Origin of the sequence: Ensifer adhaerens (genome assembly GCF_002940685.1) — a bacterium.
In the GTDB taxonomy this organism is placed as follows: Bacteria; Pseudomonadota; Alphaproteobacteria; order Rhizobiales; family Rhizobiaceae; genus Ensifer; species Ensifer adhaerens_E.
This window is the reverse complement of sequence record NZ_PNFP01000014.1, coordinates 170,112-225,241: the sequence shown is the minus strand read 5'-3', so window position 1 is coordinate 225,241 and position 55,130 is coordinate 170,112. Positions and strand designations below refer to the sequence as shown.

The window sequence follows — 55,130 nt, the reverse complement described above, 5'->3', positions numbered from 1 at the left end:
CTAACGACGTCGAAGAGTTACCGGCCGAGACTGGACGCGTGCCGCCAGTTCCGAGCCGCGATGAGGCCAACATCAATCCAGACGACGCATTGCCGGAAGACAGCGAGGAAGAGATCCTCGAAGACGACCCAGCGCGCGAAAAGACCCGCTTTGATGAACAGCTTCCGAAAGGCAGCCGCTAAGGCTTAGTCACAACAGACGGCAGATCGTGACAACGCTCTTCGGTGACGTTTGCCTCACACCCCGTTGGGGACGGATCGGAGCCCGCGGACAATCGATGGAGCATCACTTCGGAGTTGAGAAGCTCAAGCGTGGCTGGAGAAAGCGTCGCGTGGTCGCGGCCAAGCAAATGAGTAGCGAGGTGACAGCATGGCCTTGATGCATCTCGGGCGCGCGCGCTTGGCAATGGCATTGCCCCGCCACCGTGAACAGCTGCGCTCCGCGAAAGATAATCAACTCAACGACCTTTTCGAAGACTATGCGTTGGCGGCCAGAACCCTCGACATTCTCCATCGAGAAATCCCACGCCAGGAGGAACGGATACAAGATTTCCAGCAGCTTTGCCTGGACTTACAAGCAGAGGTCGTCGATCTGCTCGCCCGGCTTCAGTTGCAGAATCGGCGGACAGAAAAGTAGCAGAAACCCTCCGCCACACGCAGGCGTTCCGGTATCGCCAACGACACTCCGCTTCGCAATGACCCGGGCTCCAGTGTCTTTGAGTGCCAAACCCTGGTGCCCTGACACGCGCGCTCGAACCCCCTTGGAGCCTATTTCTATCCCTTCGCGATGCCCGCAAGACGACCCACCCCGCTCAGCGATCCTCTTTGAACGTTGTTTTGCTGTGGGATCGGCGCATACTGTCGCCATCGCCGGGCAGTTACAAGGGCCCCGACGGCTGGAAGATCATCGCGCTTTCGCCCCAGTTTAGGAGGTCGCGTGATGTTTACCATGACCGGGTCAACGACCCTTCTCCCTCACGAAATAGATGAGATCGACCACATCTTCCAAGATATCTTGCGCGAGCGCGGGCTATCGCAAGATTGCGAGGCTGCAGAAGCAATCGCGAGACGCATTCTCAGTTACTACCAGAGAGGAGTCCGCGACAGCGGCGCTCTGAAGCGCGCGTTCGGGTTTGACAAAAGATCGGTGACGCAAGGGAACCTTGATGCACTCGTCCATGTCAACCCGGTGGCAACAATGCAGGAGGTTGCAGGGGGGTCTGGCAACCAGATCAGCCCGGACGATCTCGAAATGCTCCAACGGACGTTCGACCGAGTGTGCATTTGGTGCGGCGTCCCGCGCTATGGAAAACGCGCCGATCGGTTGGCCGGCATATCACCAATCAATTTCGCAGGGGATTGAGCGACGAGGCCGCGCTTTTCGACAACGCCATGTGGCTTGAGCAGAATTCTGATACCGGCCGATATCGGCCGGACGCATAGGGAACTTTGCGCATCGATGACAGTTGTTCGTAGTGCCGACGATCCACACCCCTGCGGATCAAGGCCGGGCTTCATTGTTCTGTCCCCACGGAAATGGAGCCCGTTGCAACACAGCCCTTGGCCCCGTTCGACAGGCGGGGCCTTTTTGGGTTACCGGGCCACCCCTTTCCTAAAATTACAAACGCGATGCGTCGGATCGCCTCGGCGACGCCAACACCGCGCGCCATTGCAGCGATGCCGGTCACGCCCAGTGCGCCAATCCCCATCAGCTTCCGCCGCTTCACGTCGTCGGTGACAGGCTTCATTTCCGCAACGTCGGCAGCAAGGGTGGCCGTGGAGGCTTCTAGGTGCCCACTCAACCGACCAAATCATCCTGCGGCGATGCACGGTCGCGCCCTCCGGCGATGATTTTCGGCGTATTGATCGTGCCGGCGCATCCTGGATTGCGCTCTTGATGTCGCGAACGGCAGCGATGATCTGATGGCGCAACACCAGGCCGGGGGACGACCGTTTCAGCATTAACCCAAAAGGCCCGCCAGCTGGGCATCATCCCGCCTTGCGTAATTCGGATTGATTAGTCAGGAACCTCAAGAATCCGTTGCTTTGGATCCCAGGAATTGCGACAATACACTTGTAATTGCGCACCCACAAAGCACACGTTAGAGATGAGCCTGTGCCGGTTTGTATTGCCGCGCAATTTCGCTATTTCAAAACGCGCGCATGCCTTGGGCCTCCGCTCCCCTGTGGAGGCTCAAGCATTTGTAGGAGGCAATGAGGCTATTGCCGGCGTCGCCTTCGACCCCTCGTGTCGTGCGGATACTTCCGACAACGAAGCAGATCCAAACCCAGCTTCGTCAAAAATAGCGAGAAGCGACAATTAGGACTGGACCGCCTGCTCGAGAGCTCTGAACAGATCACGCTCATCCGTCGGCTTACCGACATTGGGTGCCCCCGACAGCGCCTCTCCGCCGACATGCTCTGGCAACTCATAAGCGCTGGCAATCACGAAGGGTATATTGCGCGCGCGAAGCACCTCTGCCACCCGCGTTACCGGCCCATCTTTTAGTGTCACATCGAGAACGGCTACGGAGGGCCGAGCATTTTGCAACAATCCGAGTGCTTCAACCACCGTCGCAGCGGGCCCGATCACAATCCAGCCCCGCTGTTCCAAAAGCAGCTTGAGGTCCATGGCGATCAGGAACTCGTCCTCGACGAGAAGCACGGTCTTGGACATGAAACCAGCCTCGAGATCACGAGACCGGTCAAAGTGGAGATACGATCTCCACCACCAAACCCTCGGGTTGGTAATTCAGTTCCACCTGGCCGCCAAGTTCCTGGCTCACAGAAAATTGGACGAGCCGCGTGCCGAATCCCGCGGTCGTCGGCGGGGTGACCGGAGGGCCGCCACTCTCCCGCCACGACAAACGAAGGCGCGGTGGGCTTGCGGTCTCTGTCTCCCATTCTATCTGGATTTTTCCCGTTGAGGTCGACAGGGCACCATATTTGATGGCATTGGTCGCCAGTTCGTGCAGAACCATGCTTAACGACACGACCTGACCCGGCTCCAGGACAACCGACGGGCCCGGTTCGATCACAATAGCTCCCGTACCTTCCGAGTAGGGGTTGAGCGTTCGCTCGACCACCTCCTTCAAATCAGCCTGGTCTTCTTGTGTGTAAGCCGCATCATGAGCTCGCACCAGCGTATTGAAGCGGCCGAGAAAGGCATCTTTGTATTCCTCGCCAGATCGGCCGTCGGCCGTGGTCTGCCGGGCAAGTGCCTGGACCAAGGCGAGCAGGTTTTTCATCCGATGCCGGATCTCGCCAAGAAGAACGGCCTGTTCGTCCTCGCGTTTGCGTCGCTGCGTGGCGTCAACGATCGAAAGCAGCAGAAATCGGCTGTTGTTTTCGGGTCGAAACAACCGGTGCGCACTCACCAACATCGTCCTGCGGCCGATGCTCGGAAAGTCGTGTTCGACCTCATAATCCACGACCGCGGCGCTTTTCGGGATAACTTCTTCGAGGAGGCGACGCAACTCAGGAATGTCCCACTGGCCGTTTCCCAGGTCGTAGACGTATTGATCGATTGTATCGTCGGAATTGACCTTGAAAGTCGAAAAAAAGGCCCGGCTGGCGGAACGAATTCGCAGGTTTTGATCCAGCAGGAGCAAGGGATCGGGGACAGTGTCGATGATCCCCTGGGCTTCAAGATGGCCGTTGCGCAACAAACGGTAAAGATCTTCGAGATTCATGGCTAATCTCGCTTGTCCAACTGGCGGAACATGAATCTACCACCAACAACGTACATGCAAAGCACGTTGTTCCCGCTGAGGAGACGGCCAATGACGCGCCTCAGGCTGTTCGGCGGGACCTCCTGCCGTCACCGCGTCTGTGAGCGATCGGATGGCGGCCTGAAACCCTTCGCTTACGGCCCCATCCACCCGCGAGAGTCTTGGGAATTGCCGTTTCGTCTCGCGCTGATTAAACACTGTCGGATGTTAGCTGATCTCAATCTCAATCTACTGCGCTCCTTCTTCCTGATCGCCGAAGAGCGCAGCCTTACACGGGCCGCGGCTCGGCTTAACATGAGCCAACCGTCGGTGAGCCAGGCCCTCCAGCGTTTGGAAGAGCAGTTGGGATGCCAGTTGGTGCTTCGCGGCAGCCGCAAATTCGAACTGACGGCGCCTGGGCAGAAGGTCTACGAAGAGTGCAGCGAGATCTTCCAAGCCGTCGAGCGTATCGCTCAGCGGACGCAGGAACGGGCGATCGAGGAGTTCGGCGAAGTCCGGATCCAGATCATCTCAAATCTTGAATCTCCCCTCATTAACGAGGCACTCAGGCTCTATCACCAGCGCTACCCTTCGGTCACCTGGACAATCGAGGTCCAAAACAGCCAGGACACGATCAAACGCATCCAGACGGAGAAGTGTGGCATCGGGTTCTGTCTGCTATCCCGCCCGGTCTTCAGCCTCGCTTGTGAGCTCCTCTTCCGCGAGGAGTTCAGCGTCTATTGCGGTGCAGAACACCCCTTCTTCGGACGCAAGGAGGTCGAAAAGCGGGAACTGCGGCAGGAGTCCTTCGTGTCGTTTACCTGCGCGACCGAAGGCATGGGGCTCGAGCCGATGGCAGTGCTGAGCCAAAGCCTCGGCCTTGGCGAGCGCGTCAGCGGACAGAGCCCGAACCTCGAGGAGGTCCGGCGCATGATCGTGGCCGGTCTCGGGATCGGAATCCTGCCCCTGACTGCAGTTCATGACGAAGTTTCCAACGGCCTGCTGTGGCCGCTGGAGATAAAGGGCTTTCCGCTCGGCGCCGATGTCTTCATCGTGACCCATCCCGAGTGCGACTATTCCCGGGCGGAGCGACATTTTCTCGATCTCATCAAGGAACTGCGCACTCTCTACCCGGACATGCACTAGGGGCGACAGGGTCCCCCCGAGGCGTGAGATCACCGGTCGGCGCGCGCAACGACCGAATGCAGCAGGACATTGAGGCCCGGCGCCAGGTCGTGCCGATCGCAATCCTCCTCGTTGTTGTGGGTGATGCCGCCCTTGCACGGCGTGAAGATCATCGCCGTCGGGCAGTGGCGGGCAAGGAAATAGGCATCGTGCCCGGCCTGAGACTGGATATCGCGCCAGTCATAGCCCATGCGTCCCGCCTCGGACCGGATTCCGTCAACCATCGACCGGTCGAAGATGTCGCCGCCCCAGAACCACTCATCCTCGATCACAGCCTCGCAACCGGCGCGGGCAGCGCTTTCAAAGACCGCACGGCGCATCTTTTCGCCCATCACGCGCGCCGTCGCAGGATCGGGATGGCGTACGTCGCAGATGGCCTGCGCGGTATCAGACAGGATGCCCGGCTTGTTCGGCCAGGCGGCAAGCCTTGCGCCCGTCGCCTTGCCGTCGCCGACGGCAAAGTCCCAACCGATGTCGTCTACCGCCGTCAGCCAACGGGCCCCTGCGATTAGCGCGTTGCGGCGCAAGTCCATCGGTGTCGGCCCCGTATGGGCGGTTTTGCCGTCGAAGCGCACCCGCATGCCATAGCTCGGGTAGCCGCCGGTCACCACGCCGACGTCGCGCCCCTCAAGGTCGAGGATGGGCCCCTGTTCGATGTGAAGCTCGTAATAGGCGTCAACCTCGCCGCCACGGCACGGCCTGTTGCCGTTGTAGCCGATGCGCTCCAGTTCATCACCGAAGCGCGCGCCGTCGTCGGCAATCAGATTACGCACCCAGTCAGCCTCATAGGCACCGACGAAACAGCCGGACGCCACCATGGGCGGAGAGAACCGAGCCCCCTCCTCGTTCGTCCAGTCGACGACAACGATCGGACGGCGCGTGACATGGCCGGCGTCGTTCAACGTGCGCACGACTTCGAGCCCTGCCAGCACACCGGCAATGCCATCGAAGCGGCCCCCGTTGATCTGGGTGTCGAGGTGGCTGCCGACCAGTACGGGCGGCAAGGAAGGATCAAGCCCCTCCCGCCGGCCGAAGATGTTGCCGAGTTCGTCGATCTCAACCCTCAACCCTGCGTCTCGGCACCAGGTAACGAAGAGATCGCGCATCTGGCGGTCAGCATCCGTCAACGTCAGACGAGCAAGGCCGCCCGGCCTGCCCTGGCCAATGTCGGCGGAGCCTTCGATGGTCGACCAGAAGCGATCGATATCGACACGGGTATTGGGTGCGAACGACATGGTTCACCTTTCAGATGCGATTGTGGTGGGTCTCATCACATGCCGAACGACATCAGCGTCATAAGGCCCGGAAACAGGACAAGCAGGAACATGATGAGCGTCATGACGCCGATGAACGGCAAGAGGTAGCGGAAGGAAGCGGACATCGGTATGCCCCCGGTGCGGCAGGCTGCCATCAGGTCGATACCGAGCGGTGGCGTGTTCGCGCCGATCGCCAGGTTGATGGTGAGCAGCACGCCGAAATAGACCGGATCGATCTCGAAGGCCCTGAGCACCGGCAAGAAGACCGGCGCGAGGATGAGAATGATCGCGATCGATTCCATGAACGTGCCGAGCACCAGGACCGCGAGCATCATCAGCATCAGGGCAACCGTGGCACTCTCGGTTGCGCCGGTGATGGCGTTGACGACAAGCTGCGGCACCTGCTCAACCGTCAGGATCCAGCCGAAAACCGAAGCGGCGGCGATGACGATGAGGATCGAACCGGTCATCTCCGTGGTGTCGCGTAGAAGCGTGAACACCTTTTCGAGCGAAAGGCGGCGATAGACGAATGTCCCGACAAGAAGGGCATAGGCGACGCCGATCCCGGCAGCTTCCGTCGGCGTGAAGATACCGAAGCGAATGCCGCCGACGATGATGACAGGTGCAAGCAGCGCCAGAACGGATTCTCGCAGCGCCTCCCCCAGCCGCCCCCAGCTAAAGGGCTCGCCGCCCTTCCAGCCGTTCTTGCGCGAGATCCACCAGGCGACAAGCATCAGCCCCAACCCGAGCAAGATGCCGGGGCCGATGGAATGGATGAACAACTGGCCAATGGATGTACCGGTCGCCGTGCCGTAGACGATCAGCACGATCGATGGCGGAATGACCGTGCCGAGCGAGCCAGCGCAGCCAAGACCCGCGGCAGAAAAACCCGGATCGTATCCGCGTTCCTTCATGGCCGGAAGAAGCATCGAACCGATCGCCACCACGTCGGCAACGCCCGAACCCGACAGAGATCCGAACATCATGCAGGCGGCGATCATTACGATTGCAAGGCCGCCGGTGCGCTGGCCGACGACGGCAGCGCAGAGATTGACGATGCGCGGCGCAAGCCCCCCGTGCACCATCAGCAGGCCGGCGAGCAGGAACAAGGGAATGGCGAGCAGCGTAAAGCTGTCGATGCCGGCAACCATGCGCTGTGCGACAACCATCACCGGAAGGGCGTCACCGACCAGGAGATAGGCGACCGAAGATAGCGCGAGCGCGATGACGATTGGTGCATCGATGAGCAGAAGCAGGACGAAGACAAGAAAGAGAACGACAAGCGCCAGGCTCATTTGCGCAGCTCCATGGCGAAAAGGGCGACGAAGGCGAAGGCAGCGGTGACCGGGAGGGAGAGATAGACGAGGCCGGCGGGCCAGCTCAGCACCGTCGTTTCGTGCGACCAGGTGAGTGCTGTGATCTTCCATCCGGACCAGAAGACGACCGCCAGGAAGAGAAAGGCGGCGATGCGCGCAAGCACCGCAAGAAAGCTACGCAGCCGGCCTGGCGCGACGATGAGATCCGTGAGACCCGCACACAGGTGCGTTTTGCGCACGAACGCCGAGATCGCGCCGATGAAGGTCACCCAGACGAGGAGCAGGCGTGGAATTTCCTCCGACCAGCGCGGGGTGAACGAAAAGGCATATCGGCAGATGACGACGTAGACGATGATTGCGGTGAAGGTGGCAATTGCCAGGCCACCAATGGTGCCTGCTGCGCGGTCGATGGCAGCGGCGATCCGCGATTGCGGCATCGGTTCACTTTGCATGGGAAATCTCGCTGGTGTCAGAAGGACGGACCCGGTCAAACAGATCGTCCTGCCCGCTTGCGGCGGACAGGACGGAATGCGTCACTTGCGGTAGCTGTCCATGATCGCGAGCAATTCAGGACCGAAGACGTCCTTTTCATTCTCCCAGATCGGCTTCAGCGCCTCGACGAAGGCCGCCTTGTCGACCTCGTTGAATTCCATGCCCTTCGACTTGAGCTTCTCGATGAGCGCGACTTCGTTGTCGGCGACCATCTGCCGCTGGGCGTTGCCCCATTTGACGGCAGCTTGTTTGACGATCGCCTGATCCTCGGGAGAAATCTGGGCCCAGGTCATGCTCGATACGGTGAGGCAAGCCGCGCCCCAGATATGACCGGTCATCGAAACGTACTTCTGCACTTCGAAGAACGAGGAAGCATCGATGATCGACATCGGGTTTTCCTGGGCATCGAACACGCCCTGCTGCAGGGCCGAATAGAGTTCGCCGAAGGCAAGCGGCGCCGGCTGCGCGCCGAGCAGTTCGAATGTGGCAAGTCGCACCTTATCCGGCGTCACGCGGATCTTGATGCCCGCAAGGTCAGAGGGCTTGGAAATCGGATGCTTGCTGTTGGTGATGTTGCGGTAACCGTTTTCCCACCATGCAAGCACCTCGATGCCCTTCGGGCGGAGAAGATCGGCAAGCGTCGTACCAAGCTGGCCGTCGAGCGCCGCGAAAGCCTGCTCGCGACTGGTCCAGGCGTAGGGCATTTCGATGACGCCGAACTTCGGTTCGACAAACTGGAAGGAACCGCTACCGATGAGACCGGCCTGGATCGTGCCAATCTGCATGCCCTCGATGACTTCCTTTTCCGTGCCGATCTGGCCCGACGGAAAGATTTCGATCTTCACCCGGCCCTCGGTCTTTTCGCCCACTTCCGTGGCGAAGTCGGTGGAGGCCTTGTGCCAGCTGTGCGTATCGGCAAGCACGTGGCCAAGACGGATCGTCGTTTCGGCCATCGCGGCGGAGTGAGTGGAAAGACCGATGATGCCTGCCATCACCGTCGCGGCCAGGCCGCGAGAAATTTTCGAAATGCCCAGTTTCATAGCACCCTCTTTTATTGCATTTGTTCTGGGCACATTAGGCAGACAGGATCGACCATAGACAAATAGCCGGTCCCAATGGCAAGCATTGCGTCCGCCTATGGGACGCAATGCGATTTCCTGTGGCAATTGCTCGTCTCACCCGACCGTTGCGATGCACTCGATCTCGATATCGAACAGCGCCCAGGGCTTGATTGCAACGCAGCTTCGAGCCGGAAAGCGATGTGGGAAGTACTCCCGGTAGACCGCGTTCATCTCGCCGGCTAAGGCATTGTCCGTGATAAAGACGAGTGATTTGAAGACGTTATCCAGCGACGAGCCGGCATGCTGCAGTGTAAAGGAAAGTGCCTCCAGACAGGCACGTGTCTGGACCGCAATATCGCCCCTGACGATTTCCCCCGTCTTGAGGTCGATCGGGGGCATGCCGCAGGTGTAGAGAAGCCCATCGATCCGCGAAAGCGCCGACGTGGGCGCGCCGAGCTTCCGGATCGCCTCAGAAATCACAGGGATTTCAATAATTTCATGCTTCATGCTCGCCGTTCTCCTTGCCTGGCTGCAGATATCGTTGCAGCGTTATTGCATAGCCGCAAGGCGGGGGACCAGTTCGGACCGATCAGCCGAACGCCACCTGTGGCTCCGTCCGGCATCAAAAAGCCATGTGGCGGTTTGGTCCTCCTACCAGCCGTGCCGGGCGGGCACACACGAGACCAAAGCAAGTTCACACCGGCCATTCCATGAACAGGTTTTGAACTGGCAATACCCTCACTGAAACGCCGAAACGACGACTTCGATCAGCGTATCGCCTCCTAGGTCATCGGCGGCAGCCCAGGCCTTCCACACGGCGTCCATCTCCGGCTTCTTGCCAAGATCGGTTACGAAGATCGTGGCGGTGAGCAGCTTCGTCTTGTCGGTACCGGTTCCGCCAGATAGGTGTCGATCTTTGCCAGGATCTCGCGCTCCCTGCCCCATGCGGTTGATCAGATCACGAATTCCTCCTCGTAGGTCTGCGGCTCGGGAACGACCGTAACCTCCACCGGTACAATCCAATTGGCCGCGTAGCTCTCGAAGTCGGAACGCTGCAGGTCGGGCTGCACGCGCCCTGCCCCATCGATCGCGCGACATCGCAGTTTGTATTGTCCCATCTGTTCAGGGGTCCACATGTACTCCCACAGGCGCCATGCAAAGGGACGCTCCGTTTCGAGGAGGCTTGCCTCGCGCCAACCCCTACCGTCTCCGGTGCAGACCTGCACCTGCCGGATAGCAGCCTCGCCGCTCCATGCGGCTCCGAAAATTCGATACGGTTGGCCGGCGATGAGACGCGCGCCCTGCACGGGACGCGCGATCTGCGCTTTGACCTCCATCTCCGTGAGGGGGACCAGTCTCGGTTCCCCGAGGTTGCGTTCCCAACGGAAGTACTCACGCGCCTGCCAGTAGCCAAGGAATGGTTCTTCCAAAACCGTGATATGGGTGATCCACTTGACCCAAGCCATGCCGAACCAGCCACCCACGACCGCGCGTAGCGGGTAGCCGTGATCGCGCGTCAACGGCTCCTCGTTCATCGAATGGGCAAGGATCGTGCTGTGAGCGATGGCTTTCTCAAGCGGTAAACTGCGCGCAAAAGCGATTGGGCCAGGAGAAGCCGTTTTCTTGTTGGTGTCGACGACGCCGCTGTCTGCGCCCACAAGCAGAACCTCACGCGCGGTTGGCTTGACCCCGGCCATTTCCAGAATTTCGCGGAGAAGAACTCCTGCCCATGCAGCATTGCCGACGGCTCCGTTCTGCCACTGCAACCCCTCCTTCGGCGGCACATAGTAGACGCGGCCATTCCCGGCGCATTCGACGACCGCAGTCAAAGTCGTGCTCCGCATCGCCTTGATGCTGTCAAGGTCAAGTTCGAGCGGCCGCGCCACTGCCCCGTCAACGCGCAGTTTCCAGTCTCGGGCATCGAGGTCCGGCGAGGGGAAATGGTTTCGCACGAAGAACAGCTCGGTTGGGATGAGCCGATCGGAGAGCGACGCAAATGGAAACTCGGTGTTCTGTGGGGATTTTTGTCGAACTATCAGACTGGGTTGCTCTGGTGTCGGCATCGTTCTCGTCTCCCCTTCGAACAGCACAACCTCGGTATGCACTCCCGCGAACTCCGGTTAGATCACACCGCCCCTCGCAGTGCGTCTATCGCTCCGCCTTCGGCCGCATTCCCGCACGTTCCTCGGATCAACTTCGGACGGCAGCATGCCGCTATGCGCACACGTCTCTTTCGCGCCTGCTTGTCGTTCAGACAGTACCGCTCAAGAAGACCAACAACATGTTGTTGGCAGGCATCTCGATCGTCTCGCGCAGAATAAGTCCAGCGGCCTCACCCAATTGTTCGAGGTCAGCGATATCACGCACACCCCAGGATGGGTTGCGCTCCTTTAGAGCGGCGTCGAAGGCAGCATTCGACGGAGCGTTGTGTACCCCGTCGCGCATGAAGGGGCCGTAGAGAAGGAGAAGCCCACCATCGTGAAGCAAACGCCCAGCTCCTGCGAACAATCCTGAGCTTGCCGTCCATGGTGCGATGTGGAGCATATTGATTGACACGATGGCGTCAAAATGCCCCGCTTGTTCGACGGTCCATTGTCCTGAGCACACATCGATATCCAGCGGTGCCAGCACATTCCTCAGCCTTGCGAACTTGATCCAGCTAGACGTGCTGGTGCGGGCGTCGGCATCCGGATCGCTCGGCTGCCAGCTGATGTCTGGCATAGCCCCCGCAAAACACACGGCGTGCTCGCCCGTCCCGCATCCAATCTCCAGCACGGCGCCACGTGTTGGAAGGACACGTTGCAGGACCGCGAGGATCGGCGCCGAATTTCGCGCAGCAGAAGGGGAGAACATGCGCTGGTCGGCGCTGACGTCGCGCTGTTCAAGCGCAACAGGCGAACGGTCCTTCATCTCTGGGAGCATTGGCCTGTAATCCCCTTTGGGTGATGTCTCACCTTATAGCTGAAATGACTGAAATCAAGGATTTCGGACTTACGAAGGCTCGGCGGCGCTGTGTGCGGCCGCGGACGACCGAAGGGCGACTTCGCGTCAGATCACGTTCGAGAATCGGAGCCGGAAGCCGACCCGGAGTTTTTGGCCCCAAGACGCTCGGGTCGTCGCAGTGACCTAGTATTGCCGCCTGCCCCTCCTAAGAGCTGCAGGCGGCGTCTAGCGGGATGGTTCCGTTACGGTCGCGTCGTTGATCTTTCCGCCCGCAGATCATGCTGTGGTCCGATCGCGTTCCCAGTACCAGGCAACATACATCATCCTGCGATCATGGTTCCGCGCTTTGAGAAATGTCTTGATCGTTCGTACATCCGATTTTTCGCACGCAACCCAGACGAACGTCTCGTCGTTCGCCGCTTCGATCGCAGCTTTCGCCTCCTGCACGAGCATATCAGCTGCGGCGTGCGGGTAGCTCGCCCGGTGCAACCACTGCACGTTGAGCATGCCATCAGATTGAAGCAGTTGCTCTTCCGCTGTGCCCTCGACTTCGATGATGGCGCCCATTTTGGTTTCGACCGGAGCCTCCGCCGCAATCCTCGCTATGGCTGGCAGCGCACTTTCGTCCCCGATCAGCAAAATGGTCCGCGCCTCTGGCAGACCGCCTGCGGCCGGACCAAGCAGGGCCGCGACATCGCCGGGCCGTGCGTTGCGGGCAAAGTCCGCACCTGGTGTCGATATGCCGGGTGCCGGATGTTGCAGGAAATCGATCCACAACTCCCCCCGATCGCGATCGACAGCGCGGATGGTGTAGACCCGAACGAGCAGCTCGTTCTCGCCCTCCGGCCACGTTTTGGCGTTTTCGATCGTCGCAATTTCGCTGGTGTTTGCGGCCCCCCTTATGTCCGCTTCGTCGAACAGATGGATTACCGAGGGCAGCGCGGCATAGGCGGCCGGAATAGATCCGTAGGACGCAAAGGCACCGCTGGTGGTGGCGACCACGAACCACAACGCACTGTTTTGCGCTTTGAGCGTCGTCAGCTCATGGGTCTCGGAAAGGTGGAGCTGACCATCGTTTCCCCGGCCTACGGCAGAGGACACGACCGAGACGACCGTCCCCTCCATGGCCGTGTTCGGCGACATGATCGTGGTCGCCCAGATGCAAAGCCCTATGATCACCGAGGCAACCACGGCGATAATGACGAGGCTCAATTGCCAGCTGAGGCGCCACCGGAGCGACGGATTGCGTCTTGCCATCTGGCCCCTCACTCTTCCTTCAGGAGGTAACCGACCCCACGGATGTTGTGGATCGAAACGCCGGCCCCAGCATCCGCCAGCCGCTTGCGCAGCCTTGAAATGTGGGCGTCGATCGCGTTCGACTGGATCTCTTCTTCGTAGTTGTAGACCGCAGCTTCGAGTGTCGAGCGAAGAACGGTTTTGTCCCGGCGCCTGGCAAGGGCCTGGAGGACGAAGAGTTCGCGCCTTGGGACGTCGAGCTTCACGTCACCGACGGTCACAGTGAGGCTCAGCGGGTCGAGCGCCATGCGTCCCACCTTGATTTGCAGCTCAGCAAGCGAAGCCGGACGGCGCAGCACGGCGCGCAGGCGCGCCATCAGTTCCTCGACGAGAAAGGGTTTGCCGAGATAGTCGTCCGCCCCGGTGTCGAGGCCCTCAACCCGTTCCATCGGCTCGTTGCGTGCGGTCAGGACAATGATCGGCACGTCCTGGCCGATGCGGCGCAGTTGCGGGATGAAGCTCAGCCCTTCGCCGTCCGGCAGGCGCCGGTCCAAAAGAATTGCACCATAGGCGTTCTGACGCGCAAGTTCGGCTGCGTCGGCGAGATGGGTCGTATGGTCGATGACGATGCCATGTTTGCTGAGCGCCACAGCCAGCGCCGCCGCCAATTCCTTCTCGTCTTCGATCAGCAGTATCCGCATCGGCATCCCATGGCTTCGGCCTTCCGAATCTACCGGGAGAATTACAGCAGCATTACGGAAACCACGGGGCAGCCGGCCGTAACACTGCTGCAACCGTTCAGACGTAACACAACGTCGAGCCGCCCTCGCTTGTATGTGCGGTGACGGGCACGATTTCCAGGGAGCAGTAAGGATTAGCGAGCATGAAGACGTCGCAGGCGAAACCCGCTTCCGGGACGGGACTGCCACCGACCACCGTCGATATCGCACCATGGACACCGGATCGCCAGATGCTCCACAGACCGCTGCTGCGCATTCTTATACGTGCGATCTTTTCGGCTCTTCTACTCGCCGCCTTCCTGGCGGGCCCGGCGATTATTCTGATCCTGACATCCGGTCGAATTGCCATGTAGCGCGCGCCGCACCCGCCGCGCTGCCGCACGTGCCATTCCCGAAGGTCTGTCCGCGCCACGTGCCGCGCGAGACGATGGTGGCCTATCTCGACGCTTATGCCGAGCGTTTCGAACGCGACCGCGCTTCGGCAAGACAGTCAGGTCCATCCGCCGCAAGGACGGCGGCTATCTGATCGAGACCAGAACGGAGACTTTCTCCGCAGGCGAGGTCGTCGCCAGCGGCAGCAATGCTGAGCCCTTCGTTCCCAGCCTGCCCGAAATAGAGGCATTCAAGGGCAGGCGGCTGCACAGCGCTGACTACACAGTAGCCTCGCCCTTTGCCGGCCAATCGGTTCTGGTTGTCGAAAAATGCAGCATCGCCAGGCCGAAGCAGGGCATTCTTGAGCAGGTCAACGCCGGACGCATCCCGGTCATCGATTTCGGCACGGTGAACACGATCAAATCTGCGACAGCAAGGTGGCACCAGACGTCGAGCGTTTCATCCAGCGCGGCGCCAAATGCCGATGTCCAGTCCGGCCGACACGAGCAGGAAGGCATCGTCGTAGCAAGAAGCGCTGTCGCCGGAAAGCTCACTGCTCTCGAAAAATGGCACTGCTGCTAATCGCGCATGAAGCCCTGAATTTCCTCGGGCGTTACTTTTCCGTCCTTATTTGCATCGACCTTGTCGAAGATCCTCTTGTGAATTGCGGTGACTTCCTCGAACGAAAGCGCACCGTCACCATCGTTATCGGCAACGGCGAACATGATTTTCAACATGTGGCCTTGCATCATGCCTTGCCGCATCCGCCCCACCATCATGCCGTATTGTCGCCCCCCCATCATCGCCCCCGGCATCTCGGAGTAACCAGGTTGCTCATCTTGTTTCAGGGCCGGGGAATCTTGGGCAAAGGACGGCGTTGGACTACAGGATAGAAACGCGCCGAAAATCGCCACATATGCGGACATCGTCGTGTTCATGTGCGTTCTCCCTTTCAACCACAGGATACTGCGAATAATGACCTTGATATGCCTCCCTTGTCTGGCTCGCGCCTGCGAAGACTGAAACAACTACCAGACTACCGGTAAAGTCGGACCGGTTCCTTGCGCCACATCAATTGAGCCTGGTCCGGCTTTCTGCTTGGCAGATAATTTCCGAAGGAAGCAGCATCACGATGCTCACGCGGGGCATCGAGGCTAGAGCTCTCGGCCTGGCTTGAACGGCAAACGGTCGACCTGATCTGCGGCCGTCAAGACGGCAAACACCCGTGACGCCATGCAAGAGGAGAGACTTTGCGGAAAGCTTGAATGTGGAGATCCACGATCTTTCAGCGATCTGACCCGGACTGTATCGAGACGGAGCAGGCGGAAGAAACAGTTCCCCTCAAGAGACATCGTCCGCTACTTGTCACGGCAGGTGATGAGGCAAGACCGGTTCTATTGAAACGACCACAAGAAAGTCCTCGTTCCGGCCCTGCGGCATGGCGTGACCAGAAACGGATTTGTCGACCCAATCCACAAATGGGCCGATAAAGGATCGCAGCGTCGGACATTGACGACGTCAGATCTTCATATGTGGCGATCTTTGGTTGAGGACGGCGGAAAGAGGGGCGCTCCGGCTTCACGGTGCCAGTTCAGAATGCCCTCCCAAATTTGCCTGCCTGTTTCGGCGAACCAGAAGAGTTTGCGATCCTCGGGGTCCACTAAGCCTTCATCGATCAGGAAATCGAAATCGATTGCTCGGCGCCAGAATTCCTCGCCGACAAGGACAATTGGAAGCGGCTTGATCTTGCGGGTCTGAACCAACGTGAGCGTTTCAAACAGCTCATCAAACGTACCGAAACCGCCCGGGAAGACTACGAGGGCTTTGGCTCGCAAGAGGAAGTGCAACTTACGGATTCCAAAATAGTGCACCCGAAAGCAGAGCTCGGGAGTTACGTAAGGGTTGGGTTCCTGCTCGTGTGGCAGGCTGATGTTGAGACCGACTGACGGCGCTCCCACATCAAATGCACCACGATTGGCGGCTTCCATAATTCCGGGCCCCGAGCCAGTCATAATAACGAGGGACTGCTGACGATGTGCGCGATTGGACCGACCGACTTCGCGGCCAAAATCCCGGGCAATTTCGTAGAATCGCGCGTTCTCGACAATCCTCTCCGCGGCCCGAAGCCGCAGAACCGAACTGAGGTCGGTGTGCCCGTTTACCGCATCACGCAAAGCATCGAGGTTGCGCCGCGCCGCATCTGGATCACAAATTCGCGTGCTCCCGAAAACGACGACCGTCCCCTCGATCCCGTGCTGCCTCAAAAGCAATTCCGGTTTGAGATAGTCAACCTCGAGTCTCGGTCCACGGACGTCCTCACGATCTAGGAAGGCTGGGTCCTCCATCGCCAAACGATAGCTATCGCTCCTGACTATCGCGTCAATCCGCTTCGGCAATTCGACGTCAGTGGCAGCCGATTTATCGTTCTGCCAAGGCAAAATTTGGGTGCCATCCAAGGGCCGCGGCGACTGGGGTATCGCACCCGACCCTGATGCACCTGATTTCGTCCCTTTTGCCGACGTCTTGAATTCATCCAAGGAAGATACCCCAAAGATTAACAGGATTCGATCCGCTCGGTGGGAAAGCTACGATCGGAGACCCACGGTAACCGGAGGGCCGACACGAAGAGCCGGCCGGCAGCGTTCGACTAATCTCGGAAAAGACTATGCCGTTGGAACAATACGGGCGAAATGAGCAGCGCCGGCGAGCGACGTTTGGGTTGACTCGGTGAGTGGATCGGTTTTCTCTGCGCTCAGAGATTGATCTGTGAACTTAGCTTCCGGATCGCAAAACAGCCTGAAGAGCATCTTCATCACAGCCTCCGCGCGACCATCGGCGATCGAATAGAAGATCTGACGCGACTCGCGTCGTGTCTTGACGAGACCTGCCTGTCGCAATTCGGCGAGTTGTTGCGAAAGGGCAGGCTGCTTGATCCCCAGCGCCTCCTGGATGTCGGTCACGGCCGTCTCCTGCTGGGCGATGAAACACAGCAACATCAGCCGGTTCGCGTTACTGAAGTGCCGCATGAACTCGGCAGCTTCGGGCGCTTTTGAGGCAAGTGTTTCCAACGGGATCCCCGTCGCGGCGCTCATGAGCGCCGCTCCCGAAAATACCAACTTTCGCCTGGATGAAGCATAGTCTCGCCGCCTTCGCTTGACGAGGGGGCGTGCTCGAGAAGGCGGTTGCCCGGAAGCCACCCTTCCGGTGCCACGGCATTCTCTCGTTCGGCACTCTGCAGTGCAGCTACCAGACGTAACAGCTCGTCCACTGAACGACCCACATTCATCGGATACCAGACAATAGCGCGAATGATACCCTCCGGATCAATGATGTATGTTGCCCTGACCGTTGCGCTGCTATCGGAAGTGCCGTCGATCATTCCATAGGCCCTCGCGATCGCCATTGAAGGATCTTCAACCAGCGGAAACGCGACATTTACTCCAAGACGTTCGCGGATATCCCGGAGCCATGCAATGTGGGAGTAGAGACTGTCTACCGACAGCCCCAGTAGCGCACAGTCAAGCTTCTCGAAATCCGGCGATGCCCGCGCAAGCGCTATGAACTCGCTGGTGCAGACCGGCGTGAAGTTTGCAGGATGGGCAAAAAAGATCACCCAGCGGCCGCGATAGGACGATAGCGTTATCGGCCCGCTCGTTGAGCGCGCCTGAAAATCGGGAGCCGGGGTATTGAGGCGCGCACAGGCAATAGGTTGAAGCGTTGTCTCGGTCATGCGGATGTCCTGTTTGCGACGGCTTCAGCTGAGCCTGTTTCGGTTCCAGTCAATACATACTTGCACAATTAATGTAAATATACATATATTAGACAATCCACAGAGGACCCAAGCGACATGATCGGCTCCGCCATCGACCACCCCTTGCAATACGCCCGCGTACTCATTGCACACGCACTTCAGGACCCAGCCAAACGCCCAATTGTAAAGTCCTTCTTCGACCCCCAAACATTCACGGTGAGCCATGTTGTGCGCGACCCGCAATCGAATGCCTGCGCGATCATCGACAGCGTGCTTGACTATGATGCCGCCTCAGGGCGCACATCAGGCAATTCGACTGGGTCTGTCATTGATTACGTAAAGTCTGAAAGTCTCGAAGTTTGCTGGCTGCTGGAAACGCATGCCCATGCCGACCATCTTTCGGCTGCTCCTCTGCTCCAAGCGGAAGTCGGTGGGCAACTTGCCATCGGACACGAGATCGTTCGCGTCCAAGACGTTTTTGGCAAGATCTTCAATGCCGGTACAGAATTTCAGCGGGATGGCAGCCAGTTCGACCGACTCTTCAACGATGGTGATCGTTTCAAGATTGGCACATTGGATGCAACAGTGCTGCATGTGCCCGGTCACACGCCGGCCTGCCTCGCTTATGTCGTCGGCGACGCAGTCTTCCCGGGAGACACGTTGTTCATGCCCGACTACGGGACGGCGCGCTGCGATTTCCCCGGCGGAGATGCACGGCTGCTTTACCGGTCGATAAAGCGCCTCATGGAGCTCCCGAACGAGGCTCGCATGTATCTTTGCCACGACTACAAGGCGCCTGATCGCGATCACTACGCATGGGAGACGACCGTCGGTGCGCAACGGTCTGATAACATCCATGTGCATGACGGTGTCAGCGAGGATGAATTTTACAATATGCGCACCGAGCGCGATGCGACGCTTCCAATGCCCAAGCTCATTTTGCCCTCGGTGCAGGTCAACATGCGCGCAGGACAATTTCCGCCGCCCGAAGACAACGGCGTTCGATACCTCAAGATCCCATTGAACGTTTTGTGAGAGAAATGAACGAAATCAACTTCTTGTGGCCGCTGTCAGGCGGCTTTCTCATCGGTCTATCGGCCGGACTCTATCTCCTGACGACTGGTCGAATTGCCGGGATTTCTGGGCTTGTAGCCGCAGCTGCAGGTCTGACTGGAACTGGTATCAGCAAGCTCGGCCTGGGATTTCTCGCAGGAATACTCGGCGGCGCCTTTACCGCGTCCGCCTTCCTCCGCCAACCAGACATAGAGGTGACGTCGTCTTTGCCTCTTCTTCTCATCGGCGGCCTCCTGGTCGGTTTTGGAACGCGTCTCGGCTCAGGCTGCACCAGCGGCCATGGTGTCTGCGGCCTGGCGCGACTGTCACCGCGCTCGATCGTTGCAACATTGACCTTCATGACGGTTGCAGCGCTCACCGTGGTCGCCATGCGTCTTTTCGCGGGAGCCCTCTGATGTTCGCAAGAATAGCTTCGGCCATTGTCTGTGGCCTCCTCTTTGGTGCCGGGCTTGTCGTCTCCGACATGATCAACCCCGCGCGCGTGCGCGCTTTTCTCGACATTGCCGGCGAATGGGATCCGTCGCTCGCCTTCGTCATGGGCGGCGCGCTCATACCTTCAACACTTGCCTACATTATTCGCAATCGATGGCAGACCCCGCTCTTCGACGACCAGTTCCATGTACCCCCGAAGACAGGACCTGATGCCCGCCTCGTTGCCGGCGCCGTGCTTTTCGGGGTCGGCTGGGGAATGGTCGGGCTCTGCCCCGGTCCTGCAATCGCCGCTTTGACAACGGGCCGATGGCAAGCGGGTCTTTTTGTGGGCGCCATGCTCACGGGGATGATCGTATATCGCTTTGCGTTCGCACGTACGGCACTGGCGTCGCGATAGTCGCAACGGCCAGTGGAGTCCCAGCAACGAAGCTGAGAAAAGCCCGCTTGACCACGGCGAATTCCACCAGAGTTCATAACATGACACTCGAACCAATACAGTACGCGCTCGGCGCTTTGTCCGGAGGGCTTGTCGGACTGGCCCTTGGCCTGTTCGGGGGCGGCGGCTCCATTCTTGCGGTCCCGTTGATGGCCTATGTGGTTGGAGTTCCGAATCCGCACTTGGCGATCGGCACAAGCGCCTTTGCGGTTGCCGCCAACGCCCTTGCCAATCTGATGGGTCATGCACGCCTCGGTCATGTCAAATGGCGCTGCGCCAGCATATACAGCCTCGCCGGAATTGCCGGGGCTTATCTTGGCTCGACCATGGGAAAGCTCGTGGACGGACAACATCTGCTGTTGGCATTTGCCTTTGTCATGGTTTTGGTCGGCGTGCTAATGCTCAAGGGCCGTGCAGTCCAAGGTGATCCAGGTGCGCATTGCTCGCGTGAAAACGCGCCGAAGGTCATTGCGTTTGGCGGGCTTACTGGCATTTTCTCCGGTTTTTTCGGCATCGGTGGTGGGTTCCTGATCGTGCCCGGATTGATGGCTTCCACGGGTATGCCGATTCTTTTCGCGGTTGGCTCCTCGCTCGTGGCGGTTACCGCCTTCGGCCTGACGACGGTTGCGAACTACGCCGTGTCCGGCCTCGTCGATTGGCCCCTTGCTGGAGCCTTCATCGCCGGCGGTGTTGTTGGCGGCATGATTGGAGCGGCCTTGGCCAGCAGACTTGCGGCACGCAAGGGCGCCTTGAACACGATGTTCGCCATCATGATCTTCGTTGTGGCCGGATACATGATCTACCGAGGGGTCACCCAGATTGCCGCGGCCTGACACTCGAATGAGTTTGACAAGCTGATGCAGCCGGTTAAATCCCTTACCTTGCTGGGCGCGCTAACGTGTGCCCGAGAACGTCAGCCGATGTACCGAAAGAACAATGGCTCAGGACCCGGCCCGAATTCCTAGTCCCATCAAGCGCTTGCGAAAGCTTCGACCATCGGTGCTTTACCGGTACCTGAGTGTGGAATTGATGCGCAGGCTGCCGCGCCGAACGGAGCTGGGTCTTTTACTTGCGGGAACGCTGGCGGGGGTCGCAGCTGGGCTGTGCGTGGTGATCATGACGATCATCGCCAGGACGATGCATTCCCTGATCTTCAATTTGGAAGCGGGAGAACGGCTGAGTGGAGCAGCCGTCGACGAGAAGATCCTCGTTCTCGTCGCCCCGATTGCCGGCGGCATGCTCCTTGGAGCAATCCTGCTATTGCTCGCGAGATGGCGGAAGCGACCTCTTGTGGATCCGATCGAAGCCAACGCTCTTCATGGCGGCCGACTTTCTTTGACGGACAGCCTCATCGTCGCTGTTCAGAACCTTGTCTCGAACGGTTTTGGCGCTTCAGTTGGCCTTGAAGCGGGTTACACCCAGGTTGCCTCGGGAATAGCATCTAAACTTGGCAGCAGTCTGAAGCTGCGCCGCTCGGACATGCGCATTATCGTGGGCTGCGGAGCTGCCGGAGCGATCGCCGCCGCATTCAATGCGCCGTTGACCGGCGCCTTTTACGCATTCGAGCTGATCATCGGCGCCTATACAATCATGTCCTTGACGCCAGTAGTGGCATCGGCGCTAAGCGCAAACCTCGTTGCCCGCCTGCTGACGCCAAGCGACGCTGGCATCGACGTGGGCAGCGTTGGCACTGTCGTCCCGGCCGATTACGTACCGGCCCTTGTGCTCGGCGCCATCTGCGGCGGCGTTGGAATCCTGCTTATGCAGGGCGTTGCGTTCGTGGAAGAAGCAGCGCGCAAGAGTGCGATCCCGAGTTTCGGAAGGCCGACCGTCGGCGGAATGATTGTAGGTCTTTTAGCTTTGGCCAGTCCGCAGGTTCTGTCGGGGGGCCACGGTGCACTGCATCTCAACCTCGAAGCCGACGTGGCGATCTCCAGCCTTTTGGTGCTTTTCTTGCTTAAGGCGATTGCATCGGCCGTTTCGCTCGGCTCGGGTTTTCGCGGTGGGCTCTTTTTTGCTTCTCTGTTCATGGGGGCGTTGCTTGGAAAGCTCTTTGCGTTCGTGGCACCCTCATTGAGCGCAGCGACGCTGGCTCCGGCAAGCTACGCGGTGGTTGGCATGAGTTCTCTTGCAGTCGCCGTCATCGGCGGACCGTTGACAATGACATTCCTTGCGCTTGAGGTGACAGGCGATTTTCCCATGACCGTCCTGGTGCTTGCCTCGGTCATTACTTCATCCTTCATCGTCAGAACGCTATTCGGCTATTCGTTCGCCACTTGGCGCTTCCACCTGCGCGGTGAAACGATCCGTAGCCCACACGACGTCGGGTGGATCCGCAATCTTACGGTCGACAAGCTCATGCGAGCGGATGTCCGAACTGCAAACGCGGAAATGCTCGTGCGTGATTTCAGGAACACGTTTCCGATCGGTTCGACCCAGCGGGTCGTCCTGGTCGACGAGAACGGAAAGTATGCCGGGCTCGCGCTCGTCGCGGATGTCCATTCCAATCTTATCGAAGGAGAAAACGAGGCCGCACAGATCCGAACGTTTGCGCAATTCAAGAAAGACGTTCTGCTTCCCACCATGAATGCCAGGCAGGCGGTCGCGATCTTCGACCAAAGCGAAAGTGAAGCGCTTGCGGTTGTCAGCGACCTCGTTGAGCAACGCGTGCTCGGTATGCTGACGGAGAGCCATACCTTGAGGCGCTACAGCGAGGAACTTGACCGGAATAGAAGGGAAATCTCCGGCGAGCTTTAAAGGGGGGCCTCACGCGCGATCTAGAGCGTCACGTCGCCAATATGGAACAACTTCATCCGCCATCCATACCCCACCTGCGATGCAGGAAACGTTCCCAGGGCGCAAACAGAATTCGATCCGCAAGCAGGCCGATCAAGACGATCACCATCATGGCGCCGATCACTTGATCCATTGCATTCAATTCACGCCCATAGTGAAGCAACTGACCGAGGCCGAAACCGGTCAGGATAGTCACGAAGATCTCGGCAGCCATCAACGAGCGCCATGCAAACGCCCACCCCTGCTTCATGCCGCTGACGAGGAAGGGCAAGGAGGCCGGCAGCATGACCATCATCCACAAGTGCAATCTTCGGGATCCCATGGTCCGTGCCGCCTTTGCATAAATCGGCGGGATGGTTCGAGCTCCGTGATTGGTCGCAATTATCACCGACCAGACCGTACCCATTACGACGACGAACAGCATCGCACTCTCGGTTTGCCCGAACCACAGCACGGCGAAGGGCACCCAGCACACACTCGGCAGGGTCTGCAGGCCAAGTGCCAGTGAACCAAGCGTGTCGTCCATGATCTTCGACGAACTTGTCAGAACGCCGACCGGGAGACCAATTGCCGCCCCGATCACGTATCCAAGCAGCAGTCGTTGGAGCGTAACGCGAATTGCTTCAAGGAGCGTACCGTCGTTCATTGCGCCCCAGAGGTACCGGGCAACACTCACTGCCGAAGGGAAAAGGACTGGCGACCACCAGCCAGTCTCGGCGGCCAGCTCCCAGATGAGGAGCAGCCCAGCAAAGAATGCTGTAACGACCACTGCCCGCCTCATTCCGGTACGCCGCCTCCCATGGTACCGCGGAGCGCATCGGCAACCGCTGCCGCGTGAGCCACCAACTCGGCATTGTATATGCTGCGAGGGCGCGACAGCGGGATGTCAAAACTCCGCGCGATTGTTCCGGGGGCACTCGACATCAGCAAGATGCGATCGCCCAGGCATGTTGCTTCGCGCATGTTGTGCGTCACGAAGACCACCGTCTTACGGCTGTCAGCCCAGATCTTCTGCACGTCGTCGTAGAGGTGCTCCCGCGTCATTGCGTCGAGCGCGCCAAATGGTTCGTCCATCAAGAGCACTTGCGGATCAGGCGCCAATGCACGCGCAAGCGCGACGCGCTGCTTCATGCCGCCCGACAATTCGTGGACGTGCGCCTTTTCAAACTTTTCCAGTCCTACAAGCGATAGGTAGTGGTGCGCGATGTCCCGGCGCTCGTCACCACGAAGCTCTGGACAAAGCCTCAGGCCGAACATCACGTTGCCAAACACGTTCAGCCACGGAAAAAGCGAAGGTTCCTGAAACACGACCAACCGCTCTCGGCCGGGACCTGCGACCTCCTGACCGTCCGCAAACACCTGACCGGCATCTGGTTGCGTCAGCCCGGCGATGATGTCGAGAAGCGTCGACTTGCCGCAGCCGCTCGGTCCAACGACGCAAACGATCTGACCGGCGGCAACCTGCATCGATACCTCGGCCAGGGCGTGCACGTTGGCGCGAGACGTTCGAAACCATTTCGAGACCGATTGAACGTCGAGCTTGCTCGTCGCGAGGCTGCAATGCTGCGTGGTTGCTCCAACAAAAGCCGCGCGGTTAGTCATGGCAGTACGACCAGCTGAGACAGATCGGGGACCGCATCCAGGAAGCCGACACGTTGTGCTTTTGCCACATATTCCTGCAAGGCGGATAGCGCGATATCGCTGGTCACCGACATGCGCGGCCATGCCCGAGATGCAAGATCCGGGGACATTGTCACCCGAAAATCCGCTTTCAGTTCTTCGCGGACCATAGCCTGAGCTTCCTGGGGATGTCCGCTGATCCAGTCTCCCAGTTCGCGGTGAGCCTGGACAAATCGGTGCACGAGGTCGCGGTGTTGTTCAAGAAACCCAACCCTTGATACGAGCACCGTCGTGACCGCCTGCCTTTCCTCGATCAACACCTTGCCGCCCGCTTCCAGCTCAAGACGAGAAACCCACGGCTCGACAGTCCACACAGCATCCAGCTGTCGGGTTTTGAAGAGAGACAACTGCTCGGGGTTTGCGGTCGGCACCACATAGGCGTCCCCGCCGGCCTGTGTAATTCGCAAGCCGCCTTCTCGCAGCCAAGCTCGGGCTGCGACGTCCTGAGTATTTCCGAATTGAGGTGTCCCGATCCGTCTCCCGCGGAAATCCGTTGGAGTGACAAACCTTTCTGCGGGCTGCACCACAAGTGCAGAGCCGCCGTTCACGGCGCCGGCCACAATCCTGACCTCGGCTCCAGCGGAACGTGCATAGGCGTTGATTGCCGGGTTCGGCCCGACGTAGGCAAGATCCAGACTGTCGGCAAAAATTGCCTCCATGGCGCTCGGGCCGGCGTTGTAGGCATACCATTCGATAACGACGTCTGGTCCTAACCTGTCGGCGAACCAGCTTTGTCCGCGATGTTCAAAGCTTCTGGCCACCAGCGCCTGAACATGAGTAATGTTTGGGAAATGGCCGACGCGGATGGTTACATTCGTGGCGTGGCCCACTGGGGCTTCAGCCACCCATAGGCCTGCTGCGATTGCCATTGCAAGAACATGCCTTCGTGTCAGCCGCCCCATAACCATCTGATGATCCTGCCTTCAGAAAGGACTATCCTGTCGAGCCTCTTCCCTCGTCTAAAATTGAGCAACCTCTTGTCGCACAACCGGACGTGCGAAGCGCCGTCCGTCTTATATTGCCGACTTTGCACGGTTCGGCATTGATGCTGCGCAACTTGACACTCTACCTACACATTCCTCGGTCGGCACCGCACCTAACGCTGCGTCCAAAACCCAATACCGCCAAGGCAAGGCCGCTCGATCTATATTTGTTCGAACAACTTGCCTTCAAGCTATGAAGCGTTGCCGGCACGGTTGGAAACTGGGTCAAATCTTTGAGATTGCTCATTTTCCAGATCGCAGCATATCCGACAGCACCGGGCACTTCTTGCGATATCCAAATACCGGGGTGGCTCCGCTCCGTTCTGGAGTGCGCCGATGACACTTGCCGGAATTGACTCTTTGTCGCCCAGCTTTAATGTTAGCAAATCCAAAAATAGGTATTATGGAGGTTGTGATGCAAGCCTTCATTTTGCGCCAGAATATCGAGCGGTTTCAAAACCTTCTGAAAGCCGTAACAGGTGAGGCCGAGCGCAGGACCATCAGGGTATTGCTGGCGGCCGCACTGCGCGAGCAGGCCATTCTCCTTTCTTCCCGTGAGGGTTTCGAGGTCGAGATTGACCCGCTGCAGGCCGCCTTGCAGCGCCGGGAGTTTCGCGACAGATTTTCCTCCAGCTCCGGGGCCTGCCTCCTTCTGGATCCCTGCAAAGGGCTAAACATCGCCGACATCAACGATGCATATGCGGCGGCCACCATGGCCGACCCCGCCAGGATCATCGGCAAGCCGATCTTTGAGGCTCTGCCAGACGATCCGACGGATCCAGACGCAGATGGCATCGCCAACCTCTATGCCTCGCTAGAGCGCGTCTTTAAACGACAAACCGATGACGTGATGTCTTCACAGCGTTATGACATGCGGCGCCCCGAAGGCGGCTTTGTCACGAAGTTTTGGAAGATCTCGAACCGGCCAATCCTTGGCAAGGATGGACGATTGATCTACTTTCTGCAGAGCCTGGAGGATGTCACGGTTCGAACGACATGCGGCCCGATATGGCCAGGACAAGGCGACAACCGACAAGAACCTAGTCGCTGTGGGCGGCAAGCACCCGCATGACGTCGTCGTCGCTCAGCTGCGGAAACTCCTGATAGAAAGAACCAACGGAACCCATGTGCCGCGGGGAAATCAGGCAATAGACTTCATCCACCCTTGGTCGTAGCGACGCAACCGATTCCGGGGAAGCGACCGGGACCGCGACAACTATTCTTGCAGGCCGGCGTTTCCTGATGCCTTCGATCGCTGCCCGGATCGACGCTCCGGTGGCTATGCCGTCATCAACGACGATCGCGATGCGGTTTGCAATATTGATGGGAGCGCGACCGGCAAGGTATACTTCTTTGCGACGCTCGATTTCGGCGATTTCCCGCTCGCAGGCGGCGTTGAACTGCGCTTCCGTCACGCGCGCCAGGGCGATAACCTCTTCCTCCCGCACAACAATTGGCTTGTTGCCGTCAACGACTGCCCCCATCGCGAGTTCCAGGTACCATGGAACGCCAATCTTGCGGACCAGCATGACATCGAGAGGCGCTTGAAGATGGGATGCAACTTCAGCGGCGACCGGCAAGCCCCCGCGAACGAGGCCAAGCACCACGATATCGTGGCCGCGATAGTGTTCAAGAGCTCGAGCGAGCTGCCTGCCTGCCTCGGATCGATCAGAAAAGCGCATCATTTACACTCCAACGGCAGCAAGCGGCGCACAGCGTTGTCCGCTCCTCATTCCGGTTTACGGCACGATGACGGCTGCCCCGTTCAGTCTGCCGTGGCGCAGATCATCGAGGGCTTGGTTCGCTCTTTCGAGGGGATAGACGACAGTGTGGGTCTTTACCTGGGCTCTTTCAGCGACGGGAAAGAACTCGAAGGCATCTGCCCGCGTCAGGTTTGCGACCGAAGCGATTTGCCGTTCGCCCCAGAGAATGGAATAGGACATTTGAGGAATATCGCTCATATGTATGCCGCCGCACACGACGCGCCCTCCCTTACGCACTGCGCGCAGCGCCGTTGGCACGAGATCGCCCGCTGGCGCAAAGATGATGGCGGCGTCAAGCGCCTCTTCGAGTGTCTCGTCCGAACCACCGGCCCAGCTTGCGCCGAGACTGATTGCGAACTGCTGGGCCGAAACGTCGCCGGGTCGTGTGAAGGCATAGATTTCGCGCTTTTGCCATATTGCGATCTGGGTAATGATGTGGGCAGCGGCGCCAAAGCCAAAAAGGCCGAGGCGCTTTGCGTTTCCTGTCTTTTTGAGCGACCTCCAGCCAACAAGTCCGGCGCAGAGAAGCGGCGCGACGGCCACCGGGTTGTCCGCGAACTGAAGCTTGAAGGAAAATCGCTGGTCGGCGACGACGTGGGTGGCAAACCCGCCATCGCGGGTAAAACCCGTGAACAGCGGCTTGTCGCACAGGTTCTCCTGGCCGGCACGGCAATAGGAGCAATGCCCGCAAGTAAAGCCCAGCCACGGTACGCCAACACGGCTTCCAACAAGAGTCCGATCAACATTCTCGCCGACGGCTTCGACCACCCCGACGATTTCATGGCCAGGTATCAGGGGGAGTTTCGGGTGATCGAGTTCTCCGTCAACGACGTGGAGGTCGGTGCGACAGACGGCGCAAGCTTCTACGCGTATTCGGATTTCGCCAGGGCCCGGGCGCGGGTCGGCAAGGGTCTTGAGAACCAGGGGTGTCCCAGGCTTTTCAAGTACCATCGCCTTCATCACGCACCTCAACTGAATTTAAGTCAGGCCAAGCCTTCCTGGCCACATTCCGGGGAAAGGTCGTATCTTCCTGCTCATTCCCGTGGCGCGGAAAGCATAAGCGGGCTCGTCAGGGTGACAATCTGGCGGTGCTCTTCTGAATCCACGATTTCAATACCACTGAGCCCATCGATCTCTTCGCGGATTGCAATACTTGAGGGCTTGTGAATGAGATGATCCAATCCCTCCATAGCAATTTCCAGCAGATCGCCCTTGGGATCGAAGGTGATGCCGACCAACGGGACAGATTTCGCCTGTATCTGGTCACCCAGTCGAAGGCCGGTAATCTCGACCTGCGCCCGCTTCCCTCGAAGGGCCTTTGCCATGCTATCAAAGAAAATATGCCATTCCGACCGATCCAAGATGCGACTGGTCATGTTCCTCACTCCCTTTGGTCAATCGCCGGGGTGCGCTCAAGCCAGCCACCCCCGACCTTCACATATCGCCGTTTCACGGCGCTCCAGGCTATTCGATACGAAGTCTGTTCCTGGCGCGGATCGTCTTGGTGAGAGACAAATGCGTGATTGAATGCCTCGCGATAAATGTCCTGTGCATGGCCCGGCAGGACGCGCCTAAGGGGTGCCGGCAGGTCGAGATTGGAAGCATAGGGCATTAGCATCACTCTACCAACGGTTTGCAGCAAAAATGCCGGTTCGCGTTTCTCAGACTGTTCCTCAAACTCACACGCTCGGATCGACAGTTGCTCGGCGTGCCAAGTACAAACCTAACCCTTCTTAGGGACCTCAACTTTGTTGGCGATCAAATCGCCTGACCTAAACCGGTCCGCCCGGCAACCAGCCTTCACCGTAGTTCGCAAACACATCTTCGCGCCGGCAAAGCTCCCCTGCCGGCGCCATTACCGCTGCCGCACCGGCGGCGATGCCGAAGCGAAACGCATCTTCCACTGACCCACCTGCCTCAAGGAGCCAGACAAGTCCGCCAATGAAGCTGTCTCCAGCGCCCACCGTGGATCTGGCGACGACATGCTTCGACGGCACGCGCAGGGTGCCGAAATCGCCTGCGAGCAAGGCGCCCTCACGGCCGAGGGTGACCGCGACGTATTCCGAGGCACCGTGTCTTACCAATGCTGATGCCGTCCTTGCGACGCCATCCTCGTCCAGTCGGCAGCCCGCAAGAACCTCAAGCTCCTCAAGGCTCGGCTTGATGAGGAAGATCGGAGCCTTGCCCAAGGTGTCGCGCAGGGTCGTTCCGGGGCAATCAAGGATCACCTTGGTCCCCTTTTTGCCCGCACATCTGGCAATTTCGGCGTAGACATCGCCGGGCGCGTTACGCGGAAGACTGCCGCTCGCGACCAGATAGTTTCCCTGGAACTCGTCAACGACGTGCAAGACTGCACAAACGTCGCCTGCGACAATTTCGGGACCTTCCGGCACAAAGCGATACTCAAGCCCGGTTTCTTCTTCATGCACCATAAAGGCGATGCGGGTAGACCCCGCTATCGTTACAGGATGGATGCGGATAGCCGTTGCAGCGAGCGCATCCTTCAGGATCGCACCCGTAGCGCCGCCTGCCAGGATCACCAGCTCTGCACTGCCGCCGAGCGTTGCGATGACGGCCGCGACATTAACTCCACCGCCGCCCGGACGCTGTTGCACATTGTGCGTGCGCACCTTGACGGTCGGACGTATGCGCGTCGCATGGCTCGAAAGATCGATGGTGGGGTTGAGTGCGATCGCAAGAACGGGCATAGCTTCACCGGTGATGGCCAGAAATTTTACAATCGGCCTCGTTGACGACGCGCAGTTCATTTCTCACGCCCCCAGTTCCGCATACCGTTTCCGCTGCTACACGCGCAGCCAGGCGCTTGACGCCGCTTTCGACACTGCCGGATAGTGCAACCATACCGCCCTCCACCCTGACGTCGATAGTGTCGAGATTGAGATCGGATAGGAGGCGCGCCATTACTGCACGCCTGATGGCTTCGTCACCGGTGGCGAGCCGCTCGGGTTTGGAAGAAAGGACAACCTCGAGAATATCGCGACGGCTCACGATCCCAATCAGGCGACCCCGTTGGACAACGGGCACACGCTTGATAGCGTGGGTCGCCATCAACGATGCGATCTGGTCCACCGATGCGTCCGCTTCCACTGTTACCGGGTCTTTGGTCATCACGTCTCCGACTCGCCAGCTGTACGCCTTGACGTAAGTTTCGGGACCCTGTTGGAGATGGTTGCCCGTCTCTTTGAGCGTTGCCGATCCCAATTCCGAGCGGCGCAGCAAATCCCCCTCGGACAAGATACCGACGAGGTTTCCCTCGTCGTTGCAGACTGGCAAGCCGCTAACCCGATTGTCGAGCATCAGTCGTGCGGCATGTCGCACACTATGTTCGGGGCTTAGGGTTAAGACCCTTCTGGTCATGATGTCCGAAGCATGCATCTGCGCCCCCGTAAGAAGATCAGGACTGCGGAATATATCTCAACGGCAGGCGTCAGAGATTGACGCCGATCAAGGAAATGACGAGCCCCTTCGATCTTCACCAAATGAAGGAGCTTTGATCGCCATCAAGGACGAGGATGGCGGGCTTCGATAGGGTTGAGATGCAGTTTCCCGGCCGTTTGGGCGTCCTGCTCAGCCACCGGGACTGGGTCAGCAACTGGAGCGATGCCCATGCAACGAGCAAATCCGCACCAATCGAGCGCGCCTTTTTGGTTCGTTCCCTCCGCATTTCCCTCGATCGAAATGACGAGTTCCTTGTGGTCGCTCGGGCATATGCAGGCGGCGGCCATTGAGGCCACTCTTCGTTATCAGATTGAGGCGTTGAAGTTCCTGCAAAACCGTCTCAACAGCGACTTGAGATTGACGGAAGATTGTCAATCGCCCGATCACCAAAACGATCTGTTCGATGTATGGTGCACCTATTGGCAAGACTCATTGTTGGACTACGTCAACGCGGGCGCGCGCCTCGCAGAGATGGGCTCGACCTCAATACGCAAGGCGGCCACTCGACTTCACGATGACGAGAAACGTCTCGTCGAAAACATGGCTGCACAGGTGGTACTGTAGATGCTGGTGGCTGTACCATGGGCGCGTACCAGGGCCTTGCAGGTTGCCGCCGTCTTCCTGCTGCTGCCCAGCGTTGAAAGCGACGCGGCCGATCTCGCGCGCGGTCACGCCATCGCCAATCGATGGTGCAGCGAATGTCACGTGACAGGTCCCGGACAGCAACGCGGATCAGACAACGTTCCGACATTTTCCGAAATCAACAAATCAGAGAAATTCGATGCTGCCCGTTTGTCAACATTCTTGTCGGCGCCTCAGCATTCACGGATGCCCGATCTCTCGCTAACGCGCGCAGAAATCGCTGACCTGGCCGCCTACATCAAGTCGCAGGGACAGTAGGGGCCGAAAGCCAGGCGAGCGGCGTGTGTTCTGCGCACGCCACTCTGGCGCAAACCGGTGGCCGAGGGGGCTAGTCGACAGCGAGGCGGTCGTCGATCGATCTCACACCAGCGGCGGACCATGCCGCGCGTTCCGCGGCTTCTTACCAGGAATTGACCCGCCCTGCCAGAACCACCCGGCGACCATCTGCTCGTCGATTACATCCTGTCTCAATGCAATGTCGCTTGTCGTGATACACCTATCATCCCACTCTGGAACCAATCTTTCATCGGCCAAGACAAAAGAGCATTGATGGTGCTCAAAATTGGGCTTCGACAAGCAAGGTGTTTCGCCAGCAGCAGCCGGCCCGGTCCGCAGTGGCGCGCTGTCCCACGCACCTCTCGAATGAAGCTCGGATACCTGGGACGCAGGGTGCTTATTGAGGCTGACTGGAAATTTCCGCCAGCTCTGTCAGGACGTCCCGATCCAGAAGCAGAGTGGACTTGAGGTTGCCGTTGCAAAACAGGCGGGCATGTCGGACGTCAGGTATGGTCTCGAGGACGGTCTCAATGCGAACCGGATGATGTTCGGCCTCGACAATGTCCACTTCCAGGATGAACTGGTCACTCAAGATTGCGCGGCACCAAGGAAGCCCGTTTGCAATCGCGATGCCTGTCAGGGCCAGGAACTTGGCCCCGACAGGAAGACGTGGACCGCCAAGTGACAGATTGTACCCCGTGCTTCCGATCGGCGTCACCAACGCCAAACCATCTCCGGCAATAGTTGCCTCCGCTCCTCCTCCGCCCGCGGTGAGCTTGAACCGACCTTGTTGAAGCCGCTGTCGAAAGAGAACAATTTCGTTGATGGCAAACAGCGTCTTGCGCTGACCGCCCACCTGTTCGACATCGGCTTGAAGCACCGGCACGTCAAGGCGCACTGCCTTGGCCAGTCGATCCACGAGACCGGGCATTCGCAATGGGTTGCAAACAAAACCGGTGGAACCCTGCGTGCGCATTGGGAAAACCGGTTTCGTGGTCGCGCCCAGCAACGAATGCAGCACCTTTAGCACCGTGCCGTCGCCGCCCAGGGGTATGACGCAGTCGGCTTCCGCAACGGTGCATTGGCCATATCTGCCGCTCAACTTCTCAAGTGCCCTCTGTGCCGCGGGTCTGGGAGACGCCACAAAAGCAATCTTCATGTACAAACCTCCGACGGGGTTCTCATCCAATGGCAAGGCCGGATACAGATCAAGCCTGACGAGGTTCCCCCAAAAATCGACACCTTCGGTCGAAAACGCTAGATGCGCGACAATCGCGCGCTGCCTCCAGTGGGCGTGCAACAATGCGTCGCCGCCCTCCATCACTTGCCGACGCGCATTGTTTGGGCGCTAACCGTGGATCTTCGAGACTTGATAAACACGTGCTTCAGCGCCTCCGACGCAAGCACATAGAGAACCGTTATGATAAGGATACCCTCCAAGACAGACGCCGAGAGGGGCACAAAGCCAAATGCGGGTATGATGGAGAGATAGGGAAGCAGTAAGGCAAGACCGGCAACGACCACCATCAAGACGAGGAGTGGCCGGCTTGGAGCGCTTTTCCAGGCCGGCCTTCGAGTGCGTATTACAAGTATGATTCCAAGTTCCGTCAGGAGTGAGACCTGGAACCAAGCTGTCTGAAAGATCGCAGGTGTCGCGTGGATACCCCAAAGCAGGAAACCGAAAGTTGCGAAATCGAATAAGGAGCTCGTCAATCCAAACGTGATCGTGAAACGTCTGATGTATGCGATATCCCATTGTGAAGGACGATCTGTAAGCTCGTGATCGACACTATCGGTCGCTATAGCCAAGGCGGGTATGTCTGACAAAAAATTGTTCAGCAGGATCTGTTTTGCCAGCAGCGGGAGAAACGGCAGGAACAACGAGGCGCAGGCCATGCTGATCATGTTCCCGAAGTTCGCGCTTGTTGTGATGCATATGTATTTCATGGTGTTTGCGAAGGTGCGCCGCCCCTCTTCAACACCACTCAGCAGAACGCCAAGGTCTTTCTGCAGCAACACGATGTCCGCTGCTTCGCGGGCCACATCGACGGCACCTTCGACAGAGATGCCCACATCTGCCATCTTGAGAGCCGGCGCATCGTTGATACCGTCCCCCATGTAGCCCACGACGTGGCCACGCCGTCGAAGCGCTCTAACAATTCTTTCCTTTTGATCTGGATCGACTTCACAGAATATGTCGGTCCTAAAGGCGCGTGCAAACAGAGCATCATCGGACAAGTTCAGTAAATCTTTTCCCGTCAAGACGTGACCGTGGGGCAATCCGATTTCGTCGGCAAGGTGACGAACAGCGTAGCGATTGTCCCCGGAGATGAGCTTGGTTCGCACGCCTTTGAGCGCAAATTTTTGAAGCACCTCTCTCGCTCCGTGCTTCGGCGCGTCCTGAAACAGCAGAAAGCCTACAAGTGTTAGGTCCGCTTCATCCTCGCGGCCATAGTTTCGTCCCCGACGAAGAACTTTTTGGGCCACACCGAGCACGCGATATCCCTCGTCACTCCAACCTCGATGGAGGTTGTCGATCGACGAGCGGTCGTCGCGAGTGACAGCCCTGACTTCTTCACCATTCCATATTGTCGACGATACATCGAGAATGCTGGTCAGAGCGCCTTTGCAGACCAAGAAGTCAGCGTCCTCGCTCTCATCGCGGCAAATAACGGACAGTCGCTTGCGGGCAAAGTCGTAGGGAATTTCCCCAAGCTTCGAGAAACCAGACAAATCAAGACGAACCACTGATGCCCTGATGGCCTCGTCAAGTGGATTGGAGAGGCCCGTTTCCATCGACGCGTTCAGGCCAGCCAACTTCAGGACGCGTTGAGAAGGCGATCCCGACGCATCGACCGCAGCTGCCAGACGGATTACCCCTTCGGTCAATGTCCCTGTCTTGTCCGTGCACAGAAGGTCCATGCTCCCAAGATTCTCGATTGAAGCCAGTCGTCGAACGGTCACTCCTTTTCGTTCCATCCGAAGCGCGCCGCGCGCCAGCGTCACCGCGATGATTGCCGGTAACAATTCAGGTGTTAAGCCAACCGCCAGAGCCAACGAGAACAGCAGCGAATCTATGACTGGTCGTTCAAGCAGGACATTTGCCGCCAACACGACGACAACGATCGCAAGCATGATTTGCAGCATAAGGTAGCCAAAGCGGCGGATGCCCCGTGCAAAATCTGTTTCCGATTCCTGCCGCTCGATCGCGGCAGCTATCCTAGCGAATTCGGTGTCCTTGCCTGTGTAGACGACTAGAGCTTTTGCAGATCCGCTCCTGGCCGATGTCCCTGCGAATAAAACATTCGTCCGGTTGGCCAACGGGGCGTCTATTTTCGAGACGCCGGCAATTTTGGGCGCAGGAAAGGCTTCGCCCGTCAAGATGGCCTCATCGACTTCCAGCCCAGCCGTTTCGATCACAATGCTGTCTGCCGGGACAAGACTGCCTGCCTCAAGGCGGATAATGTCGCCTGGAACGAGTTCATCGACGGGAACGGTGGCTTGCGCTCCCTCTCTCACGACGGTTCCTGTAGGGGCGATGGTGCGTTTCAGGCGTTCCATCGCTCCTGACGCTCTGTATTCCTGTACGAACGAAACCGCGCAGGTGAGAACGACAATCAACCAGATGACGACCGCGTCCTGTGTGTCGCCAACGAAAAGGGCAATGGCGGCCGCAACAATCAGGACCAGCACGAGCGGACTGCGAAATTGGGTAACGAAAGTTCGAAGCGCTCTTGCGGTGGGAGGAGCTTCCAACGTGTTCGGTCCATAGCGCTCTTGCCGGGCGAGGACCTCTGCCGACGATAGGCCATTCGGCGGCGTGGCAAACAGCCTCATCACCTCCGGCGCCGGCTTGGTCCAAAACCCGGATCGGCAATCGCCGGCTATATCCCGGTGCGCAGAGACAAGTGGCGTCGAACCAGCGTCGTTGTGAAGCAGCGCCATTGTTTCAGCTCGCCCCCATCACTGCATTTACCCACCGGGTTCCACCGGCCAATCCCGATCTCGCCTGCGATATTGCGCCATGTTCACGCGCTCAAGGATCTCGGCAACCATCTCGCCAACCGGCCTTTGTGCATTGATCAAGCGCCAGTCCGGTGGCTTTTGCCCGCCCGATAATTGCCGGGCCAGAACGCGCAGATCCGCGTCGGATGGCCCCTGGAGCCTGCTGGAAACACGCTGCAGCAAGACCTGCGCGTCAGCTTGCAGCCAGACAGCCTCGCACCGAGTACCTGCGGCCTTAGATGCAAACTCGATAAGCCTGCGGTATTCTAGACGGTCAAACACGGCATCGGCGACAACAGACCCACCGGCCTTCGTTATCGCCAGACTGCGGCGAACTATTTCGGAATAGACCTTGTCAGAGACTTCTGGCCGATAGGCATCCGCATCGAGACGGACCTCGGCGGCAACGCCGTGCAACCCCTTGCGAATGCGGTCACTCTCGATAATGCGTGCGCCGGGTGGGGCGCCAAGCCGGGCGGCCAGCGCATCGGCTACGGTCGTCTTACCCGAGCCGCTGAAGCCGCCGATCACGATGAGACGCGGTTGAACTTTTACAAGGAGCGCGCGGGCCAACTCAAAGTAGGAACGTGCCTCAGTGGTAAGATCAGCCGCGTTTCCGCCCTCGGCAACTTGAGTGGCGATCACGTGGGCCCTGACAGCTGCTCTTATGGCCATGAAGAATGGCAAAAGCACAAAACCATCGTCATCATTCGTTTCATCGAGGTAGCGATTCATGACCAGGTTGGCAAATTGCGGAAATCCTCTATGCCACAGGTCCATCAAAAGGAATGCCAGATCATAAAGGGTGTCGATCGTCGCAATCTGATCATTGAACTCGATGCAATCGAATAAGCAGGGCTCTCCCGCAATAAGACATATGTTGCGCAAGTGCAGATCACCGTGGCAAAGCCTGACTTTGCCGGCGGCCTCTCGGCTATCGAGAAGCGCCGCATTCTCATTCAGTATGTCCTCGAAAAGCTGAGTGATCGTGGCGACTTCAGCTTCTTCGAAGACGCGGCTGGTGGCAAAACCAGCTCTGTTGATGGCGAGCACTGCGCCAATGTTTGCAGATCCTGAACTGCGATGGACGACAGGTGCGCTCTGGTGGTAACGGGCGATCATGCGCGCCGCTTGGGTCAGGAGCGTCGCGTGCAGCCGTCCCTGCGTGGCCATCCGATCGAACAGCGCGTTCTGCTCGAAGCGAACCATCTCGACAACCGGCTCGACAAGCTCGCCGTCGCCAAAGCGGAGCTTTCCCGCCAAGTCGCGCGAGATCTTCCGGATGCCAAGGTATAGACCGGGTGCCGTGACCGAATTCAGGCGAACCTCGCGTTGGCAGGCTTCCAGCCGCAACTCCGGCGTAGAAAAATCAACGTACGGAAGTTTGACGGCGCGCTTCATCTTGAAAGCGCGATCGCGGGTGAGAAAAACATGCGAAATATGAGTTACGATGTGCTCGATCTCATCGTTTCCGTGCGCATGCCGGTCGCTTAAAAATGATATCGCGCTTGTCTGATCCTGAACGAGCATGTTGCCTCGCTTCGATGGCGAACGGCGGCGGCCGGCGGTGATGCGCGCCGTCAGAGCATTGCCATCATGCGCGCCATCCACCGTTGTTGCGTTGACGCTGATCAATCCCTCCTGAGAAAACTTCAGGGCTAACAGGGATATTCCGCCCAGCGTCTCGGCTATTTTGACGGTCATCAAAGCGCTCTGGTCCAAGCCTGCGATTATGACAACAAGGTAGGAGTGTTCGCCCGCCGAGTTGAACGCCCTTTATTGTGACAAGACGAGAGCGGGGCAAACCTGCAAGCGTGGAGAATTCAGATGAGCAGAACCTGTGACTTGTCGATCTCGCCCGATACAGTTTGCTATCTCATCATCAAGGCGCGCGAATTCGACGCCAAGGATGTTGTTTCCGACGTTGACCCTGCCTCCAATGCCACGGACGACAATATGATCTCCGTGCTCGAAGACCGACCGGATGATCCCGTCGAATCCGAGCTGGAAACAACGATCTCCGGGTTGAACGAGGACGAGAAGATCGACCTCGTCGCCCTTTGCTGGCTCGGCCGCGGAGACGACACGGTGGACGACTGGCAGCGAATTCGCGCGGAGGCCTCAGACGCCCACAATGAACACACGGCCGCCTATTTGATCGGAACACCGCTTCTTGCGGATTACCTGGAAGAGGCAATGGCCGCGTTTGGAGAGTCTTGCCAGGAGTACGAGAAGGGACGCCTGTAGCGCTCGATGCGAGTAGGAGGATGGCGTGGCAAGAGTGACCGGTCCGATCGTTGAGGAAAACATGCGATGCGACAACATGGTGATCGCCGGGCACTTGCGTGAATACGCAGGTTTGCTTGAGGAACAGGGAGAGGAAAGCTTCCGACCCCGTGCCTATCGGCGTGCCTCCGACGTTGTCGCCGCGCTCGACCGACCGATCGCTGCAATTCTCGCGGAAGGAGGCCGGGAAGCCCTCGAAGCACTGCCTGCGGTCGGAGAGGCAATCGCCAGCGCCATCATCGAAATGGTCACAACGGGCCACTGGGGGCAACTGGAAAGTCTGCGAGGTGAACTTGCGCCGGAGGTGCTCTTTCGCACTATTCCCGGAATGGGGCCACGATTGGCTGGTCTCTTGGCGGAAGACGGCACGCTCCAGACCCTGGAAGACCTGGAGAACGCCATCCACAGCGGCAACTTCGCACTGAAAGGCATCGGACCCAGGCGAAAGCAAATGATCGCTTCCGCATTGGCTGAGCGCCTCGCGCGTCGATCAACGCCTTACCTTTGGAAAAGATCGAGCAAACCGCCCGATGCGCTTTTGCTCGAACTCGACCGTGCCTATCGTGACAAAGCTGCTTCGGGCGCGCTACGCCTGATAGCCCCCCGTCGGTTCAACCCGACACATGAAGCCTGGCTTCCTGTCATGCATTCCCAAGTGGGCGATTGGCATTTCACCGTTCTGTTTTCCAACAGCAGGCGTGCCCACGAACTGGGAAAGATGAAAGACTGGGTGGTCATTTACCATCAGCGGGACGGCGAGCCCGAGGGCTGGAGCATCGTGACGACCAGCATGCATGGGGCGACAGCGGGGAAACGCGAGGTTAGACGCCATCGGTTGCAACGCGACGCCGAACCGGTCGCGTCAGCATGACCGCGAGCTTTTCCCTAAAGGAGTTTTTGATCCTTGACCGACGTCAATGAACGCCGGGGCGCCATGGATCATGCTGGCTTTCATGAAGATTTTCGCACTCAACGGAACGATGGCTTTTGGAAGAGCCATTGCTGACGAACTCCAAGTCGCCCTTGCCGAGCACGAAGAGCGTGACTTTGAAGGCGGGGAGCACAAGGCGCGTCCGCTTGTCAGCGTGCGCGGCAGGGACGTTTTCATCATACATACCTTGAATGGTTCGCCGGAAGGTTCGGCGAATGACAAGCTGTGTAAATTGCTCTTTTTCGCAGCCGCATGCCGCGAACACGGCGCAGCGCGCGTAACCGCCGTCGCGCCCTATCTTGCTTACTCTCGCAAAGACAGACAGACCAAGTTACGCGACCCGGTGACGACACGATACGTGGCACAACTCTTCGAGGCGGTGGGCATCGATACAGTCGTGACTTTGGACGTCCACAACCTTTCGGCATTTCAGAACGCCTTCCGCTGTGCAACGGTTCACCTCGACACCCGCAAACTTTTTAGCAGGACCATTGCAAGTCTCTCCGGCCCCGAGCGGACGATGGTATTATCGCCCGACGCCGGCGGCATAAAACGCGCGCAACTCCTGCGGGAACATTACGAGCGTCTGTCAGGCAAGGAGGCTCAACTTGCGATCATGGAAAAGCGTCGCAGCGGTGGGATCGTCTCGGGTCACCTGTTTGCAGGTGACGTCGAAGGCGCGAGCGTTTTTATCGTGGACGATATGATCGGGATGGGAAAAACAATGCTCAGGGCAGCCGAAGCCTGCCGGCAGCGGGGTGCGAATTCAGTTTATGCCCTTGCCGCCCATGCGCTCTTTGACCGGGGCTGCGAGGCGGTTCTGGCCCACCCTGCGATCGACAGGACGATCGTAACGGACTCAGCTTCTCCATTCCATATACCCGAAGACCTCCTGCGCGATTGTGTGACGGTCTTAAGCAGCGCACCGCTTTTTGCCGAAACCATTCGCCGCCTGCATACCGGCGTTCCGCTTGCAGCACTTTCAGGAGACGACGAGTGACAAGCGAACCCTTGCCATCTTGAGGTAGGTGAGCGCGAGCGGTCGCCACTTCTCGGGGCGGCGCGCTGGTGTTTCAAGAAGATGAGCAAGACAGAGCCGGGCCCGCAACAAGGCACGGAAACCGCCAAAGACACCCATCAAGCGATCACAAGGGCGATTTCCAACCGTGCGCTCCAGAGCCGTGAGGAAGAATTGACCGATCCAGCCCGAGCCCAAGACCTCACATTCGAGAGCAAGGTAACCGATCTCATCATATGGGTCGACGAGGCGCATGGACCGGTTGAATTCCAGGCAATCGATGATCTGGGGAGACCTAACGAGGCAGATGTGTTCTGGCCGCAAGTCGCCATGTCCTTCCACCAGGCACCCCTTCTTGATCCGCTCCTCGATTTTTGACCGCATCACCTGCAATCCGTGACCGATGCCTTCCAGCAGTGCAGCAACGCCTTCGGACTCCAGATCGAACTCCGGCCGCAGCAAGATCTTTCGCGTGATGTCGAGTTCATCCATGAGGTGGCGCACATGCCCATCGACGCTCTCCGGCCGACAGCCGGCGTAGAAGCGCACAAGTTTCTCAGCCACGCCAATAAGCTCCGTCGGTGCGAGGTCACCCGCCTTTATGCGCTGATCCAGCATGTCGGCTTCGGGGAGCCGCCTCATCTCCACGAGCCAATCGGCAGCTCTCCCAGAGTTCTCAAATGTGAGGTTGCCGGAAAGGTCTGCATAGAGAGGTTTGACGCCTCTATAGGTTTCCTCAGCCAATCGGCGATTGAGGCGAATTTCTTCGCAACAAAAGAAGTGACGGCTATCTATCGTGCTGAAGTCAAGAAAAGACGTCTTGACCGGCTTCTTCAGCTTCAGCACCCAATCATCCGTCAGGAAGACCCATGACATATGGGTCTCCCGGGTTTCGACCCTCGATGGCCGATCAGGATAGGATGCCGGGTCGCTGAGAAAGCGGATCTTCTCATGCAGAGCGGACATTGAACACACTGTTCTTGCGCCTTATCGACACAGTTCGCGCGATCAGCTTGGCGGGTGGCTCACGACGACATCAAGCGATGGAGAGAGGTTTCGCCCAGCAGCGATCGGGTAACGCCGCCCACCAGCCACTCGCGCAAGCGACTGTGGCCATACGCTCCCGAAACGATCAGATCCGCACCAAACTGCTTGGTAATATTGATCAGGGTCTCGCCATCTGAAGGCCCATCGCTGCTGAAGACCTCGCCCCGGGCTCTTGCACCGTGATGGATCAGGTGGCGGACAACATCATTCAGTGTTTCCACGCCGCGGCGTTTTCCTTGATCTTCGACTGATGCGACAAGGACCTCACGGGCATGAACGAGGAAAGGCATCGCATCGACCACGGCGCGCCGGGACTCGCGCGTATCCTTCCAGGCAACAACGACCTTGTGGGCAGCGAGCGGCTCAAGGTCGGCTCTGGGGATAAGGACGGGGCGGCCCGCCGAATGGATCAGTTCACCGATGTCAACCTGCTCGCTTCCCACTTGCGATATGCCTGCGATAACTAGGTCGGCCAACCGAGCAGCGGTCGCGAGATCCTTCGTTGGATCACCAACGCTTGTCCGCAGCAGATCCACGGCTCCGCCTTCGGCCTCGAACTCTCGCCTGAGCACCTCCAGACGGCGTTCGATATCGATCGCTTCGAGGCGCATGAATTCGTCGTCCATGACCACGCCAGGGGGCGCCGCCGTTATGATACGAATGTCGCCGGCTGCGAAGCCGATGAGTGTTGCTTCGAAACGCGACGCCACGCCACGCGCAAATCTTAGCTGCCGCGAAACACTTTCGTGCAAACTCAAGCTTACCATTATCGTGTTGTAAATCATCGCTACGACCCCCAGTTTGGGACTTCGATCACTTCATCAAAGCACCAAACGATCAGTCTCGCCTTGACCGCCGTCAAAGGTGCGGCGGCGCGGATAAAGATGTCTTTGACGCCCATCAAGGCCGCATCCCTCCTCCCGTGCTAGATGACAATTGATGGAGGGTCGGAACCATGGCGCACAAGCAAGTTCTTTTCCACTCAGCCGCGCGCGAAAAGATCCTGAAAGGAACAGCTCAGCTCGCCGATGCGGTTCGGGTTACCCTCGGACCGCGATCTAAATCCGTGCTGATTGAGAGAAAGTGGGGGTCGCCGATCGTTTGCAATGACGGCGTGACGATCGCCAAGGAATTCGATCTCAAGGACCCGGAGGAAAATCTCGGTGCGCGGATGCTGCGGCAGGCGGCAGAAAAGACCGGCGAAATCGTCGGCGACGGAACGACCACATCGACCATTCTTGCCCACGCGATCTTCGCCGACGGACTACGCAACGTCGTGGCCGGCGCAAGCGCGATCGATATCAAGCGAGGTCTGGACCGGGCGCTCAAGCGCGCCGTTTCTGAACTCAAACGAAATTCGCGCCCCGTTTCCTCAAAGCGCGAAAAAGAACAGGTCGCAACGATCTCGGCGCACAACGACACGCATATCGGCACCCTTATCGGGGAAGCAATGGAGCGGGTCGGCGACGAAGGTGTCATCAGCGTCGAAGAGTCTAAATCTACCGAAACGGTCCTTGATGTACTCGAAGGTATGCAGTTCGATCGCGGCTATCTTTCCCCCTACTTCGTCACGGACACGGAGCGGATGGAAGTGTCGCTTGAAAATTCTGTCATTCTGCTTCTTGACCGGAAGATCACATCACTGAAGGACTGCGTCGGCCTGCTTGAGGCCGTCGCCAAGTCCGGAACCCCGTTGCTGATCATCGCCGAAGACGTTGAAACAGAAGCGCTCGCCACGCTGATCGTCAACCAGATGCGGGGGACACTTAGAAACTGTGCCGTGAAGACGCCCGGTTTCGGCGACCGGCGAAAGGCGCTGCTTCAAGACATAGCGATACTCACCGGGGGCCAGCTGATTTCCGAAGAATTGGGCATCAAACTGGATACGGTGACAGCCGAACAACTAGGCCGCGCCGAACGGGTGGTCATCACAAAGGATACGACGACGATCATCGGCGGCGCGGGAGACAAGAAGGCAATTGCCGGCCGCGCCGACCAGATAAGGCGGGAAATCTCCACGACGACGGGTGATTACGATCGAGACAAACTCGAGGAGCGACTGGCAAAACTTTCTGGCGGGGTTGCCGTCATAAAGGTGGGTGCTGCCACGGAAGCGGAACTCAAGTCAAAGAAGGAAGCCCTCGACGACGCCATCAGCGCCACCAAGGCAGCGGTAGCCGAAGGAATTCTTCCTGGAGGCGGCCTCGCCCTCTTGCGATGCATAGATGCCATTACCGATGAGGAAAGGGCATGTGAAGGCGACGAGCGCACGGGTGTGCAGATTCTGAAGCGCGCGCTCGAACTTCCAGCGCGCCAGATCGCGGAGAACTCGTCCACTGATGGTGGCGTCGTCGTGGCGAAGATGATGGAGGCGCAAGGCAATTACGGTTTCGACGCCGGGCGGAAGGAGTATGTCGATCTCGTGTCGGCCGGCATCATCGATCCCACAAAGGTCGTTCGCGTAGCGCTTGAAAACGCGGTGTCGGTCGCAAGCGTTCTATTGCTCACCGAAGCCACCATGACAGAAATACCGGAGCCGGCAAGGGACGGTCTTGTCGAGGCCGGCATGCAAGCTTAGCCCCAAAAGATGTCGGAGCATCATGATGACCGCATTGAACGAACGTCAAAAAGCTCTTGAAGAGAAGTATTTCCTGGACTTCGAAAGAGCAATCCGGGTTCGCGATCGACGCAATCGCATTCTGGCGAGGTGGGCGGCGCAGGTTATCGGTCGCACAGATGTATCAGGCTATGTGGAAGAGGTGATCACGGCTGGTCAAACCGATCCAGGAGACGATGACGTCTTGCTGAAGGTTCTCGATGATCTGCGCGCTGCCAACGTGGCGGCCGACAAGGCCATGTTGCAGGAGAAAATGCGCGCGCTCCTCTATGTAGCGGCCGAGCAGCTCGAAGCCGAGGAATGACGGTTTGAGTTCCGTTCGCCTTGATCCTCTAGCCCTTCTCCTGTTTTGCTTCCGCAGTTGCGACCATTCGTTTGACAGCGACGAAACTGTCGGGCGTAACGGAGATTGAATCAATTCCGCAGTCGACGAGGAAGGCAGCGAACTCGGGGTGATCGCTCGGCGCCTGTCCGCAAAGGCCGATCTTGACGCCGGCCGCCTTTGCGTCGCCGATGACCTTGCGGATCATCCACTTTACCGCTGGATCTCGTTCATCAAAGACGGCGGCGAGGTCCTCGCAGTCCCGGTCGATGCCAAGCGTCAATTGGGTCAGATCGTTCGAGCCGATCGAGAATCCGTCAAAGTGCCGCGCGAAATCGGCTGCCAGAATGACATTGGAAGGGATTTCGCACATGATGTAGATCTCAAGCCCGTTGCCGCGCTTCAATCCATTCTCGGCCATCGTATCCAACACCTTTTCCGCCTCCTTGGGAGAGCGGCAGAAGGGGATCATGAGCGCGACATTCACAAAACCCATCCTCTCTCGAAGACGCCTTATGGCACGGCACTCCAGCACGAACCCGTCCCTGTAGCGGGGTGAATAATAGCGGGAGGCTCCACGAAAGCCGATCATCGGGTTTTCCTCTAGCGGTTCAAACTGCTTTCCGCCGCAAAGACCCGCATATTCGTTGGTCTTGAAGTCACTCATGCGAACGATGATCGGTTTGGGAAATGCAACAGCGGCAAGTCGCGCCAGCCCGGCTGAGAGCTTGTCCACGAAGTATTCCGTCTTTTCGTTGTATTCCCTCGTCAGGGTATCGATCGTTTCCCTGGCGGCCTGATCCCGCAAGTCGTCGAAGTGGACAAGTGCCATCGGATGGATCTGGATGGTATTCGATATCACGAACTCCATGCGCGCAAGCCCGATGCCGTCGGCCGGCAACCGCCACCACCTGGATGCAGCCTGCGGGTCAGCAAGGTTTAGCATCACCTTTGTTCGCGTTTCAGGCATGTCGGAAAGGTCTGTTTCCTCGGCGACGAAGTCCGCCCGCCCCTCGTAGATCGTGCCCTCATCACCTTCGGCACAGCATACCGTGACCACCTCCCCCGGGTGAAGCAACTGCGTTGCGTTCCCAACGCCGACGATAGCCGGAACACCGAGCTCCCTACTGACGATTGCGGCATGCGACGTCCGCCCGCCATGGTCGGTGACGATAGCGCAGGCACGCTTCATCAGCGGAACCCAGTCCGGATCCGTTGTCGCTGCAACCAGAACAGTGCCGTCGACAAAGTGATCAGCGTCGCCGGCATGTTCGACAAGGCATACGGGCGCAGCCGCGATGGCGTCACCGATTGCAAGTCCCCGAGCAATCGGTCGCCCCTTGGAACTGATGCGGTAGGTCGACAGCAAGTTGGTCGCCGCCTGTGACTGCACCGTCTCCGGGCGCGCCTGGACAAGCCAGATCTCCTGGCTAGGACCATCTTTCGCCCATTCGATGTCCATGGGACATGCATAGTGCGCCTCAACGAAAACGGCCCATCTGGCGAGCTTCACAATCTCCTCGTCGCTCAAGACGAGCCGCGCTCTCTCCTCTACGCTCGTCAAGACGCCTTGCGTGGGGGAAGCCCGATCGCCGTAGACGAGCTTTCGTTCCTTGGAGCCACGTCTCTTTTCGATTATCGGCACAATGTCAGGAATGCCAAGCAACGGTTTGAAGACGCGATATTCATCCGGATCGACGGTGCCCTTGACGACATACTCGCCAAGCCCCCAGCTCGCATTGATGATGGCAACCTTATTAAACCCGGTCTCCGTTTCGATCGAAAACATGACGCCGGCTGCGCCAAGGTCCGAGCGGACCATCTGCTGGATGCCGATCGAGAGCGCCACTTTCATCTGCTCGAAGCCGTTTGCCTGGCGATATGCCATGGCACGATCCGTGAATAGGGAAGCGTAGCAGCGGCGGCAGGCATCCATAAGTGCTTGCTCACCAGAGATGTTGAGGTAGCTTTCCTGTTGCCCTGCAAAACTCGCCGCTGGCAGATCCTCAGCGGTGGCGCTCGAGCGCACCGCGACGGACGTGGCCTCAACACCAAGCCTTTTCGACAAATTGCGATAGGCTGATATCAGGTCTTCCTCGATGTCGGGGGGCCAGGCACCCTGCAGGACGAGGGCGCGGATCGTCGCCCCGGTTTGAGAAAGGGTGTCGCGTCCGGATTCCCATGCGGCCACAAGCGCGCGGATTGGTTCGCGCAAACCGTTGAAATCGATGAAGCGCCAATAGGCTTGCGCCGTCGTGGCAAATCCGCCTGGAATCTTGATACCGCTCCCGGAGAGCCCGTTGATCAATTCGCCGAGCGAGGCATTTTTGCCGCCAACGTCACCGATGTCGCCTCGTCTGACGTTCTCGAGCCAAATAACGGATCTCATCCCAAGCCTCCAGCAGTCAGGAACCGGCAAATCATAAACGCCGAGGTGGGGTCTGACCTTGACGGCCGTCAAAGCACGTTCGGTGGACTTGCGGCACAATCTCATGAACCGACTATATGGGAGGACCTGCGGTGGGCATGTTGGCACGTCAGGCAATCGTTGCGGAGATGGGCGAAACACACACACGCCTTGCGGTTACGGATTACGACCGGCTATCGATCGACCACTACGTACAGTTCGACAACAACGCCTTTACCTGCGTGACCGACGCGCTGGCCGCCTATATCCGGTCCACGCCCGTAGCGACCTCCGCAATCGGCATCGCGGTCGTCAACGGCGGCCCGACTACCGACGAAGACCGCCTTCATCATGATCTGGCAGAACAACTCGATTGGGGCACTTCACCCTCGCGAGTTTTCAAGGTCGACGCGCTCGACGCGCTGGCATTGGTTTTACCCCATCTGACTTTACACGACACAAAATTGATCAGCGGACAAACGGTCGAGCCTGGTACGCCGAAGGCGATCATCAGCGTCGGACAGGCGCTCGGCGTAACGTCGCTGACCCCGGACGATGGCGCATGGACCGCGCACCGAACCCATGCGGGAGGTATCTCCTTTGCCCCCCAGACGCGTGGGGAATTTGATATTTTCGAGCGCATCCGTTGCGCGACCGACTACGTCTCGGTCGAGAACCTCCTGTCGGAGGCCGGTCTTTGTCATCTTCATGAGTTGCTGCTCGAAAGTGCCGGTCAGGCCGTGCGCGGCTCGCCGGCCTCCAGCATCATCGATGCGGCATTACGCGGGAGCGACGCGGTGGCCGCGAAGGCCGTGGACTATTTCGCCACCTGGCTGGCCAGGTTCGCTGGTGACAGCGCTCTTCTCTATGATGCCAGGGGCGGCATTTATCTCTGGGGGCCCATTCCGCGAAGAATGGAACGACGGTTGAAGGCCGATCTGTTTCGAGCAGCTTTCGAAGCGAAAGGCCGACGGTCCGCCTGGCTTGCAGAGATACCAATTTTCATCATCCGCAGCGACGACGCGATTTTGAAGGGCGCGGCTTTGGCACTCGCCGGGCGCCTGGATTAAGCGCTTGCCCAATTGCGAGCAGCTTCGGTGGTGAACGCAGTCTGCGCTATCAGGAAGTCTGAATGTTGCAACAAGAAGCGACCAAACCTTGAGACGGCTCGACGCGCACCTGTCTTTCCTTGAGAAGAACCCCTTTTATCAGGAGCACACTGAAGACCGAAGCGATCATGAGAACGATCAGGATCAGCAGAAGCCAATTCAACAGGACCGCCTGTATCATGTGCCGTATGTCACGCCGGGTCATCTGGAAATCCCTGAACGTCGCGCTGGTGAACAACAACACGAACGACCATGTCTTGCATTGCTCTGCGTCAAAGTAGCCACTGAGCCAGCTTTGACGGGCGTCAATGCACCAGCTTGCAGATCGCGGTCTAATCGTTGGGTCTACTGGTCGAAGGCCAAAGGCGGATGGAGGATCAATGCGCCTCTTCCCCATGTCCTTTGTCGGTCGCCGGCCAGGCCCCACGTTTACTCAAAGGAGAAACCAGTCATGACTGAGACATCGACGAAACTCCCGATCAAGCAAGACGAAGCCCCTCGCTCCCGCGCGCAATCGTGGATGCCCTTTGAAGGTTTGCGGGCCGAAATCGACCGCCTGTTCGACGACTTCACTCCGAGCTTCTGGCGCCGGTCGTTTGACCCCGTGCATGTTCACAGCTCAACCGTCCTGCCGACCTGGGCACTCGCGCCGGCCATTGATCTCGTCGAGAAAGAGGCGAGCTACGAGATCACCGCCGAGTTGCCAGGGATCGAGGAAAAGGACATCGAGGTAAAGGTTTCGAACGGAAATCTGACGATCCGCGGCGAAAAGCTGGAGGCCAAGGAAGAAAAGGACAGGGAATACGTCCTGTCCGAGCGGCGCTATGGTTCGTTCCAGCGCACCTTCAAGATGCCTCAGGGCGTGAAAGCCGAAGACATTGCGGCGACGTTTTCGAACGGCGTGCTGACGGTCACGTTGCCAAAAACCAAGGAGGCTCAACAGAACGATCGCAAGATCCAGGTGAACGCCGCCTAACGAGCTCGGCGCTCCGCTCCGCAAGGGTTCAAGTGCCTTGCGGAGCGCTGACCGCCAAAGGGAGGATATCATGTCATTCAAGACGATTTTGAACGTGCTCGCAGACGATATAGCCGCCGAGGATCTAGACATCGCGATGAACCTGGGCGGCGAGGTGAGCGCACATCTCAGCACCCTGGTCGTCACCATGGCCCCCGTGCCTACCGGACGCTATCAGACGCTATCGCCGAGCTGGCTGGAAGTGCGCGAGCGCAACCTGCAGCGGCTTTCCGACCACATTGTCAAGATCCGCGAGCGCCTCGCAACGGCCGGATTGTCATTTGATGTCGACAGCGTGTACGCGGAGGTCGCAGGCCCCGCTTATGATATCGGCGAAAGAGCCCTCTACGCGGATCTGGTCCTCGCCGGCCCCGGCGTATTTGCGAGCGATGAGTTGAAGTCTCAGGTTGTCAGCGGCGGACTTTTCCAAGCGGGTCGCCCAGTTTTGTTCGTCCCGCCCGGTGGGATCGCGACATTGCGGCCAAGGACGATCCTGCTCGCCTGGGATTCGCGTCCGAGCGCGGCCCACGCCGTAAGAGATGCGCTCGAAATGATGAAGATGGCTCAATCTGTTCACGTCACCATGGTCGACCCCGTTGCGGCCTTGAGGGTGAGCGGTGGCGAACCGGGCGCCGATATCGCAACGTATCTCGCCCGCCACGGCATCAATGTCTCGGTGGAGACCCTGCCGAGCGCAGGTCACTTTGTGACCGAGACGCTGCAAAGGCATGCAATGGACATCAACGCCGACATGATTGTCATGGGTGCCTACGGACATTCCAAGCTGTTGGAGCTCATCCTCGGGGGTGTCACGAAATCCATGCTCAAAGAGGCGAAGTTGCCAATCCTTATGGCTCACTGAACGGGGGCATGGCAGATGAAACCAAGAATTCCGCACGATTGCTGGGTTTTGGCGTGTGACGGAGGCCGCGCCCTTATGATGCGCAACGCCGGGAACTCCGAACTCCTCAATCTGATCGTCATCGAAACCGTCGCCAATCCAGGAGCGTCGGCGCGCATGCTGGGAAGCGATCGGGAGGGAACGGTCTTTCAATCGGTCAGCGGAGCGAGAAGCAAGGTCGAGCAGACCGACTTGCATCGGCAGGCCGAAGAAAGATTCGTCGCAAATATTGCGGAGAGGATCTCGGCCCTTGTCCGCAACGAGGGTATCCAACGCCTCGTACTGGCAGCGCCCCCACGCGTGCTCGGCCAGCTGCGCACCGAACTCGACCCACACGTGCGGTCCGTCATCAGCGCAGAACTGGGGAAAGATCTCGTCAATCTCGAGGTTGCGGATATTGAAAAGTACCTTACCGACTAGGGCATAGAGTGGAATGCCGGTGCCCGATCGTCTAATCAAAAGGGAAGGTCAGTGGAAATCGAAGACGGGGCCGCCGCGCTTGAGGCGCGAGACCTGATGAAGGTCTATCGAATGGGCGCAGTTGAGGTATCTGCCCTTCGCGGCGTCGATGTCGATTTTTACAAAGCTGAACTCGTGGTGCTGCTCGGACCTTCCGGAAGCGGCAAATCCACCTTACTCAATATCCTGGGCGGTCTTGACACACCCACGTCTGGCCAAGTTCGCTTTGGCAATCATCCGCTTTCGTTCGGCAGTGAGCGTGCGCTCAACCAATACAGGCGAAACCACGTCGGCTTCGTGTTTCAGTTCTACAACCTGATCGCAAGCCTGACTGCGCGCGAAAACGTCGCTTTGGTGACCGAGATCGCAAGGGATCCCATGCCGCCCGCCGATGCACTGGCGCTTGTCGGACTGAGCGATCGCCTTGATCATTTTCCTGCACAGCTCTCCGGTGGAGAACAGCAACGTGTTGCGATCGCTCGGGCGATCGCCAAGCGACCCGACTTGCTGCTTTGTGACGAACCGACAGGGGCTCTAGACAGCAAGACCGGCATCCTTGTGCTCGAGGCTATTCTCAGGATCAATCGGGAACTCGGGACGACCACTGCCCTTATCACGCACAATGCCGTTATCGCCGAAATCGCCAATCGCGTCCTTTATTTCGCAGATGGTCGCATTGTCGAGACGCGGTGCAACGCGACGCAACGGGCGCCTGGTGAACTGAGTTGGTGAGCCGTGATGACGAGCCTCGACCGAAAGCTTTTGCGGCAGCTTTGGAAGATGAGGTTTCAGCTTCTGGCGATCGCATTGGTGATCGCGTCCGGCACGGCGCTTTTGGTCATGTCGTTGACAACGATCGAAGCACTCGAGGAAACCACTGCCGCCTATTATGAGCGGACCCGCTTTGCCGATGTATTCGCTCATGCCAAACGTGTGCCCGAGTACCGCAAGCGCGAGATCGGCGAAATCGCCGGCGTCAGACTGGTTGAGACACGGATCGACGAGCGCGCAATCCTCAATGTCGCCGGGTATCTCGAGCCAGTGGTCGCGCGGGTAATCTCGTTGCCCGATAACGGCCCGCAGCTTTTGAACGCGCTTGTGATCCGCTCAGGACGTCTGGTCGACCCGACACGTGGTCATGAAGTTGTCGTCAGTGAGCCGTTTGCCGAAGCGCATCGTTTGAAGCCAGGCGACAGCATTGAGGCCATCTTGCGAGGCCGCAAGCGCACGCTGGAGATCGTGGGGACCGCCCTCAGTCCGGAATTCGTGTACGCCATCGCACCGGGAGGGCTGATGCCGGACGACGCACGCTTCGGGATTCTCTGGATGGGACGGGACGCATTGAGCGCGGCGTTCGATCTCAAGGCATCCTTTAATAGCGTTGCAGTCAGCCTGCTACCCGGTGCGGACGTCAGCGATACAGTCCGTCGGCTCGACAACATTCTTGCGCCTTACGGTGGCATCGGAGCCTACGGCCGCGAAGACCAAACTTCAAACTGGTTCCTCGAAAGCGAAATTGCACAACAAAAGAACCTCTCTCGCGTGATGCCCGCCATATTCCTCGCCGTGGCGGCCTTCCTTACAAACCTGGTAATGGCGCGCCTTGTCGATACGGAGCGCCGGGAAATCGGCCTGTTGAAGGCTCTCGGCTACACGAATTGGACAGTCGGGTGGCACTACTTCAAGCTCGTCCTCGCGATTGGAACTACCGGTGTCGTGATCGGGTCGCTGGCCGGCGCATGGTTTGGTCACTGGAACACTGAGCTCTACACAAAGTTTTACCGCTTTCCCTTCCTTCTGTATCGTCCCGGCCCAGTCGCATTCATTGTGTCGGCCACAATAAGTCTGACTGCAGCGCTGGCTGGCAGCCTGACGGCGAGCTATCGTGCCGTTCGGCTGCCGCCGGCGGAGGCGATGAGACCTCCCTCACCGCCATCTTATCGGCGTTTGTTTACAACGCGTTTCGCATTCTCTGGACCCGACGAGCCCACCCGCATGATCCTGCGTCGGATCACACGATGGCCCGGACGCGCATTGCTCACTAGTTTTGGATTGGCGATGTCGGCGGCAGTTACGATTATGGCTCTCCAATGGGTGGATGCGATCGACACACTAGCCGAAACTGTTTTTGAGCGCGGACAACATCAAGACGCGACGATCGCTTTTGACGAACTCCATCCGCTCAAAGCCGTGCGGGACTTCGAAAATTTGCCTGGCGTGCTATCAGTCGAACCCCATCGTTACCTATCCGCGCGGATCAGTCGCGGGCATCTCACCGAGCGTCAGGGCATAATCGGCGTTCCGGAGAGCGCCATCCTTAGTCCCGTGTTCGACGTTTCACGCGGTCGCCTTCAGATACCAGCCGGCGGCTTGGTCGTTTCTCGCAAGCTTGCAGAACTTCTGCGAATTCAGATCGGCGATACCGTTGTCGTCCAGCTCCTTGAGGGGCACCGGGCCTCCTTCAGCGTGCGCGTGGTGCAACTGTTCGAAACCTACATCGGCAAGCCCGCATATATGGAAATGGGAGCGCTCAATCGCCTTGCTGGAGACGGTCGCGTTGCAAGTGGTCTGCATATCCGCATGGACGCGGCGGACCGATCCGGCCTGCTTGCGAGACTGAAGGGCATCCCTGGCATCGCTTCCATACAGTTTCGACAAGCCGCTATTGATACCTTCTTCGATACGATGGGGGAGACGATTTTCATTTTCATTGGCTTCTTCATCGCGTTTTCTATGACGCTTTCGGTGGGAGTAGCTTACAACTCAATCCGCATAGCGATCTCCGAGCGAGCGCAGGAGTTTGCCACGTTGCGTATACTCGGCTTCACCCGGTGGGAGATCTCCTACATCCTTCTCGGGGAAGTTGGTCTGCTCACCTGGCTCGCCATTCCTCTTGGCGCTGCGATCGGCTTGGCGCTCGCATGGTGGATGACGAGCGCCTTTGAAACCGAACTCTACCGTGTGCCGCTCGTGCTTCAAAATTCAACTTACGGCAAGGCCGCACTCATCATGCTTGCATCGGTATTAGTCTGCGCCGCTGTCACGCGTCGCAGGCTCGACCGGTTGGACCTGATCGCGGCGCTGAAGACCAGGGAGTAGCGCGGATGCGCGCGTCCAAGAAGCGAATGGCAATCTGGGGAAGCCTGGCGGCATTGCTGGCGATCGTCCTTGCCTATGTGCTGCGACCCCAGCCGGTTCCGGTGGACCTGTCATCAGTGAAGACGGGGCTGTTGCGCGTAACGATCGACGAGGAAGGGGAGGCTCGCGTGCGCGAAGTCTACACACTTCATGCGCCCCTTCGCGGGCAGCTGCAGCGCATAACTGCTGAAGCCGGAGATCCTGTCAAGGCCGGAGAAACCTTGCTCGGTCAGATCGAACCTGCAGCGCCAGCTTTCCTCGACGTCAGATCGAAAGCGGAGCAACGGGCGGCCGTGGAAGCCGCGGGGGCCGCCTACAACCTAGCGGCCGCCGAACTCAACAAGGCGAAGGCGGACCTGGCGTTTGCGGAGGCAGAGAGAGGGCGCGCGCGCCAGCTAATGGAGCGCAACACGATCTCGAAGCGGGCTTTTGACGATGCGGAGCGTGTCTACAACGTAGCCGAGGCCAACCTCGCGACGGCGGAGGCAGCGCTCAACGTCAGGCGCCATGAACTGAGCCAAGCACGCTCACGACTACTTTCGCGCCAGGAAATCAGGAACCGTAGCGGACCTTGCGAATGCGTTGCATTGACGGCGCCTGTGGACGGTGTCGTCCTCAGGGTCATGCGCCGCAGCGAAGGCGTTGTTGAGGCGGGCACCCCGCTTATCGAGATCGGCAATCCAAACGACATGGAGATCATCGTCAATCTTCTCTCCGAGGACGCCGTCAAGCTCAAACCAGGCCAAAAGGCAATTGTGACCAACTGGGGTGGGGAGGATCTTGACGCGATCGTGCGCCGGATCGAACCGTTCGGGCGGACAAAGGTATCGGCGCTGGGTATCGAAGAGCAGCGTGTCGACGTAGTTCTCGATCTCGCCGATCCACCGGGGCGCTGGGCAACGCTTGGGCACGGTTATCGGGCTGACGTCCGGATTATCCTTTTCGAAGGCGATGTACTCAAACTGCCGCTGGGTGCATTGTTCCGGCAAACTGACAAATGGGCCGTCTTCACCGCAGAGGGGGGCCACGCGCGATTAAGAATGGTGGTCGTGGGGCAACGCAACAACCTGGAAGTCGAGGTCCGCGAGGGACTTGATTCGGGTGAACAGGTTATTCTCTACCCGAGCGACCGCATTGCGGAAGGGGTCGCAATCACTGAGCGATAGGTTCTCACATGGTCAAGGCGAGCGGCGAACACGTCCGCGAGGCTGAAAGCTCTCATCGGCATTGCGAAGCATCAGCAACTCCCCGATGGTTTCGTAATTGATGAAGCCGACAACGCGCTGGCTGCGATCGACCACGGGCACGGCAGGCGCGCCTGCCTCCTGCATGAGCCTCAAACCGACGTCCACAGGCGATTGCTCATCAACCGTCGGGATGTCGCGGCGCATTACCGTAATCACCGGCGCACCAGCACCTCTTTCCTTCATCGCCTGGACGATGCTTTCGCGTGTCATCAGACCTTCGAACCGGCCGGCCTCGTTCAAAACGGGGAACTCGCTCTGGCTCGTTGCAAGCAGGAGTTCCACGGCCTCGCCGACACGGGCCTCCGAAGCGAGTGTCGCGAAGTCAGTCATCATCACGTCCGAGATGCTCGTACCGGCGGAGATTGCCTGAAGTTCGCTGCCTTGCGCCTCAGTCTCCGCAGCGAAATAGACGAAGATTGCAATGAGAATCAGCAATGGATTGAAGAAGACACCAAGGACACCCATAGCTACCGCGATGGATTGTCCGATCCGAGCTGCAAGCGTGGTGGCCCGCGCACCGGGCAGACGCCAGGCAAGAATTGCCCGAAGAACCCGCCCCCCATCCATCGGGAAGGCGGGGATCATATTGAACAGGACGAGGAAAATATTGACCCCCGCGAGCCGCGCCAGGAAATTTACGCGGGGGTCCTGAGGCGCCAGCAGTTGTTCCCAGCCCAGGGCACCTCCAACAACCATGACGATGAGGCCAGCAATCACGACGTTTACAAGCGGGCCTGCGATGGCGATCAACAACTCCTCAAGCGGTCTGGTGGGATTGCGCTCCAACCGTGCTATTCCGCCGATTGGTAAAAGAGTGATATCCGGTGTCTTGATGCCAAAGTGGCGAGCGGCCGCGATGTGCCCGAACTCATGCAGCACCACACAGAGGAAGACACTCACGATGAAGGCAACGCCCTCAAAGGCGGCAGTCGGACCGCCGATCCGGTAATGCATCACCCAGATCCAAATGAGCAGAAGGGCGAATGTTGCGTGCACGCGGACTTCGGTCCCCGCGACGGTGCCGAG

Annotated in this window: 58 protein-coding genes and 1 pseudogene (2 of these 59 cut by a window edge); 26 read left to right on the top strand and 33 right to left on the bottom strand. The window is 58.8% G+C overall.

Annotated features, from left to right (window positions below):
- From C1A35_RS25740 to C1A35_RS36445, 4 genes and pseudogenes are all read left to right on the top strand, one after another.
- Window positions 1-182, top strand: partial view of a hypothetical protein gene (locus C1A35_RS25740; RefSeq protein ID WP_104667089.1) — the 3' portion only. The gene continues 118 nt to the left of window position 1, outside the view; the window shows 182 of its 300 coding nt (coding positions 119-300); its start codon lies beyond the left edge, outside the window; the stop codon is at window positions 180-182.
- Between the two features lie 23 nt (window positions 183-205).
- Window positions 206-379, top strand: a pseudogene (locus C1A35_RS37365) (WGR domain-containing protein); the annotation flags it as partial.
- Entirely contained in the window at window positions 370-636 is a 267-nt protein-coding gene (locus tag C1A35_RS25730) for a hypothetical protein (RefSeq protein ID WP_104667087.1), read from the top strand. The pseudogene C1A35_RS37365 and the gene C1A35_RS25730, both read left to right, overlap by 10 nt.
- A gap of 303 nt (window positions 637-939) precedes the next feature.
- A complete protein-coding gene (locus C1A35_RS36445; RefSeq protein ID WP_199773021.1) occupies window positions 940-1,362 on the top strand; it encodes a hypothetical protein in 423 nt (140 codons plus the stop codon).
- 151 nt (window positions 1,363-1,513) lie between these two features.
- Here C1A35_RS36445 and C1A35_RS25720 read toward each other — a convergent pair whose 3' ends face one another.
- The 3 genes from C1A35_RS25720 to C1A35_RS25710 all read right to left on the bottom strand — a co-directional run bounded on the left by C1A35_RS25720 (window position 1,514) and on the right by C1A35_RS25710 (window position 3,691).
- Window positions 1,514-1,801: a DUF1515 family protein gene (locus C1A35_RS25720; protein ID WP_104667086.1), complete on the bottom strand. Its 288-nt coding sequence runs from the start codon at window positions 1,799-1,801 to the stop codon at window positions 1,514-1,516.
- 518 nt (window positions 1,802-2,319) lie between these two features.
- Complete coding sequence (locus C1A35_RS25715) at window positions 2,320-2,676, bottom strand: response regulator (protein WP_104667085.1); 357 nt, start codon at window positions 2,674-2,676, stop codon at window positions 2,320-2,322.
- Window positions 2,677-2,704: 28 nt separating this feature from the next.
- Window positions 2,705-3,691: a PAS domain-containing sensor histidine kinase gene (locus C1A35_RS25710; protein WP_104667084.1), complete on the bottom strand. Its 987-nt coding sequence runs from the start codon at window positions 3,689-3,691 to the stop codon at window positions 2,705-2,707.
- A 90-nt stretch (window positions 3,692-3,781) separates the two neighbouring features.
- Here C1A35_RS25710 and C1A35_RS25705 point away from each other — a divergent pair, with 90 nt between their 5' ends.
- Entirely contained in the window at window positions 3,782-4,855 is a 1,074-nt protein-coding gene (locus C1A35_RS25705) for a LysR family transcriptional regulator (protein WP_234823015.1), read from the top strand.
- Between the two features lie 29 nt (window positions 4,856-4,884).
- On the opposite strand, the gene C1A35_RS25700 is transcribed toward C1A35_RS25705, so the two are convergent.
- The 10 genes from C1A35_RS25700 to C1A35_RS25655 all read right to left on the bottom strand — a co-directional run bounded on the left by C1A35_RS25700 (window position 4,885) and on the right by C1A35_RS25655 (window position 13,899).
- Window positions 4,885-6,129 carry a Zn-dependent hydrolase gene (locus C1A35_RS25700; RefSeq protein ID WP_104667083.1) on the bottom strand — a complete coding sequence of 415 codons (1,245 nt, stop codon included), beginning with the start codon at window positions 6,127-6,129 and terminating at the stop codon, window positions 4,885-4,887.
- Window positions 6,130-6,164: 35 nt separating this feature from the next.
- Window positions 6,165-7,445, bottom strand: coding sequence for a TRAP transporter large permease (locus tag C1A35_RS25695; RefSeq protein WP_104667082.1), 1,281 nt, complete (start codon window positions 7,443-7,445; stop codon window positions 6,165-6,167).
- Window positions 7,442-7,918, bottom strand: coding sequence for a TRAP transporter small permease (locus C1A35_RS25690; RefSeq protein ID WP_104667081.1), 477 nt, complete (start codon window positions 7,916-7,918; stop codon window positions 7,442-7,444). Before C1A35_RS25690 ends, C1A35_RS25695 begins: the two co-directional genes overlap by 4 nt.
- A gap of 81 nt (window positions 7,919-7,999) precedes the next feature.
- On the bottom strand, window positions 8,000-8,998 hold the full coding sequence (locus C1A35_RS25685) for a TRAP transporter substrate-binding protein (RefSeq protein ID WP_104667080.1): 999 nt from the start codon (window positions 8,996-8,998) through the stop codon (window positions 8,000-8,002).
- Between the two features lie 135 nt (window positions 8,999-9,133).
- A complete protein-coding gene (locus C1A35_RS25680; protein ID WP_104667079.1) occupies window positions 9,134-9,526 on the bottom strand; it encodes a RidA family protein in 393 nt (130 codons plus the stop codon).
- Window positions 9,527-9,757: 231 nt separating this feature from the next.
- On the bottom strand, window positions 9,758-9,964 hold the full coding sequence (locus C1A35_RS25675) for a hypothetical protein (RefSeq protein ID WP_104667078.1): 207 nt from the start codon (window positions 9,962-9,964) through the stop codon (window positions 9,758-9,760).
- An 8-nt stretch (window positions 9,965-9,972) separates the two neighbouring features.
- A complete protein-coding gene (locus C1A35_RS25670; RefSeq protein ID WP_272939269.1) occupies window positions 9,973-11,124 on the bottom strand; it encodes a sulfite oxidase in 1,152 nt (383 codons plus the stop codon).
- Window positions 11,125-11,269: 145 nt separating this feature from the next.
- A complete protein-coding gene (locus C1A35_RS25665) occupies window positions 11,270-11,941 on the bottom strand; it encodes a DUF938 domain-containing protein (protein ID WP_104667076.1) in 672 nt (223 codons plus the stop codon).
- 297 nt (window positions 11,942-12,238) lie between these two features.
- Window positions 12,239-13,219: a siderophore-interacting protein gene (locus tag C1A35_RS25660; RefSeq protein ID WP_104667075.1), complete on the bottom strand. Its 981-nt coding sequence runs from the start codon at window positions 13,217-13,219 to the stop codon at window positions 12,239-12,241.
- A gap of 8 nt (window positions 13,220-13,227) precedes the next feature.
- Window positions 13,228-13,899 (bottom strand): response regulator transcription factor, encoded by a 672-nt coding sequence (locus C1A35_RS25655; RefSeq protein ID WP_104667125.1) that lies wholly within the window; start codon window positions 13,897-13,899, stop codon window positions 13,228-13,230.
- Between the two features lie 182 nt (window positions 13,900-14,081).
- Here C1A35_RS25655 and C1A35_RS25650 point away from each other — a divergent pair, with 182 nt between their 5' ends.
- Window positions 14,082-14,291, top strand: a complete 210-nt coding sequence (locus C1A35_RS25650) for a hypothetical protein (RefSeq protein WP_104667074.1) — start codon at window positions 14,082-14,084, stop codon at window positions 14,289-14,291.
- 597 nt (window positions 14,292-14,888) lie between these two features.
- Here the strand turns inward: C1A35_RS25650 and C1A35_RS25640 are convergent.
- The 4 genes from C1A35_RS25640 to C1A35_RS25625 form a co-directional block, all read right to left on the bottom strand.
- On the bottom strand, window positions 14,889-15,248 hold the full coding sequence (locus C1A35_RS25640; protein ID WP_104667072.1) for an EF-hand domain-containing protein: 360 nt from the start codon (window positions 15,246-15,248) through the stop codon (window positions 14,889-14,891).
- Between the two features lie 588 nt (window positions 15,249-15,836).
- Window positions 15,837-16,847 carry an LOG family protein gene (locus tag C1A35_RS25635; RefSeq protein ID WP_234823014.1) on the bottom strand — a complete coding sequence of 337 codons (1,011 nt, stop codon included), beginning with the start codon at window positions 16,845-16,847 and terminating at the stop codon, window positions 15,837-15,839.
- A gap of 126 nt (window positions 16,848-16,973) precedes the next feature.
- Window positions 16,974-17,402, bottom strand: a complete 429-nt coding sequence (locus tag C1A35_RS25630; RefSeq protein WP_104667071.1) for an ArsR/SmtB family transcription factor — start codon at window positions 17,400-17,402, stop codon at window positions 16,974-16,976.
- The gene (locus tag C1A35_RS25625) at window positions 17,399-18,040 is read right to left on the bottom strand and encodes a peroxiredoxin (RefSeq protein WP_104667070.1); all 642 of its coding nucleotides are present in this window, start codon (window positions 18,038-18,040) and stop codon (window positions 17,399-17,401) included. The genes C1A35_RS25630 and C1A35_RS25625 overlap by 4 nt, the downstream gene beginning before the upstream one ends.
- Window positions 18,041-18,157: 117 nt before the next feature.
- On the opposite strand from C1A35_RS25625, the gene C1A35_RS25620 reads away from it, so the two are divergent.
- The 5 genes from C1A35_RS25620 (at window position 18,158) to C1A35_RS25600 (ending at window position 22,760) form a co-directional block, all read left to right on the top strand.
- Window positions 18,158-19,096 (top strand): MBL fold metallo-hydrolase, encoded by a 939-nt coding sequence (locus tag C1A35_RS25620; RefSeq protein WP_104667069.1) that lies wholly within the window; start codon window positions 18,158-18,160, stop codon window positions 19,094-19,096.
- 5 nt (window positions 19,097-19,101) lie between these two features.
- A complete protein-coding gene (locus tag C1A35_RS25615) occupies window positions 19,102-19,530 on the top strand; it encodes a YeeE/YedE family protein (RefSeq protein WP_104667068.1) in 429 nt (142 codons plus the stop codon).
- Window positions 19,530-19,964 (top strand): DUF6691 family protein, encoded by a 435-nt coding sequence (locus C1A35_RS25610; RefSeq protein WP_104667067.1) that lies wholly within the window; start codon window positions 19,530-19,532, stop codon window positions 19,962-19,964. Before C1A35_RS25615 ends, C1A35_RS25610 begins: the two co-directional genes overlap by 1 nt.
- A gap of 80 nt (window positions 19,965-20,044) precedes the next feature.
- Window positions 20,045-20,836, top strand: coding sequence for a sulfite exporter TauE/SafE family protein (locus C1A35_RS25605; RefSeq protein ID WP_104667066.1), 792 nt, complete (start codon window positions 20,045-20,047; stop codon window positions 20,834-20,836).
- A 103-nt stretch (window positions 20,837-20,939) separates the two neighbouring features.
- Window positions 20,940-22,760, top strand: a complete 1,821-nt coding sequence (locus C1A35_RS25600) for a chloride channel protein (RefSeq protein WP_199773020.1) — start codon at window positions 20,940-20,942, stop codon at window positions 22,758-22,760.
- Between the two features lie 52 nt (window positions 22,761-22,812).
- On the opposite strand, the gene C1A35_RS25595 is transcribed toward C1A35_RS25600, so the two are convergent.
- From C1A35_RS25595 to C1A35_RS25585, 3 genes are read right to left on the bottom strand one after another with little or no spacing between them, the layout of a single operon-like run.
- On the bottom strand, window positions 22,813-23,568 hold the full coding sequence (locus C1A35_RS25595; protein ID WP_234823013.1) for an ABC transporter permease: 756 nt from the start codon (window positions 23,566-23,568) through the stop codon (window positions 22,813-22,815).
- A gap of 8 nt (window positions 23,569-23,576) precedes the next feature.
- Entirely contained in the window at window positions 23,577-24,401 is an 825-nt protein-coding gene (locus tag C1A35_RS25590; protein ID WP_104667064.1) for an ABC transporter ATP-binding protein, read from the bottom strand.
- Window positions 24,398-25,348 (bottom strand): ABC transporter substrate-binding protein, encoded by a 951-nt coding sequence (locus tag C1A35_RS25585; protein WP_234823012.1) that lies wholly within the window; start codon window positions 25,346-25,348, stop codon window positions 24,398-24,400. Before C1A35_RS25585 ends, C1A35_RS25590 begins: the two co-directional genes overlap by 4 nt.
- A 529-nt stretch (window positions 25,349-25,877) precedes the next feature.
- On the opposite strand from C1A35_RS25585, the gene C1A35_RS25580 reads away from it, so the two are divergent.
- Entirely contained in the window at window positions 25,878-26,534 is a 657-nt protein-coding gene (locus C1A35_RS25580; RefSeq protein WP_104667062.1) for a diguanylate cyclase, read from the top strand.
- Here C1A35_RS25580 and C1A35_RS25575 read toward each other — a convergent pair.
- The 6 genes from C1A35_RS25575 to C1A35_RS25550 form a co-directional block, all read right to left on the bottom strand.
- Entirely contained in the window at window positions 26,503-27,147 is a 645-nt protein-coding gene (locus tag C1A35_RS25575; protein ID WP_337442003.1) for a phosphoribosyltransferase, read from the bottom strand. The two genes, C1A35_RS25580 and C1A35_RS25575, sit on opposite strands and share 32 nt — an antisense overlap.
- Before the next feature lie 54 nt (window positions 27,148-27,201).
- Complete coding sequence (locus C1A35_RS25570) at window positions 27,202-28,185, bottom strand: zinc-dependent alcohol dehydrogenase family protein (protein WP_104667061.1); 984 nt, start codon at window positions 28,183-28,185, stop codon at window positions 27,202-27,204.
- Between the two features lie 74 nt (window positions 28,186-28,259).
- Window positions 28,260-28,601 (bottom strand): DUF5335 family protein, encoded by a 342-nt coding sequence (locus C1A35_RS25565; RefSeq protein ID WP_104667060.1) that lies wholly within the window; start codon window positions 28,599-28,601, stop codon window positions 28,260-28,262.
- A gap of 5 nt (window positions 28,602-28,606) precedes the next feature.
- Window positions 28,607-28,837, bottom strand: coding sequence for a ChaB family protein (locus tag C1A35_RS25560; protein WP_104667121.1), 231 nt, complete (start codon window positions 28,835-28,837; stop codon window positions 28,607-28,609).
- 160 nt (window positions 28,838-28,997) lie between these two features.
- Window positions 28,998-29,993, bottom strand: coding sequence for a 1-phosphofructokinase family hexose kinase (locus tag C1A35_RS25555; protein WP_234823011.1), 996 nt, complete (start codon window positions 29,991-29,993; stop codon window positions 28,998-29,000).
- The gene (locus tag C1A35_RS25550) at window positions 29,938-30,621 is read right to left on the bottom strand and encodes a CBS domain-containing protein (protein ID WP_104667058.1); all 684 of its coding nucleotides are present in this window, start codon (window positions 30,619-30,621) and stop codon (window positions 29,938-29,940) included. The genes C1A35_RS25555 and C1A35_RS25550 overlap by 56 nt, the downstream gene beginning before the upstream one ends.
- A 231-nt stretch (window positions 30,622-30,852) precedes the next feature.
- Here C1A35_RS25550 and C1A35_RS25540 point away from each other — a divergent pair, with 231 nt between their 5' ends.
- Both C1A35_RS25540 and C1A35_RS25535 read left to right on the top strand, forming a co-directional pair.
- Window positions 30,853-31,248, top strand: coding sequence for a hypothetical protein (locus C1A35_RS25540; RefSeq protein ID WP_158665169.1), 396 nt, complete (start codon window positions 30,853-30,855; stop codon window positions 31,246-31,248).
- A complete protein-coding gene (locus C1A35_RS25535) occupies window positions 31,249-31,584 on the top strand; it encodes a c-type cytochrome (protein ID WP_104667055.1) in 336 nt (111 codons plus the stop codon).
- A gap of 415 nt (window positions 31,585-31,999) precedes the next feature.
- Here the strand turns inward: C1A35_RS25535 and C1A35_RS25530 are convergent, their stop codons facing one another.
- The 3 genes from C1A35_RS25530 to C1A35_RS25520 all read right to left on the bottom strand — a co-directional run bounded on the left by C1A35_RS25530 (window position 32,000) and on the right by C1A35_RS25520 (window position 37,137).
- Window positions 32,000-32,761 (bottom strand): NAD(+)/NADH kinase, encoded by a 762-nt coding sequence (locus tag C1A35_RS25530; protein ID WP_104667120.1) that lies wholly within the window; start codon window positions 32,759-32,761, stop codon window positions 32,000-32,002.
- Between the two features lie 161 nt (window positions 32,762-32,922).
- Window positions 32,923-35,547 carry a magnesium-translocating P-type ATPase gene (gene mgtA, locus C1A35_RS25525; RefSeq protein WP_104667054.1) on the bottom strand — a complete coding sequence of 875 codons (2,625 nt, stop codon included), beginning with the start codon at window positions 35,545-35,547 and terminating at the stop codon, window positions 32,923-32,925.
- 27 nt (window positions 35,548-35,574) lie between these two features.
- Entirely contained in the window at window positions 35,575-37,137 is a 1,563-nt protein-coding gene (locus tag C1A35_RS25520) for an AAA family ATPase (RefSeq protein ID WP_104667119.1), read from the bottom strand.
- A gap of 297 nt (window positions 37,138-37,434) precedes the next feature.
- On the opposite strand from C1A35_RS25520, the gene C1A35_RS25515 reads away from it, so the two are divergent.
- From C1A35_RS25515 to C1A35_RS25505, 3 genes are all read left to right on the top strand, one after another.
- Window positions 37,435-37,854, top strand: coding sequence for a DUF3775 domain-containing protein (locus tag C1A35_RS25515; RefSeq protein WP_104667053.1), 420 nt, complete (start codon window positions 37,435-37,437; stop codon window positions 37,852-37,854).
- Between the two features lie 25 nt (window positions 37,855-37,879).
- Window positions 37,880-38,764: a helix-hairpin-helix domain-containing protein gene (locus C1A35_RS25510; protein WP_234823010.1), complete on the top strand. Its 885-nt coding sequence runs from the start codon at window positions 37,880-37,882 to the stop codon at window positions 38,762-38,764.
- A 70-nt stretch (window positions 38,765-38,834) separates the two neighbouring features.
- Entirely contained in the window at window positions 38,835-39,824 is a 990-nt protein-coding gene (locus C1A35_RS25505; RefSeq protein WP_234823009.1) for a ribose-phosphate diphosphokinase, read from the top strand.
- Here the strand turns inward: C1A35_RS25505 and C1A35_RS25500 are convergent.
- Both C1A35_RS25500 and C1A35_RS25495 read right to left on the bottom strand, forming a co-directional pair.
- Complete coding sequence (locus tag C1A35_RS25500) at window positions 39,807-40,718, bottom strand: hypothetical protein (protein ID WP_104667051.1); 912 nt, start codon at window positions 40,716-40,718, stop codon at window positions 39,807-39,809. The genes C1A35_RS25505 and C1A35_RS25500 overlap by 18 nt on opposite strands.
- Window positions 40,719-40,867: 149 nt before the next feature.
- On the bottom strand, window positions 40,868-41,674 hold the full coding sequence (locus tag C1A35_RS25495) for a universal stress protein (protein WP_104667050.1): 807 nt from the start codon (window positions 41,672-41,674) through the stop codon (window positions 40,868-40,870).
- A 170-nt stretch (window positions 41,675-41,844) separates the two neighbouring features.
- Between C1A35_RS25495 and groL the strand changes: the two genes are divergently transcribed.
- Window positions 41,845-43,467, top strand: a complete 1,623-nt coding sequence (gene groL / locus C1A35_RS25490) for a chaperonin GroEL (protein ID WP_104667049.1) — start codon at window positions 41,845-41,847, stop codon at window positions 43,465-43,467.
- Between the two features lie 22 nt (window positions 43,468-43,489).
- Entirely contained in the window at window positions 43,490-43,810 is a 321-nt protein-coding gene (locus C1A35_RS25485; protein ID WP_234823008.1) for an ATPase inhibitor subunit zeta, read from the top strand.
- Window positions 43,811-43,838: 28 nt separating this feature from the next.
- Here the strand turns inward: C1A35_RS25485 and ppsA are convergent, their stop codons facing one another.
- Window positions 43,839-46,217: a phosphoenolpyruvate synthase gene (gene ppsA, locus C1A35_RS25480; protein WP_104667047.1), complete on the bottom strand. Its 2,379-nt coding sequence runs from the start codon at window positions 46,215-46,217 to the stop codon at window positions 43,839-43,841.
- 137 nt (window positions 46,218-46,354) lie between these two features.
- On the opposite strand from ppsA, the gene C1A35_RS25475 reads away from it, so the two are divergent.
- The 7 genes from C1A35_RS25475 to C1A35_RS25440 all read left to right on the top strand — a co-directional run bounded on the left by C1A35_RS25475 (window position 46,355) and on the right by C1A35_RS25440 (window position 54,023).
- Complete coding sequence (locus C1A35_RS25475) at window positions 46,355-47,305, top strand: glucokinase (RefSeq protein WP_104667046.1); 951 nt, start codon at window positions 46,355-46,357, stop codon at window positions 47,303-47,305.
- Between the two features lie 490 nt (window positions 47,306-47,795).
- Window positions 47,796-48,320: an Hsp20/alpha crystallin family protein gene (locus C1A35_RS25465; RefSeq protein ID WP_104667044.1), complete on the top strand. Its 525-nt coding sequence runs from the start codon at window positions 47,796-47,798 to the stop codon at window positions 48,318-48,320.
- A gap of 70 nt (window positions 48,321-48,390) precedes the next feature.
- Window positions 48,391-49,221, top strand: coding sequence for a universal stress protein (locus C1A35_RS25460; RefSeq protein WP_104667043.1), 831 nt, complete (start codon window positions 48,391-48,393; stop codon window positions 49,219-49,221).
- Between the two features lie 15 nt (window positions 49,222-49,236).
- Window positions 49,237-49,680, top strand: coding sequence for a baeRF12 domain-containing protein (locus C1A35_RS25455; protein ID WP_104667042.1), 444 nt, complete (start codon window positions 49,237-49,239; stop codon window positions 49,678-49,680).
- A gap of 51 nt (window positions 49,681-49,731) precedes the next feature.
- On the top strand, window positions 49,732-50,451 hold the full coding sequence (locus tag C1A35_RS25450; protein ID WP_199773019.1) for an ABC transporter ATP-binding protein: 720 nt from the start codon (window positions 49,732-49,734) through the stop codon (window positions 50,449-50,451).
- 6 nt (window positions 50,452-50,457) lie between these two features.
- On the top strand, window positions 50,458-52,818 hold the full coding sequence (locus C1A35_RS25445) for an ABC transporter permease (RefSeq protein WP_104667041.1): 2,361 nt from the start codon (window positions 50,458-50,460) through the stop codon (window positions 52,816-52,818).
- 5 nt (window positions 52,819-52,823) lie between these two features.
- The gene (locus C1A35_RS25440) at window positions 52,824-54,023 is read left to right on the top strand and encodes an efflux RND transporter periplasmic adaptor subunit (protein ID WP_104667040.1); all 1,200 of its coding nucleotides are present in this window, start codon (window positions 52,824-52,826) and stop codon (window positions 54,021-54,023) included.
- Between the two features lie 12 nt (window positions 54,024-54,035).
- Here C1A35_RS25440 and C1A35_RS25435 read toward each other — a convergent pair whose 3' ends face one another.
- Window positions 54,036-55,130, bottom strand: partial view of a site-2 protease family protein gene (locus tag C1A35_RS25435; RefSeq protein ID WP_104667039.1) — the 3' portion only. Its footprint extends 18 nt past the window's final position; 1,095 of the gene's 1,113 nt are visible here — the last part of the coding sequence; its start codon lies off the right edge, out of view — the gene reads right to left on this strand; it ends in the stop codon at window positions 54,036-54,038.

Excerpts from the sequence above, each read along its gene's own strand:
- C1A35_RS25580 (WP_104667062.1), top strand. The coding sequence starts at position 25,878 with ATGCAAGCCTTCATTTTGCGCCAGAATATCGAGCGGTTTCAAAACCTT.
- C1A35_RS25535 (WP_104667055.1), top strand. The coding sequence starts at position 31,249 with ATGCTGGTGGCTGTACCATGGGCGCGTACCAGGGCCTTGCAGGTTGCC.
- C1A35_RS25605 (WP_104667066.1), top strand. The coding sequence starts at position 20,045 with ATGACACTCGAACCAATACAGTACGCGCTCGGCGCTTTGTCCGGAGGG.
- C1A35_RS25560 (WP_104667121.1), bottom strand. The coding sequence starts at position 28,837 with ATGCCCTATGCTTCCAATCTCGACCTGCCGGCACCCCTTAGGCGCGTC.
- C1A35_RS25700 (WP_104667083.1), bottom strand. The coding sequence starts at position 6,129 with ATGTCGTTCGCACCCAATACCCGTGTCGATATCGATCGCTTCTGGTCG.
- C1A35_RS25695 (WP_104667082.1), bottom strand. The coding sequence starts at position 7,445 with ATGAGCCTGGCGCTTGTCGTTCTCTTTCTTGTCTTCGTCCTGCTTCTG.
- C1A35_RS25615 (WP_104667068.1), top strand. The coding sequence starts at position 19,102 with ATGAACGAAATCAACTTCTTGTGGCCGCTGTCAGGCGGCTTTCTCATC.
- C1A35_RS25570 (WP_104667061.1), bottom strand. The coding sequence starts at position 28,185 with ATGAAGGCGATGGTACTTGAAAAGCCTGGGACACCCCTGGTTCTCAAG.
- C1A35_RS25710 (WP_104667084.1), bottom strand. The coding sequence starts at position 3,691 with ATGAATCTCGAAGATCTTTACCGTTTGTTGCGCAACGGCCATCTTGAA.
- C1A35_RS25530 (WP_104667120.1), bottom strand. The coding sequence starts at position 32,761 with ATGAAGATTGCTTTTGTGGCGTCTCCCAGACCCGCGGCACAGAGGGCA.
- C1A35_RS25680 (WP_104667079.1), bottom strand. The coding sequence starts at position 9,526 with ATGAAGCATGAAATTATTGAAATCCCTGTGATTTCTGAGGCGATCCGG.
- C1A35_RS25555 (WP_234823011.1), bottom strand. The coding sequence starts at position 29,993 with ATGAACTGCGCGTCGTCAACGAGGCCGATTGTAAAATTTCTGGCCATC.
- C1A35_RS25625 (WP_104667070.1), bottom strand. The coding sequence starts at position 18,040 with ATGACCGAGACAACGCTTCAACCTATTGCCTGTGCGCGCCTCAATACC.
- C1A35_RS25685 (WP_104667080.1), bottom strand. The coding sequence starts at position 8,998 with ATGAAACTGGGCATTTCGAAAATTTCTCGCGGCCTGGCCGCGACGGTG.
- C1A35_RS25575 (WP_337442003.1), bottom strand. The coding sequence starts at position 27,147 with ATGATGCGCTTTTCTGATCGATCCGAGGCAGGCAGGCAGCTCGCTCGA.
- C1A35_RS25705 (WP_234823015.1), top strand. The coding sequence starts at position 3,782 with ATGACGCGCCTCAGGCTGTTCGGCGGGACCTCCTGCCGTCACCGCGTC.
- ppsA (WP_104667047.1), bottom strand. The coding sequence starts at position 46,217 with ATGAGATCCGTTATTTGGCTCGAGAACGTCAGACGAGGCGACATCGGT.
- C1A35_RS25455 (WP_104667042.1), top strand. The coding sequence starts at position 49,237 with ATGAAACCAAGAATTCCGCACGATTGCTGGGTTTTGGCGTGTGACGGA.
- C1A35_RS25665 (WP_104667076.1), bottom strand. The coding sequence starts at position 11,941 with ATGCTCCCAGAGATGAAGGACCGTTCGCCTGTTGCGCTTGAACAGCGC.
- C1A35_RS25565 (WP_104667060.1), bottom strand. The coding sequence starts at position 28,601 with ATGACCAGTCGCATCTTGGATCGGTCGGAATGGCATATTTTCTTTGAT.
- C1A35_RS36445 (WP_199773021.1), top strand. The coding sequence starts at position 940 with ATGTTTACCATGACCGGGTCAACGACCCTTCTCCCTCACGAAATAGAT.
- C1A35_RS25690 (WP_104667081.1), bottom strand. The coding sequence starts at position 7,918 with ATGCAAAGTGAACCGATGCCGCAATCGCGGATCGCCGCTGCCATCGAC.
- C1A35_RS25440 (WP_104667040.1), top strand. The coding sequence starts at position 52,824 with ATGCGCGCGTCCAAGAAGCGAATGGCAATCTGGGGAAGCCTGGCGGCA.
- C1A35_RS25675 (WP_104667078.1), bottom strand. The coding sequence starts at position 9,964 with ATGGGGCAGGGAGCGCGAGATCCTGGCAAAGATCGACACCTATCTGGC.
- C1A35_RS25650 (WP_104667074.1), top strand. The coding sequence starts at position 14,082 with ATGAAGACGTCGCAGGCGAAACCCGCTTCCGGGACGGGACTGCCACCG.
- C1A35_RS25475 (WP_104667046.1), top strand. The coding sequence starts at position 46,355 with ATGTTGGCACGTCAGGCAATCGTTGCGGAGATGGGCGAAACACACACA.
- groL (WP_104667049.1), top strand. The coding sequence starts at position 41,845 with ATGGCGCACAAGCAAGTTCTTTTCCACTCAGCCGCGCGCGAAAAGATC.
- C1A35_RS25550 (WP_104667058.1), bottom strand. The coding sequence starts at position 30,621 with ATGCATGCTTCGGACATCATGACCAGAAGGGTCTTAACCCTAAGCCCC.
- C1A35_RS25715 (WP_104667085.1), bottom strand. The coding sequence starts at position 2,676 with ATGTCCAAGACCGTGCTTCTCGTCGAGGACGAGTTCCTGATCGCCATG.
- mgtA (WP_104667054.1), bottom strand. The coding sequence starts at position 35,547 with ATGGCGCTGCTTCACAACGACGCTGGTTCGACGCCACTTGTCTCTGCG.
- C1A35_RS25600 (WP_199773020.1), top strand. The coding sequence starts at position 20,940 with ATGGCTCAGGACCCGGCCCGAATTCCTAGTCCCATCAAGCGCTTGCGA.
- C1A35_RS25730 (WP_104667087.1), top strand. The coding sequence starts at position 370 with ATGGCCTTGATGCATCTCGGGCGCGCGCGCTTGGCAATGGCATTGCCC.
- C1A35_RS25445 (WP_104667041.1), top strand. The coding sequence starts at position 50,458 with ATGACGAGCCTCGACCGAAAGCTTTTGCGGCAGCTTTGGAAGATGAGG.
- C1A35_RS25585 (WP_234823012.1), bottom strand. The coding sequence starts at position 25,348 with ATGGCAATCGCAGCAGGCCTATGGGTGGCTGAAGCCCCAGTGGGCCAC.
- C1A35_RS25495 (WP_104667050.1), bottom strand. The coding sequence starts at position 41,674 with ATGATTTACAACACGATAATGGTAAGCTTGAGTTTGCACGAAAGTGTT.
- C1A35_RS25655 (WP_104667125.1), bottom strand. The coding sequence starts at position 13,899 with ATGCGGATACTGCTGATCGAAGACGAGAAGGAATTGGCGGCGGCGCTG.
- C1A35_RS25515 (WP_104667053.1), top strand. The coding sequence starts at position 37,435 with ATGAGCAGAACCTGTGACTTGTCGATCTCGCCCGATACAGTTTGCTAT.
- C1A35_RS25505 (WP_234823009.1), top strand. The coding sequence starts at position 38,835 with ATGCTGGCTTTCATGAAGATTTTCGCACTCAACGGAACGATGGCTTTT.
- C1A35_RS25520 (WP_104667119.1), bottom strand. The coding sequence starts at position 37,137 with ATGCTCGTTCAGGATCAGACAAGCGCGATATCATTTTTAAGCGACCGG.
- C1A35_RS25660 (WP_104667075.1), bottom strand. The coding sequence starts at position 13,219 with ATGGCAAGACGCAATCCGTCGCTCCGGTGGCGCCTCAGCTGGCAATTG.
- C1A35_RS25590 (WP_104667064.1), bottom strand. The coding sequence starts at position 24,401 with ATGACTAACCGCGCGGCTTTTGTTGGAGCAACCACGCAGCATTGCAGC.
- C1A35_RS25485 (WP_234823008.1), top strand. The coding sequence starts at position 43,490 with ATGATGACCGCATTGAACGAACGTCAAAAAGCTCTTGAAGAGAAGTAT.
- C1A35_RS25620 (WP_104667069.1), top strand. The coding sequence starts at position 18,158 with ATGATCGGCTCCGCCATCGACCACCCCTTGCAATACGCCCGCGTACTC.
- C1A35_RS25460 (WP_104667043.1), top strand. The coding sequence starts at position 48,391 with ATGTCATTCAAGACGATTTTGAACGTGCTCGCAGACGATATAGCCGCC.
- C1A35_RS25465 (WP_104667044.1), top strand. The coding sequence starts at position 47,796 with ATGACTGAGACATCGACGAAACTCCCGATCAAGCAAGACGAAGCCCCT.
- C1A35_RS25640 (WP_104667072.1), bottom strand. The coding sequence starts at position 15,248 with ATGAACACGACGATGTCCGCATATGTGGCGATTTTCGGCGCGTTTCTA.
- C1A35_RS25630 (WP_104667071.1), bottom strand. The coding sequence starts at position 17,402 with ATGAGCGCCGCGACGGGGATCCCGTTGGAAACACTTGCCTCAAAAGCG.
- C1A35_RS25500 (WP_104667051.1), bottom strand. The coding sequence starts at position 40,718 with ATGTCATGGGTCTTCCTGACGGATGATTGGGTGCTGAAGCTGAAGAAG.
- C1A35_RS25540 (WP_158665169.1), top strand. The coding sequence starts at position 30,853 with ATGCAACGAGCAAATCCGCACCAATCGAGCGCGCCTTTTTGGTTCGTT.
- C1A35_RS25610 (WP_104667067.1), top strand. The coding sequence starts at position 19,530 with ATGTTCGCAAGAATAGCTTCGGCCATTGTCTGTGGCCTCCTCTTTGGT.